At 71.2% G+C, this 56,528-nt stretch carries 50 protein-coding genes (2 of these 50 only partly in view); 34 read left to right on the forward strand and 16 right to left on the reverse strand.

Annotated features, from left to right (window positions below; all coding sequences use genetic code 11):
* Nucleotides 1–164 carry the 5' portion of a LacI family DNA-binding transcriptional regulator gene (locus ACLVWQ_RS36745; RefSeq protein WP_414113614.1) on the reverse strand. The gene continues 853 nt to the left of window position 1, outside the view, so the window shows 164 of its 1,017 coding nt (coding positions 1–164); its start codon is at nucleotides 162–164; its stop codon lies off the left edge, out of view.
* Between the two features lie 282 nt (nucleotides 165–446).
* Here ACLVWQ_RS36745 and ACLVWQ_RS36750 point away from each other — a divergent pair, with 282 nt between their 5' ends.
* From ACLVWQ_RS36750 to ACLVWQ_RS36765, 4 genes are all read left to right on the forward strand, one after another.
* Nucleotides 447–1,760: an extracellular solute-binding protein gene (locus ACLVWQ_RS36750; RefSeq protein ID WP_414113615.1), complete on the forward strand. Its 1,314-nt coding sequence runs from the start codon at nucleotides 447–449 to the stop codon at nucleotides 1,758–1,760.
* A 126-nt stretch (nucleotides 1,761–1,886) separates the two neighbouring features.
* Nucleotides 1,887–2,876, forward strand: a complete 990-nt coding sequence (locus tag ACLVWQ_RS36755) for a carbohydrate ABC transporter permease (protein WP_414113616.1) — start codon at nucleotides 1,887–1,889, stop codon at nucleotides 2,874–2,876.
* 13 nt (nucleotides 2,877–2,889) lie between these two features.
* Nucleotides 2,890–3,831: a carbohydrate ABC transporter permease gene (locus ACLVWQ_RS36760; RefSeq protein ID WP_414113617.1), complete on the forward strand. Its 942-nt coding sequence runs from the start codon at nucleotides 2,890–2,892 to the stop codon at nucleotides 3,829–3,831.
* A gap of 90 nt (nucleotides 3,832–3,921) precedes the next feature.
* Nucleotides 3,922–5,379: a GH1 family beta-glucosidase gene (locus tag ACLVWQ_RS36765; protein WP_414113618.1), complete on the forward strand. Its 1,458-nt coding sequence runs from the start codon at nucleotides 3,922–3,924 to the stop codon at nucleotides 5,377–5,379.
* Nucleotides 5,380–5,389: 10 nt separating this feature from the next.
* Here the strand turns inward: ACLVWQ_RS36765 and glpK are convergent, their stop codons facing one another.
* Nucleotides 5,390–6,907, reverse strand: a complete 1,518-nt coding sequence (glpK, locus tag ACLVWQ_RS36770) for a glycerol kinase GlpK (RefSeq protein ID WP_414113619.1) — start codon at nucleotides 6,905–6,907, stop codon at nucleotides 5,390–5,392.
* 29 nt (nucleotides 6,908–6,936) lie between these two features.
* Entirely contained in the window at nucleotides 6,937–7,782 is an 846-nt protein-coding gene (locus ACLVWQ_RS36775) for an MIP/aquaporin family protein (RefSeq protein ID WP_414113620.1), read from the reverse strand.
* A gap of 262 nt (nucleotides 7,783–8,044) precedes the next feature.
* Between ACLVWQ_RS36775 and ACLVWQ_RS36780 the strand changes: the two genes are divergently transcribed.
* On the forward strand, nucleotides 8,045–8,590 hold the full coding sequence (locus tag ACLVWQ_RS36780; protein WP_414113621.1) for a DUF4232 domain-containing protein: 546 nt from the start codon (nucleotides 8,045–8,047) through the stop codon (nucleotides 8,588–8,590).
* Between the two features lie 268 nt (nucleotides 8,591–8,858).
* Nucleotides 8,859–9,104, forward strand: coding sequence for a DUF5133 domain-containing protein (locus tag ACLVWQ_RS36785; RefSeq protein WP_414113622.1), 246 nt, complete (start codon nucleotides 8,859–8,861; stop codon nucleotides 9,102–9,104).
* 399 nt (nucleotides 9,105–9,503) lie between these two features.
* Here ACLVWQ_RS36785 and ACLVWQ_RS36790 read toward each other — a convergent pair whose 3' ends face one another.
* Nucleotides 9,504–10,439 carry a LysR family transcriptional regulator gene (locus ACLVWQ_RS36790; RefSeq protein ID WP_414113623.1) on the reverse strand — a complete coding sequence of 312 codons (936 nt, stop codon included), beginning with the start codon at nucleotides 10,437–10,439 and terminating at the stop codon, nucleotides 9,504–9,506.
* An 89-nt stretch (nucleotides 10,440–10,528) separates the two neighbouring features.
* On the opposite strand from ACLVWQ_RS36790, the gene hisD reads away from it, so the two are divergent.
* From hisD to ACLVWQ_RS36820, 6 genes are read left to right on the forward strand one after another with little or no spacing between them, the layout of a single operon-like run.
* Nucleotides 10,529–11,848 (forward strand): histidinol dehydrogenase, encoded by a 1,320-nt coding sequence (hisD, locus tag ACLVWQ_RS36795; RefSeq protein ID WP_414113624.1) that lies wholly within the window; start codon nucleotides 10,529–10,531, stop codon nucleotides 11,846–11,848.
* A gap of 29 nt (nucleotides 11,849–11,877) precedes the next feature.
* Nucleotides 11,878–13,287 carry an ABC transporter substrate-binding protein gene (locus tag ACLVWQ_RS36800; protein ID WP_414113625.1) on the forward strand — a complete coding sequence of 470 codons (1,410 nt, stop codon included), beginning with the start codon at nucleotides 11,878–11,880 and terminating at the stop codon, nucleotides 13,285–13,287.
* Nucleotides 13,284–14,318 carry a carbohydrate ABC transporter permease gene (locus tag ACLVWQ_RS36805; protein WP_414113626.1) on the forward strand — a complete coding sequence of 345 codons (1,035 nt, stop codon included), beginning with the start codon at nucleotides 13,284–13,286 and terminating at the stop codon, nucleotides 14,316–14,318. Before ACLVWQ_RS36800 ends, ACLVWQ_RS36805 begins: the two co-directional genes overlap by 4 nt.
* Nucleotides 14,315–15,115, forward strand: coding sequence for a carbohydrate ABC transporter permease (locus tag ACLVWQ_RS36810; protein ID WP_414113627.1), 801 nt, complete (start codon nucleotides 14,315–14,317; stop codon nucleotides 15,113–15,115). The genes ACLVWQ_RS36805 and ACLVWQ_RS36810 overlap by 4 nt, the downstream gene beginning before the upstream one ends.
* Nucleotides 15,112–15,954, forward strand: coding sequence for a nitrilase-related carbon-nitrogen hydrolase (locus ACLVWQ_RS36815; protein ID WP_414113628.1), 843 nt, complete (start codon nucleotides 15,112–15,114; stop codon nucleotides 15,952–15,954). Before ACLVWQ_RS36810 ends, ACLVWQ_RS36815 begins: the two co-directional genes overlap by 4 nt.
* Nucleotides 15,951–17,654, forward strand: coding sequence for a glycoside hydrolase family 13 protein (locus tag ACLVWQ_RS36820; protein ID WP_414113629.1), 1,704 nt, complete (start codon nucleotides 15,951–15,953; stop codon nucleotides 17,652–17,654). The genes ACLVWQ_RS36815 and ACLVWQ_RS36820 overlap by 4 nt, the downstream gene beginning before the upstream one ends.
* A 17-nt stretch (nucleotides 17,655–17,671) precedes the next feature.
* Here the strand turns inward: ACLVWQ_RS36820 and ACLVWQ_RS36825 are convergent, their stop codons facing one another.
* The 6 genes from ACLVWQ_RS36825 to ACLVWQ_RS36850 form a co-directional block, all read right to left on the reverse strand.
* Complete coding sequence (locus ACLVWQ_RS36825) at nucleotides 17,672–19,960, reverse strand: glycoside hydrolase family 3 N-terminal domain-containing protein (RefSeq protein WP_414113630.1); 2,289 nt, start codon at nucleotides 19,958–19,960, stop codon at nucleotides 17,672–17,674.
* Complete coding sequence (locus ACLVWQ_RS36830; protein ID WP_414113631.1) at nucleotides 19,957–21,891, reverse strand: cellulase family glycosylhydrolase; 1,935 nt, start codon at nucleotides 21,889–21,891, stop codon at nucleotides 19,957–19,959. Before ACLVWQ_RS36830 ends, ACLVWQ_RS36825 begins: the two co-directional genes overlap by 4 nt.
* 47 nt (nucleotides 21,892–21,938) lie before the next feature.
* Nucleotides 21,939–22,955 carry a LacI family DNA-binding transcriptional regulator gene (locus tag ACLVWQ_RS36835; RefSeq protein ID WP_414113694.1) on the reverse strand — a complete coding sequence of 339 codons (1,017 nt, stop codon included), beginning with the start codon at nucleotides 22,953–22,955 and terminating at the stop codon, nucleotides 21,939–21,941.
* A gap of 89 nt (nucleotides 22,956–23,044) precedes the next feature.
* Nucleotides 23,045–23,872 (reverse strand): carbohydrate ABC transporter permease, encoded by an 828-nt coding sequence (locus tag ACLVWQ_RS36840; RefSeq protein ID WP_414113632.1) that lies wholly within the window; start codon nucleotides 23,870–23,872, stop codon nucleotides 23,045–23,047.
* Between the two features lie 15 nt (nucleotides 23,873–23,887).
* Complete coding sequence (locus ACLVWQ_RS36845) at nucleotides 23,888–24,823, reverse strand: carbohydrate ABC transporter permease (RefSeq protein WP_414113633.1); 936 nt, start codon at nucleotides 24,821–24,823, stop codon at nucleotides 23,888–23,890.
* A 94-nt stretch (nucleotides 24,824–24,917) separates the two neighbouring features.
* Nucleotides 24,918–26,210, reverse strand: a complete 1,293-nt coding sequence (locus ACLVWQ_RS36850) for an ABC transporter substrate-binding protein (RefSeq protein ID WP_414113634.1) — start codon at nucleotides 26,208–26,210, stop codon at nucleotides 24,918–24,920.
* 390 nt (nucleotides 26,211–26,600) lie between these two features.
* Between ACLVWQ_RS36850 and ACLVWQ_RS36855 the strand changes: the two genes are divergently transcribed.
* A complete protein-coding gene (locus tag ACLVWQ_RS36855; protein ID WP_414113635.1) occupies nucleotides 26,601–27,503 on the forward strand; it encodes a TIGR03619 family F420-dependent LLM class oxidoreductase in 903 nt (300 codons plus the stop codon).
* A 69-nt stretch (nucleotides 27,504–27,572) separates the two neighbouring features.
* Here ACLVWQ_RS36855 and ACLVWQ_RS36860 read toward each other — a convergent pair whose 3' ends face one another.
* Nucleotides 27,573–28,496 carry a helix-turn-helix transcriptional regulator gene (locus ACLVWQ_RS36860; RefSeq protein WP_414113636.1) on the reverse strand — a complete coding sequence of 308 codons (924 nt, stop codon included), beginning with the start codon at nucleotides 28,494–28,496 and terminating at the stop codon, nucleotides 27,573–27,575.
* A gap of 170 nt (nucleotides 28,497–28,666) precedes the next feature.
* Here ACLVWQ_RS36860 and ACLVWQ_RS36865 point away from each other — a divergent pair, with 170 nt between their 5' ends.
* Nucleotides 28,667–28,882 (forward strand): tautomerase family protein, encoded by a 216-nt coding sequence (locus ACLVWQ_RS36865; protein WP_414113637.1) that lies wholly within the window; start codon nucleotides 28,667–28,669, stop codon nucleotides 28,880–28,882.
* A gap of 43 nt (nucleotides 28,883–28,925) precedes the next feature.
* Here ACLVWQ_RS36865 and ACLVWQ_RS36870 read toward each other — a convergent pair whose 3' ends face one another.
* From ACLVWQ_RS36870 to ACLVWQ_RS36885, 4 genes are all read right to left on the reverse strand, one after another.
* Nucleotides 28,926–29,576: a hypothetical protein gene (locus tag ACLVWQ_RS36870; protein ID WP_414113638.1), complete on the reverse strand. Its 651-nt coding sequence runs from the start codon at nucleotides 29,574–29,576 to the stop codon at nucleotides 28,926–28,928.
* Nucleotides 29,577–29,696: 120 nt separating this feature from the next.
* A complete protein-coding gene (locus tag ACLVWQ_RS36875) occupies nucleotides 29,697–30,845 on the reverse strand; it encodes an ABC transporter permease (protein WP_414113695.1) in 1,149 nt (382 codons plus the stop codon).
* Nucleotides 30,846–30,934: 89 nt separating this feature from the next.
* Nucleotides 30,935–31,729: an ABC transporter ATP-binding protein gene (locus ACLVWQ_RS36880; protein WP_414113639.1), complete on the reverse strand. Its 795-nt coding sequence runs from the start codon at nucleotides 31,727–31,729 to the stop codon at nucleotides 30,935–30,937.
* Nucleotides 31,726–33,024 carry a hypothetical protein gene (locus tag ACLVWQ_RS36885; RefSeq protein WP_414113640.1) on the reverse strand — a complete coding sequence of 433 codons (1,299 nt, stop codon included), beginning with the start codon at nucleotides 33,022–33,024 and terminating at the stop codon, nucleotides 31,726–31,728. The genes ACLVWQ_RS36880 and ACLVWQ_RS36885 overlap by 4 nt, the downstream gene beginning before the upstream one ends.
* 152 nt (nucleotides 33,025–33,176) lie before the next feature.
* Here ACLVWQ_RS36885 and ACLVWQ_RS36890 point away from each other — a divergent pair, with 152 nt between their 5' ends.
* From ACLVWQ_RS36890 to ACLVWQ_RS36980, 19 genes are all read left to right on the forward strand, one after another.
* Nucleotides 33,177–33,938 carry a response regulator transcription factor gene (locus tag ACLVWQ_RS36890; RefSeq protein ID WP_414113641.1) on the forward strand — a complete coding sequence of 254 codons (762 nt, stop codon included), beginning with the start codon at nucleotides 33,177–33,179 and terminating at the stop codon, nucleotides 33,936–33,938.
* On the forward strand, nucleotides 33,935–35,815 hold the full coding sequence (locus tag ACLVWQ_RS36895; RefSeq protein ID WP_414113642.1) for a sensor histidine kinase: 1,881 nt from the start codon (nucleotides 33,935–33,937) through the stop codon (nucleotides 35,813–35,815). Before ACLVWQ_RS36890 ends, ACLVWQ_RS36895 begins: the two co-directional genes overlap by 4 nt.
* Nucleotides 35,816–36,065: 250 nt before the next feature.
* Nucleotides 36,066–38,096 carry an FAD-dependent oxidoreductase gene (locus ACLVWQ_RS36900; protein ID WP_414113643.1) on the forward strand — a complete coding sequence of 677 codons (2,031 nt, stop codon included), beginning with the start codon at nucleotides 36,066–36,068 and terminating at the stop codon, nucleotides 38,094–38,096.
* A gap of 347 nt (nucleotides 38,097–38,443) precedes the next feature.
* Entirely contained in the window at nucleotides 38,444–39,544 is a 1,101-nt protein-coding gene (locus ACLVWQ_RS36905) for a class I SAM-dependent methyltransferase (RefSeq protein ID WP_414113644.1), read from the forward strand.
* Nucleotides 39,545–39,551: 7 nt separating this feature from the next.
* The gene (locus tag ACLVWQ_RS36910; protein WP_414113645.1) at nucleotides 39,552–39,863 is read left to right on the forward strand and encodes a hypothetical protein; all 312 of its coding nucleotides are present in this window, start codon (nucleotides 39,552–39,554) and stop codon (nucleotides 39,861–39,863) included.
* Nucleotides 39,863–40,264: a nuclear transport factor 2 family protein gene (locus tag ACLVWQ_RS36915; RefSeq protein ID WP_414113646.1), complete on the forward strand. Its 402-nt coding sequence runs from the start codon at nucleotides 39,863–39,865 to the stop codon at nucleotides 40,262–40,264. Before ACLVWQ_RS36910 ends, ACLVWQ_RS36915 begins: the two co-directional genes overlap by 1 nt.
* A gap of 55 nt (nucleotides 40,265–40,319) precedes the next feature.
* A complete protein-coding gene (locus ACLVWQ_RS36920; protein WP_414113647.1) occupies nucleotides 40,320–41,447 on the forward strand; it encodes an ABC transporter substrate-binding protein in 1,128 nt (375 codons plus the stop codon).
* A gap of 40 nt (nucleotides 41,448–41,487) precedes the next feature.
* Entirely contained in the window at nucleotides 41,488–42,318 is an 831-nt protein-coding gene (locus ACLVWQ_RS36925) for an ABC transporter ATP-binding protein (protein WP_414113648.1), read from the forward strand.
* Nucleotides 42,319–42,329: 11 nt separating this feature from the next.
* Nucleotides 42,330–43,235 carry an ABC transporter permease gene (locus ACLVWQ_RS36930; protein ID WP_414113649.1) on the forward strand — a complete coding sequence of 302 codons (906 nt, stop codon included), beginning with the start codon at nucleotides 42,330–42,332 and terminating at the stop codon, nucleotides 43,233–43,235.
* Complete coding sequence (locus ACLVWQ_RS36935; protein WP_414113650.1) at nucleotides 43,232–43,996, forward strand: SDR family NAD(P)-dependent oxidoreductase; 765 nt, start codon at nucleotides 43,232–43,234, stop codon at nucleotides 43,994–43,996. The genes ACLVWQ_RS36930 and ACLVWQ_RS36935 overlap by 4 nt, the downstream gene beginning before the upstream one ends.
* Nucleotides 43,997–44,099: 103 nt before the next feature.
* Nucleotides 44,100–45,461 carry a M20/M25/M40 family metallo-hydrolase gene (locus tag ACLVWQ_RS36940; RefSeq protein ID WP_414113651.1) on the forward strand — a complete coding sequence of 454 codons (1,362 nt, stop codon included), beginning with the start codon at nucleotides 44,100–44,102 and terminating at the stop codon, nucleotides 45,459–45,461.
* The gene (locus tag ACLVWQ_RS36945; RefSeq protein ID WP_414113652.1) at nucleotides 45,458–46,759 is read left to right on the forward strand and encodes an Ohr family peroxiredoxin; all 1,302 of its coding nucleotides are present in this window, start codon (nucleotides 45,458–45,460) and stop codon (nucleotides 46,757–46,759) included. Before ACLVWQ_RS36940 ends, ACLVWQ_RS36945 begins: the two co-directional genes overlap by 4 nt.
* 78 nt (nucleotides 46,760–46,837) lie before the next feature.
* A complete protein-coding gene (locus tag ACLVWQ_RS36950) occupies nucleotides 46,838–47,656 on the forward strand; it encodes an IclR family transcriptional regulator (protein ID WP_414113653.1) in 819 nt (272 codons plus the stop codon).
* Complete coding sequence (locus ACLVWQ_RS36955; protein ID WP_414113654.1) at nucleotides 47,653–48,885, forward strand: CaiB/BaiF CoA transferase family protein; 1,233 nt, start codon at nucleotides 47,653–47,655, stop codon at nucleotides 48,883–48,885. Before ACLVWQ_RS36950 ends, ACLVWQ_RS36955 begins: the two co-directional genes overlap by 4 nt.
* A 67-nt stretch (nucleotides 48,886–48,952) precedes the next feature.
* Nucleotides 48,953–49,837, forward strand: a complete 885-nt coding sequence (locus ACLVWQ_RS36960; RefSeq protein WP_414113655.1) for a cyclase family protein — start codon at nucleotides 48,953–48,955, stop codon at nucleotides 49,835–49,837.
* Nucleotides 49,830–51,272 (forward strand): MmgE/PrpD family protein, encoded by a 1,443-nt coding sequence (locus ACLVWQ_RS36965; RefSeq protein ID WP_414113656.1) that lies wholly within the window; start codon nucleotides 49,830–49,832, stop codon nucleotides 51,270–51,272. The genes ACLVWQ_RS36960 and ACLVWQ_RS36965 overlap by 8 nt, the downstream gene beginning before the upstream one ends.
* Before the next feature lie 4 nt (nucleotides 51,273–51,276).
* Nucleotides 51,277–52,746, forward strand: a complete 1,470-nt coding sequence (locus ACLVWQ_RS36970) for a dihydroorotase (RefSeq protein ID WP_414113696.1) — start codon at nucleotides 51,277–51,279, stop codon at nucleotides 52,744–52,746.
* 86 nt (nucleotides 52,747–52,832) lie between these two features.
* Nucleotides 52,833–53,684 carry an HpcH/HpaI aldolase/citrate lyase family protein gene (locus ACLVWQ_RS36975; protein WP_414113657.1) on the forward strand — a complete coding sequence of 284 codons (852 nt, stop codon included), beginning with the start codon at nucleotides 52,833–52,835 and terminating at the stop codon, nucleotides 53,682–53,684.
* Nucleotides 53,685–53,746: 62 nt separating this feature from the next.
* Nucleotides 53,747–54,547, forward strand: a complete 801-nt coding sequence (locus ACLVWQ_RS36980; RefSeq protein ID WP_414113658.1) for a DUF1963 domain-containing protein — start codon at nucleotides 53,747–53,749, stop codon at nucleotides 54,545–54,547.
* Between the two features lie 72 nt (nucleotides 54,548–54,619).
* Here the strand turns inward: ACLVWQ_RS36980 and ACLVWQ_RS36985 are convergent, their stop codons facing one another.
* Nucleotides 54,620–55,570 (reverse strand): AraC family transcriptional regulator, encoded by a 951-nt coding sequence (locus ACLVWQ_RS36985; RefSeq protein WP_414113659.1) that lies wholly within the window; start codon nucleotides 55,568–55,570, stop codon nucleotides 54,620–54,622.
* A gap of 100 nt (nucleotides 55,571–55,670) precedes the next feature.
* On the opposite strand from ACLVWQ_RS36985, the gene ACLVWQ_RS36990 reads away from it, so the two are divergent.
* A protein-coding gene (locus tag ACLVWQ_RS36990; RefSeq protein WP_414113660.1) for an MBL fold metallo-hydrolase crosses the window boundary here: on the forward strand, nucleotides 55,671–56,528 show its 5' portion. The gene runs 87 nt beyond the window's last position; only the first 858 of its 945 coding nucleotides appear in the window; it begins with the start codon at nucleotides 55,671–55,673; its stop codon lies off the right edge, out of view.

Genomic DNA, 56,528 nt, shown 5'->3' on the forward strand with positions numbered 1-56,528 from the left:
ACCGAGTTCGGTACGTAGTTCAGCTCGGCGATGGCGGCGAGCACGGCGGCCCTGGCCTTGTCGCTGACGAGCTCCGACCCGTTGATGACTCGTGAAACCGTGGTGCGACCGACACCGGCGCGCGCGGCCACGGTCTTGATGGTCGGGCGTTGCCTGCCCCCCATGTCGCCTCCTCGCTTGCGCGTGCTCAGACGGCCGCCACCTGCGCATTGTGCCAGACCCGTGAAGGGCGTCCGAAGGGGCCGGGCGAAGCGGTGCGACATCTTCCGGAAACGAAGTGGTTTCAACTTCTTGACAGGAGCCTTTCCCGGCGGCCATGCTCCGGGCCACTGAGTGGGCACGTTCCCATCGACGTTTGGGAACGTACCCACCGGATAAATCGGGCCTGCGGAGCGGACCGCGGGGCTCGAACTCCGGTGCGTCAGCGCCGCCGCTAGGAGGACGAAATGGGCAAGGCCCGAAGGAAGTTGCGTACACGAGCCGTGGCCGCCGTATCGGTTGTGTCGGCACTCGGCCTGGTCGTTGGCTGCGGAGGCAGTGACAGCGGGGGGACCGGCGGGGGCAAGAAGGACGGCAAGGTCACCATCACCATGGGCCTGTTCGGCGTCATGGGCTTCAAGGAGACCGGCCTGCTCGACAAGTACATGAAGGAACATCCGAACGTCACCATCAAGGCGGACGTCGCGGGCGACGAGCAGACCTACTACACGGCCCTGCAGACCCATCTGGCCGCGGGCAGCGGGCTGAAGGACGTCCAGGGCATAGAGATTGGCCGGGCCAAGGAACTGTCCGACACGCAGAAGGACAAGTTCGTCGATCTGTCCGGGCTGGCCGGCACGGACCACTTCCTTCCGTGGAAGCAGAGCCAGGTCACGACGTCGGACAAGAAGGTCATCGGCCTCGGCACCGACATCGGCCCGATGGCGGTCTGTTACCGCAAGGACCTGTTCGAGCAGGCCGGGCTTCCCACCGAGCGCGACGAGGTCGCCAAGCTGTGGGAGGGCGACTGGACGAAGTACGTCGACGCGGGAAAGACGTTCAAGAAGAAGACCAAGGACGACAAGGTCGCCTTCATGGACAGCTCCAGCGGGCTGTTCAACGCCATGATCTACGGCGACTCCCAGCAGTTCTACGACAAGAAGGGTGAGCTGATCTACGCCAGCAACCCCGTCGTGAAGGACGCCTGGAAGCTGGCCTCCGAGGCGGCCACGTCCGATCTGACCGCCAAGCTCCGCCAGTTCCAGCCCGGCTGGGACCCCGGCCTGGCCAACAGCACCTTCGCCACCACCGTCTGCCCGGCGTGGATGCTCGCGCACATCAGCGAGAAGGCGGGACCGAAGAACAAGGGCAAGTGGGACGTCGCCAAGGCACCCCAGGGCGCCAACTGGGGCGGCTCGTTCCTCGGGGTGATGGAGCAGAGCCCCGTCAAGAAGGAGGCGCAGGACCTCATCGCCTGGCTCACCGCTCCCGAGCAGCAGGCCTTCCTCTTCGAGAAGATCGGCAACTTCCCCTCGTCGCAGACCGCGCTGGAGATGCCCGAAGTGGTCGACGCCAAGTCGGACTACTTCAGTGGCGCACCCATCGGGGCGATCTTCGGAGCCGCCGCCAAGGAGATCCCCGACGAGCAGGTGCTCGGCCGCAAGGACGGCACCATCAAGGACATCTTCTCGCAGGGTCTGACCTTGATCGAGGCACAGGGCAAGAGCCCGGACGACGCATGGAAGACCACGGACGAGCGCATCGAGAAGGCCGCCGGCTGACCTGAGCCCCACGGCCAGGCCCTGTCGTCCCACCTCCGCAGCCGCCCGGCGCCCCACGCACCGACGTGCGGGCCGCCGGGCCCCTGCCCCGCCCCCTTCACCACCCTCCAGGAAGGACGCCTTCCGGTGGCCATCTCCACCTCCAACCCCCCAGACGGTGCGCCCGGCGCCGCGCCGTCGGACGGCACCGGCACGGAGCGCCAGCGTCGCCGTACGCTGCTGCACCGTCTCGACGTGCACGGCGCCCCGTACGCCTTCGTCGCCCCGTTCTTCGTCATCTTCGCCGCCTTCAGCTTCTACCCGCTGATCTACACCTCGTGGATCTCCCTGCACCGCGTCGAGCTGTCGACCCTGGACGTCATGGAGTGGGTCGGCTTCGACAACTACACGGCCCTGTGGGAGGACGACCGCTTCTGGAACGCGCTGCTCAACACGTTCACCATCGGTGTCCTGTCGACCGTGCCGCAGCTGATGATGGCGCTCGGCCTCGCGCACCTGCTCAACTACCAGTTGCGTGGCTCCGTCTTCTTCCGCGTCGCCGCGCTGACGCCGTACGCCACGTCGGTGGGTGCCGCGGCCCTCGTGTTCACCATGCTCTTCGAGCGTGACTTCGGCATGATCAACTGGGTGCTGAGCCTGGTCGGCGTCGACAACATCGACTGGGAGAACAACAAGTGGGCCGCGCAGACGGCGATCTCCACGATCGTCATCTGGCGCTGGACCGGCTACAACGCCCTGCTCTACCTCGCGGCGATGCAGGCGATCCCGCGCGACCGCTACGAGGCCGCGGCCATCGACGGGGCCTCGCGCTGGCAGCAGTTCCTCAAGGTCACCGTCCCCGGCATCCGCTCCACCATCGTGTTCACCATCGTCCTGTCCACGATCGGCGCCACCCAGCTCTTCGGTGAGCCCCTGATCTTCGGCCAGGGTCCCAACGGCATCACCGGGGGAGCGGACAACCAGTACCAGACGCTGGGACTGCTGCTGTACGAGGAGGGCTGGAAGAACTACCAGATGGGCCGGGCCGCCACCGTCGCCTGGGCGATGTTCCTGCTGCTCATCGTCATGTTCGCCGTCCAACGACTTGTCCGCCGCGTCACCGCGCGCAAGGCCTGACCGGGAGATCTCCATGACCACAGACAGCATCCCGGTCCAGACGGCGGACGCACGTCCCGAGACCGCGCGAACGAAACGGAAGAACCCTCCGCCCGGGGGGAGGAACCGGCAACTGTTCCGGCACCCGGGTGCCGGACGCCAGCACCACGCGGGCCCCGTCGCCTACATCCTGCTGGGGATCGCGGCGTTGATCTCGCTCTTCCCGCTCTACTGGACGATGGTGGCGGCGTCGACCGACAACACGCGCGTCACCCAGACGCCGCCGCCCTTCCTGCCGGGGTCCCACCTGCTGGAGAACCTCGGCAAGGCGTGGCAGGACGCCGCACTGGGCAAGGCCATGCTGAACAGCATGATCGTGGCCGGTGTGATCGCGCTGTCCACGGTGCTGTTCGCCACCCTCGCCGGCTTCGCCTTCGCGAAACTGCGCTTCAAGGGCCGCAACATCCTGCTCATGCTCGTCATCGGCACGATGCTGGTGCCGCCCCAACTCGGCGTCGTACCGCTGTTCATGCTGATGACGGAGCTGGGCTGGGGCCAGCGGCTGCCCGCCGTCATCTTCCCCACGCTGGTCAGCGCCGTCGGCGTGTTCTTCATGCGGCAGTACTTCAGCGAGGCGCTGCCCGACGAGCTCATCGAGGCCGGACGGGTGGACGGCGCGCACTCGCTGCGCATCTTCTGGAGCATCGTGCTGCCGATCGCCCGGCCGCCCATGGCCGTGCTGTTCATGATCACGTTCGTGCACGCCTGGAACGACTTCTTCTGGCCGTTCATCGTGCTCGACATGACCAACCCGACGGTGCCCGTCGCGCTGACCCAGCTGAGCGCGGGATATGTGCGCGACCAGTCACTGATCATGGCGGGTGCCCTGCTCGGCACCCTGCCCCTGCTCGTCATGTTCGTCGTCTTCGGCCGTCAGATCGTCGGCGGAATCATGCAGGGAGCGGTCAAGGGATGAGCGCCCCGCCGCAGCTCGCCTGCCGCGGCCCGCCGCCACCCGCCACCCGCTTCGTCTCTCCCGCCCCGCAGTACATCTGGAAGGACTCACGTGACCACCGTTACCCGACGTGTCGCGCCCGCCCCGGACCACACCGACCTCATCCGATTCCCGCAGGGATTCACCTGGGGCACCGCGACTGCCGCGTACCAGATCGAGGGTGCCGCCTCCGTCGACGGACGCACCCCTTCCATCTGGGACACCTACTCGCACACGCCCGGCAGGGTACGCAACGGCGACACCGGTGACGTGGCCACCGACCACTACCACCGCTGGCGCGAGGACGTCGAGATCATGGCCGACCTCGGCGTGAGCGCGTACCGGTTCTCCCTGTCCTGGTCGCGGGTCCAGCCGACCGGACGCGGCCCGGCCGTGCAGAAGGGGCTCGACTTCTACCGCGCCCTGACCGACGCGCTGCTGGAGAAGGGCATCGAGCCGGTCGTCACCCTGTACCACTGGGACCTGCCGCAGGAACTGGAGGACGCGGGCGGCTGGCCGGAGCGCGTGACCACCGACCGGTTCGCCGACTACGCGACCCTGGCGGCCCGTGCGCTGGGGGACCGGGTGAAGACCTGGACCACCCTCAACGAGCCCTGGTGCAGCGCCTTCCTGGGCTACGGCTCGGGTGTCCACGCGCCCGGCCGCACCGACCCGGTCGCGGCGCTGCGCGCGGCGCACCACCTCAACCTCGCCCACGGCAAGGCCGTTTCGGCGCTGCGCGCCGAACTGCCCTCGTACGCGCGGACCTCCATCACGCTCAACATCCACCACGTCCGGGCGCTGACCGAGGCCGCCGAGGACGTGGACGCGGCCCGCCGGATCGACGCGCTGGCCAACCGTGTCTTCACGGGGCCGATCCTGGAGGGCCGGTACCCGCAGGACCTCCTCCAGGACACGGCCTCGCTCACCGACTGGTCGTTCGTCCAGGACGGTGACACCGCCACGATCCACCAGCCGCTGGACTTCCTGGGCGTCAACTACTACACGCCCACCCTGGTCTCGGCCGCCACCGGCGAGGCCAGCCACGGTTCCGACGGGCACGGGGCGAGCGAGCACAGCCCGTGGCCGGGCGCCGATGTCGCCTTCCACCGTCCGGCGGGCAGTACCACCGCGATGGGCTGGGCGGTCGACCCCAGCGGTCTGTACGACCTGCTGCTGCGGCTCAAGGCGGACTTCCCCGCGATGCCCTTGATGATCACCGAGAACGGTGCCGCGTTCGACGACTACGTCAACCCGGAGGGCGTGGTGGCCGACCCCGACCGCATCGCCTATCTCCACGGCCACCTGGCGGCCGTGCAGCGGGCGATCGCGGCCGGCGTCGACGTGCGGGGCTACTTCCTGTGGTCCCTGCTGGACAACTTCGAGTGGGGCTACGGCTACAGCAAGCGCTTCGGCGCCGTCTACGTCGACTACCCGACCGGCAAGCGCATCCCCAAGGCCAGCGCGCGCTGGTACGCGGACGTGGCACGCACCGGCGCGCTGCCGGACGGGGGTGGTGAGAACCGCTGAGCCCGCGGGGTCAGGGGACGCTCACCCAGTCGAGGGTGCGCTCCACCGCCTTCTTCCACCCGGCGTGGCCCTCCTCGCGCTGCTCGTCCGACCACTGCGGCTCCCACCGTTTCGACTCCTTCCAGTGGGTGCGCAGTTCGTCGGTGTCCCGCCAGAACCCGGTGGCGAGGCCCGCCGCGTAGGCGGCGCCGAGCGCGGTCGTCTCGGCGACGACGGGGCGGCTCACGGGCACGCCGAGGACGTCGGCCTGGATCTGCATGCAGAGATCGTTGGCGGTGACTCCGCCGTCGACCTTGAGTACGTCGAGGTGGACTCCGGAGTCCCGTTCCATCGCGTCCACGACGTCGCGGCTCTGGTAGCAGATGGCTTCCAGGGTCGCCCGCGCCAAGTGCGCGTTGTCGTTGTACCTGGCCAGGCCGACGATCGCGCCGCGGGCGTCCGAGCGCCAGTAGGGCGCGAACAGACCGGAGAAGGCGGGGACGAAGTACATGCCGCCGTTGTCGTCGACGGTACGGGCGAGCTCCTCGCTCTCCGCGGCCGTCTTGATGATCTTCATCTGGTCGCGCAGCCACTGCACCGCGGAGCCGGTCACCGCGATGGAACCCTCCAGCGCGTAGACCACCGGGTCGTCGCCGAACCGGTACGCCACGGTGGTGAGCAGCCCGTGCTCGGAGCGGACCAGCTCCGTACCCGTGTTGAGCACCAGGAAGTTGCCCGTGCCGTACGTGTTCTTGGCCTCGCCGGGCGAGAAGCAGACCTGTCCGACGGTCGCCGCCTGCTGGTCGCCGAGCACGCCCCCGATGGGGATGGCGGCGCGCAGGGGCCGGGAGGTACGGGTGACGCCGTACGCCTCCGGGTGCGACGAGGGCTTGATGGCGGGCAGCATGGCCCGGGGGATGTCGAAGAACCCCAGCAGCTCGTCGTCCCAGTCGAGGGTCTCCAGATCCATCAGCATGGTGCGGCTGGCGTTGGTCACGTCGGTGGCGTGGATGCCGCCGTCGGGGCCGCCGGTGAGGTTCCACAGGACCCACGCGTCCGTGTTGCCGAAGAGGGCGTGGCCCTGCTCGGCCGCCGCGCGGACACCGTCGACGTTCTCCAGGATCCACTGGATCTTGCCGGCGGAGAAGTACGTGGCCGGCGGCAGCCCCGCCTTGCGGCGGATGACGTCGCCCTGTCCCGAGCGTTCCAGGGCGGCGGCTATCGCGTCGGTACGGGTGTCCTGCCACACGATGGCGTTGTAGTAGGGGCGCCCGTTGCGCGGGTCCCAGACCACCGTGGTCTCCCGCTGGTTGGTGATGCCGATCGCGGCCAGGTCGTCCGCCGACAGACCGCCGTGCCGCAGGGCGTTCTGGATGACCGAGTTGGTGCGCTCCCAGATCTCCACCGGGTCGTGCTCCACCCAGCCGGAGCGCGGCAGGATCTGCGCGTGCTCCAGCTGGTGCTTCGCCACCTCGTTGCCGCCGTGGTCGAAGATCATGAATCGGGTGCTGGTGGTTCCCTGATCCACCGCGCCGATGAAGTCCGCCATGGTGTGCTGCCTTTCCGTCCGGGGTGTGGTCAGTCCTTGGGGGTCGGGACGCGCCCCGGTGGCTCGGGCTCGGAGGACGGCAGGAACGGGCTGATGAGGGCCTTGTACAGACCCGCGCCGAGCAGGCCGCCGAGCAGCGGGCCGATGATCGGCACCCAGAAGTAGAGGTTCCCGTACTGATCTCGCCACGCTCCGCCGTACCCGGTGAAGAAGCTCGCCAGCCGCGGTCCGAAGTCACGGGCCGGGTTGATGGCGTAGCCCGCGTTCGTCCCCCAGGCCATGCCGATCGCGACCACGATGAGGCCGATGATGAACGGCGCCAGGTTCGCGCCCGGCGAGGTGTTGAGCATGTCCGTGACGGCCAGGATCAGCAGCAGCAGGATGGCGGTGCCGATGATCTGGTCGCGGAAGGCGCCCCACTCGTGGACCGGCAGGGCCGGGTTGCCGTTGCCGGGGAGGGTGGAGAACACGCCCTGCGTCTTGATGGTGTGTCCGGGGTCGGCCTTCGCCAGCGCCTCGCTGTAGTTCCAGCGGACGAGGAGCGCGGCCACGAAGGCGCCCGCGGTCTGGGCCAGCGCGTAGGGGGCCACTTTGCGCCACGGGAATCCCTTGAACGCGGCGAGGGCGACCGTGACCGCCGGATTGAGGTGGGCGCCGCTCAGCCGCGCCGCGACGTAGACACCGAGGGTGACACCGAGTCCCCACGCCCAGGCGATGCTGTCGTGGTCTCCCAGACCACCCGCCGGATCCGTGAGGGCGCCGCCCGCGGAGACCTGGGCCACCACTCCGCAGCCGAAGAGGATGAGGATCATCGTGCCCACGAACTCGGCCGACAACTCGCCGATCAGACCGGACCGTATGTGCCGCTCAGCCATGGAAGCTCACCCTCCGCCGGTGGTACCGGCTGTCGACTGTCCGAGCGATTGTCCTGTCAGGCTAGATCGGTTTGCGGAAGTGTGCATATCGGGCCATATGGAGTGAAACGTCCACGGGTGTGGTCGGTGTCGAGGCGGCCGTCCCCGTCCCTTCTTTGCGTTGCTTGGGACGCCTGTGACGGTCCGGTGACGTTGATCTTCCGCGGGCCGGGCACATGTCTTGACGAAGCAGAGATCGACTTTTTCTGATGAACACCTGGAGATGAGCACCATGACCGTCCTGCGTACGGCTGTCGCAGTCACCGCCGCCTTCTCGCTCGCCGGACTGGCGTGCGGAACCGCCCTCGCGGCGGACGCCGGCCAGGCCCGGCCGAGCGCCGCGTCCGCGGCGTGCCAGCCGGGCACGCTGAAGGCGACGACGACCGACCTCGACACGCGTCAGGCGGAGATGAACCACGCCGGCACATATCTGAAGGTGACCAACACCGGCGACACCACCTGTGCGATCTCCGGCTACGCGGGCCTGGCCCTGGAGACGGCCGGGCACGGGTCCGCGACCACCCGGGTGAAGCACGGGGACACCTACTTCGCACAGGACCCCGGTGAGCGCTCGGTGACCCTGGAGGCCGGTGACTCCGCCTACGCCGACCTGGTGTGGACCCACACCGGTGCGGACGAGGTGCACGCCGGCTACCTGCAGATCTCGCCGACGGGCGGGAACGCCCACAGCACCGTCGCCTTCGAGCAGGACGTCGACAACGGCGACCTGTCGTTGACCGCGTGGGAGGACACCGCTTTCACCGCGTGATCCGCCCCGCCGCGCGGTACGGGTGAACCCGGAACCGCGTCCGGCAGGCGTGGGGGCCGTGCCTTTCCGGGGCACGGCCCCCACGTCTGTGTCCGGCCGTGTGAAGGATTTTCGGCGCGCGCAGGCATACATCCCCCGTGACGGGGCACTTGACGGTTTACGCGACGCCTTTCGCTGTCGCGCGGTGACAACGACGCCACTGATGAGGACCGGATTCTCGCGGTGGCACCTGCCCACATGCGAGCTGTGCTGTGTGGGAGGAATCGCCATGATGGTGCCGGCGGAGAAGGAACTGCGTACGATCCTGTCCCGTTTCGCCGAGACGCGGATCGAGCACGACGTGCGGCCCACCGATCGCACCGCCCGCGCCCTGGCGGACGTCACCTACACCCTGTGCGTCATGACCGCCTCCCGCACCGCCGAGCAGGCGCTGCGTGCCGCCGATCTGCTGCTGGAGCAGTACCGCAGCAGCCGCGACGGCGTGGCGCGGGAGGACGAGACCCTGGCCGCGTAGGGCCCGAGGCCCGGCGCCGGCAGGCGGGGCCGACGCGGGGACACCTGAGGGGACACGAACGGTTCCCTCGCCGTGCGGGTGCCCCCGCGCCGGTTCGTCCCCCCTGCTGGAGCACGCGGGAGTCGCTCCAAGGACGGCGGGGAGGACGAGATGCCGGGAGCCCCTGTGTCCGCTGCGAGGATCGGAAGCCTCCGGCCGTCCAGCGGCCGTCCCTCCCGGGTACGGGCCGGGCCGGGCCGGGCCGGTGACGCGTTGAGCGCGTGCGTCCCTCTGCGGCCAGGCTACTGCCGGGATGCGCAGGCTGTTCCCGGCCGTCCGTCTCGAAGTGGGACGTGGGACCGACCGACGGATCGGCGCCCGGCCGGCCGGCTGCGAGAGCCCGCCCCGCGATGGGCGCCCTCAGTGTTCGAGCAGCATGCGGCGGGCCAGCCGTGCGATCTCCCGGGTGGCGGGTGACAGCACGGCTCCCTGGCGCTGGACCACGGCGATGGTGTCGTACAGCGGTTCGGCGAACCCGACGGTGTGCAGGTTCTCCGGAAAGGTGCGGCTGCGCGCGACCGCCCGGGACACGAGGGTGTCTCCCGCGCCCCGGGCGACGAGGTGCAGGGCGGAGTCGACCTGCTCGACCTCGACGAGCGGGGACAGGGTGACGCCCTCCACCTGGGCGCGCTCGGCCAGCTGGCGCCGGGTCGGGTCCCGCCAGCCGTAGTGGGCGTCGTAGAGGATCAGGGGCGCCGCGGCGAGGTCGGCCATCGTGATCGGCCTCGTGGTGCGCTCCGGGTCCGCCGAGGTGTAGACCACCTCGTCCCGCATGAGCGGTGTGATGTCGAGGCCCTCGGCGTCGATGGGCAGGACGACCAGCCCGGCCTCCAGGTCGCCCGCCGTGACCGCCTCGGCGACCTCCACCGAGTTGAGGCCCACGATCCGCAGCCGCACTCGGGGATGCTTCGCGTGGAACGTCTCGAGCAGGTCGGACAAGAGGTAGTAGTCGGCGTTGCGCAGCAGGCCGAAGGTGGCCACTCCGCCGTCCAGCGAGGTCAGGGAGCGCAGCGCCCGGTCGGCGCCCGCGGCGGCCTCCACCGCCTGCTGGGCGTAGGGCAGCAGCTCCTCGCCCGCCGAGGTCAGCACGAGCCGGCGCGCGCCGCGGGTGAACAGCGGGATGCGGTAGTGCTCCTCCACGCGCTTGATGAGTTCCGAGACCGAGGGCTGCGTCGTACGCAGTTCCACCGCGGCGGCGGAGAACGTGCCCAGCCGGGCGGCGGCCAGGAAGGCGCGCAGCTGGTTCAGGGTGGTCGCCGGAGGGGGCTGGTACGCGGAGGAGCCCATGGGTGCCATGTGATCCAGCTTGCCATAGGGCAACCCTATGGACTGCCCGGGACAATTCGCGGTTGTCCAGGGGCAAATCCTCCATCAGGCTCAGCTCTATGAAATTGAGTCCCCGCTTCACCGCCGCGTACGCCGACCGGTTCACCCTGCTCAAGGCTCCCGCGGTCGACGCTCCGCCGGCCCAGCGCGACCCCGAGGTGATCGAGACGGTCAGCCGCATGCTGTCCGACATCGAGCGCGACGGCCTGGACGCCGTACGCCGCTACGCCCGTTCCCTCGACGGCCAGGCCGACGGCGCGATCGAACTCGGTGCGGCGGAGGTCGCCCGCAGCGGCGAGCGGCTGCCGAAGGACCTGCGCGAGGCGATCGAGCTCGGCGCGGAGCGCACCCGCGGCTTCGCCGCCCTGCAGCGCGCGCACCTGGCGGACTTCGAGGAGGAGCTCGCCCCCGGCCTGGTGGTCGGCCAGCGCTATGTACCGGTCGGCACGGTCGGGGCCTACCTCCCCGCGGGCCGCTTCCCGCTCACGGCCAGCGCCTTCATGACGGTGGGCGTGGCCAAGGTCGCGGGCGTTCCGACCGTGGTGGGATGCACCCCGCCCCAGCCGGACGGGCGCGCCAACGACGCCGTCACCTACGCCGCGCACCTCTCCGGGATCGATCACCTCTTCGTGGTCGGAGGGGTGCAGGCCCTCGCGGCGATGGCCTTCGGACTGCTGGGCCGCCCGCCGGTCGACATGATCGTCGGCGCCGGAAACGCCTATGTGGCCGAGGCCAAGCGCCAGTTGTTCGGCACGGTCGCCATCGACCTGCTCGCGGGCCCCTCCGAGGTCGCCGTCATCGCCGACGCCACGGCCGACCCCGAGGCCGTCGCCGCGGACCTGCTCGGCCAGGCCGAGCACGGCCTCAACTCGCCGGCCGCCCTGGTGACCACCTCCGAGAAGCTGGGCCGGGACGTGCTCGCCGCCGTCGAGCGTCAGCTGACGACCCTGTCCACGCGGGACATCTGCGGCCCCGCCTGGCACGACTTCGGCTCCGTGATCCTCGTGGGCGACCGGGAGGACGCCGTCGCGGTCATGGACGAACTCGCCCCGGAACACCTGGAGGTGCAGACGGGCGAGGACGACTGGTACCACGACACGCTGCGCAACTACGGCTCCCTGTTCCTCGGCCACTGGAGCACGGTCGCCTACTCGGACAAGGGCATGGCCGGCACGAACCACACCCTCCCGACCGCCGGCGGCGCCAAGCACAGCGCCGGGCTGTCCGTCTCCCGCTACCTGAAGCCGCTCACCTACCAGCGCGTCAGCCGCGCGGCCACACCGCTGCTCGCCGAGGCGGTCGAGGTCATCTCCGCCAGCGAGGGCATGACGGCCCACCAGGCCACGGCCACCCTCCGCCTGCGTTCCTACGCCGGCTGACCCCATCCCCCAGAGGAACGGTGCACCGGATGAGATCCGTACGTCGTGAGGTACATCGTGAGGTCCGTCGTGAGGCACGCCAGGGGGCACGGCGGGCGACAGCGGGCACGCCCCGCCGCGCCTGGGGCGCCGCGGCGGCCGTCGCGCTGACCGCCGCCCTCGCCTGCGCCGGGTGCAGTCCGCCCGGGGCGGGGAAGACCGCCACCGCCGGGACCCAGTCCTTCATCACCGAGCCCGTCACCACCGCACAGGTCGCCGCCCTCGGCGACGTCACCCTGCGCATGTGGGCGGACCAGGCGGAGAAGCCGCTGATGAGATCGGTCGTCCCGGCCTTCGAGAAGAAGTACCCCAACGTCAAGGTCGACATCACCTACAAGAGCTTCGACGACCTCGTCGCCACCGTCGTCAACGCCGCCTCCGGCAGCACCCCGCCCGACCTGTTCCAGGGCAACATCGGCTACGCGGTCGACGGGGCGCTCGTCAAGGCCGAGCTGGTCCGCCCGCTCGACGACGTGGCGGCGACCTACGGCTGGCTCACCGGCACCGGCGCGAGCACCCTGGCACCGGCCCGCTGGAACAGCGCAGGCAGCGCGTTCGGCGACGGCAACCTCTACGGGATGTCGCCGATCAGCGAGGTACAGGGCGTCTACTACAACAAGGCTCTGCTGACATCCTTGGACCTGGAACCGCCGCGGTCCCTGAGCGACCTGGCCAAGCAGCTGCCGGTCGTCGAGAAGGCCGGCAAGCAGCCCGTCATGCTGGGCAACAGCGACCAGTACGCCGCCACCCACATCTTCTCCGACCTCGCCGCGACCGAGCAGGACCCGGCCGCGATACGCGACTGGATCGGCGGCAAGGCGGGCACCAGCTTCGCCACCACCGGCAACGAGAAGGCGGCCGCCACCATGGCCGACTGGGCCGAGAAGGGCTACTTCGGCTCCGGTTACGACGGCCTCAGCAACGAGGACGCCATCGCCCGGTTCGCCAAGGGCTCGGGCGCCTTCTTCGTCGGCGGCTCCTGGAACGGCGCCAAACTCGACCCCGAGAAGTTCGGCTTCGGCGCACTCACCACCGGCGGAGCCGGAGCCACCGCCTCGCCGTGGCACATCGCCGCCTCCTCCAAGGCCACCCCCGCCGCGATCGCCTTCCTCGCGGCCCTGCACACACCCGAAGCCGGTCAGGAGATCCTCGACACCGGCCGGCTGCCCGTCGTCACCGACGGGGTGAAGGGCGCGAACAGCCTGCAGAGCCAGACCCTCGACGTACTGAAGCGCACCATCGCCGCCGGCACCCAGGTCGGCTACTACGACTGGAGCGCCACCGACATGCTCACCGTGATGGGCGGCGGACTCCAGGAGGTCATGGCCGGCCGCACGAGCGGCGCCGCCTTCACCCGGGCCGTCCAGGACTCCTGGCAGAAGGCGAGGGAGGCCAAGTGAGCACCGTCGCCCCCGCGCGGGACCGCGGCACCGCGCCGCCGACGGCCGTCACCGGCCGCGGCCGCGGCCGCCGGCCCCGCCGCCACCGCTCCGCCCTGTCCTCCCTCTCCTGGTCCTCGCTGCTGTACGTGGCACCGGCGCTGGCGTTCTTCGGCGTCTTCGTCCTGTACCCCATCGGCGTGTCCGTCTGGTACTCGTTCTACGCGTACGACGGCCTCACCGTGGGCACGCCGGTCGGCCTGGACAACTACACGGCCGTCTTCACCGACAGCCAACTGCGCGCGGCCCTGCTGCACTCGCTGCTCCTGCTGTTCTTCTACGCGGCCCTGCCGGTGTCCGTGGGCCTGCTGCTCGCCGGAGCCATGTCCCGTATCCGGGTGTACGGACTGACGCTGTTCCGGGCGGTGCTCTTCGTGCCGCAGATCCTCTCCAGCGTCGTCGTCGCCGTCGCCTGGCGGAACCTGCTCGCCGAGGACGGCCCCGTCAACGCCGTACTGCGGGCCGTGGGTCTGGGCCGGTTCACCACGAGCTGGCTGGGCGACTTCGACACCGCGCTGCCCTCGATCGGAGTGGTCGGCACCTGGGTGGAGTACGGCCTGTGCATGGTGCTCTTCCTCAGCGGCATCACGGCCATCGACCGGTCGACCTACGAGGCGGCCCGGCTGGACGGCGCCGGAGCGGTGCGGGAGTTCTTCTCCGTCACGCTGCCCGCACTGCGCCCCCAGATCTCGATCGCGCTGATCCTCACGGTCACCTTCGCGCTGCGCAACTTCGACCTCATCTGGAACACCACCCGCGGCGGTCCGGGTACGTCCACGACCGTCCCGAGCCTGTACGTCTACCAGGACGCCTTCCAGAACCGCATGCTCGGCCGGGCCTCCGCCCTGGCCGTCGTGCTCACCGTCGTGATCCTCCTCGTCGTGGTGGCCGTACAGCTCCTGCTCCGCGAGGGCGACGGCACCCGGCGCGGTCTCGCGCGTCGCGGTCCCGTGCGGCCGGCCAGGCCGGCCAGGAAGAAGGCGCAGTCATGAGGATGGCCCGTACCGAGAGTGTCACCACGCACGCGCTGCTCGTCCTCGCGTCCGTCGTCGCGGTCTTCCCCCTGGTGTCGATCGTCGTCTCCTCGCTCGACGGCTCCTCCGGCGGGCTGTCCCTGTCCAGCTACTCGACGGCCTGGACACAGGGCCGTTTCGGCTCCGCCCTGCTGTCGAGCGCGCTGGTGTCCGTCACCGTCGTCGTGGTCACCGTGGTCCTCGCCAGTCTGGCCGGATACGCGCTGGCCACCATGCGCGTACCGGGCGGGAAGCTCGTCCTGGGGCTGCTGCTGCTCGGACTCGTCCTCCCGTACGAGGTGACGGTGCTGCCCCTGTACGAGATGCTCGCGGGCTGGAACCTCATCGACACCTACTGGGCGCTGATCCTGCCGCAGATCGCCCTGTCGGTCCCCCTCGGCGTGCTCTGGATGCGCTCGTTCTTCGCCTCCGTCCCCCAGGAACTGCTCGAAGCGGCGCGCATCGACGGCACGAGCAGGTTCCAGACCCTGCGTCTCGTCGTGCTGCCCATCGCGGGACCCGCCCTCACGACCCTGGGCACGGTGCTCTTCCTGTTCACCTGGAACGAGTTCCTGCTGGCACTCATCCTCGTCCCCGACAACGCGGCGGTGCAGACCGTTCCGCTGGCGCTCTCCTTCTTCTCCGGGGCGGCCCGGTCCAGCGACCCCGCCGTCACCGCGGCGGCGGCCGTACTCGTCGCCCTTCCGGTCCTGCTGGCCTACACGGTCCTGCAGCGGCGCCTGATCAGCGGCCTCACCGAAGGAGCGGTGAAATGACCGTGACGAAGACCGACGTGACCCGCGTCGTGTGCGAGCAACTGGCCCCGAGGATCGGCGATCTGGCATACAACAAGGAGCTGGCCCTGACCGCCGTCCGGCGCGCGCTGGCCGACCGCGCCGATGTCGTCGTCCTTCCCGAACTGACCACCTCCGGCTACGTGTTCGAGACCTCGCAGGAGGCGTGGAGCACGGCGATCACCCTGGCGGACCCGTTCTTCGCCGACCTGACCGCGCTGCTGGCCGGTACCCGGGGCGTCGTCGTGCTCGGCTTCTGCCAGGACGCAGGCGACACGCTGTACAACAGCGCCGCCGTGGTCGACGCGAGCGGGGTGCGCGCCGTCTACCGCAAGACACACCTGTGGGACCGTGAGACGCTCTTCTTCACCCCCGGCGACCGCCCACCCCCGGTGGTCGACACGGCACACGGCCGGATCGGCGTACTGATCTGCTACGACCTGGAGTTCGCGGAGATGCCCCGCGGGCTCGCCCTCGCCGGCGCGGACCTGATAGCCGTACCGACCAACTGGCCGCTGGTCGAGCATCCGGCCGGCCAGTACCCGGCGGAGATCATCCAGGCCCAGTCCGCCGCGCGCGCCAACGGCGTCTTCATCGCGTGCGCGGACCGCGGCGGCGTCGAGCGCGGACAGCGGTGGACGCAGGGCACCGCCGTCATCAACCAGTACGGCTGGCTCACAGCCACCGCGACCGGTCCGGAGCAGCGCGCCACGGCCGACCTCTTCCTGAACCTCTCCCGCGACAAGGCCATCTCCCCGCACAACGACCTGCTCGGCGACCGCCGGCCCGACATCTACGCACAGGAGACCCCGCTGCTATGACGACAGCCGACTCCACGCCCGCCCTCGCCCCCGACCGGGCCGCCTCCGCCACCGACGACGACTGGTGGCGGACCGCCGTCATCTACCAGGTGTACCCGCGCTCGTTCGCCGACGGCGACGGGGACGGCACCGGTGACCTGCCCGGAATCACCGGGCGGCTCGACCACCTGGCGGATCTGGGCGTCGACGCCCTGTGGCTCTCGCCCTTCTACCCCTCACCGCAGCGCGACGGCGGCTACGACGTGGCCGACTACCGCGCGGTGGATCCCCGTTACGGCACGCTCGCCGACTTCGACGCGCTCCTGGCCCGCGCCCACGCGCTGGACATCCGCGTGATCGTCGACCTCGTACCCAACCACTGCTCCGCCGAGCACGCCGCGTTCCGCGCCGCGCTGGCCGCACCACCCGGCAGCGACGAACGGGCCCTGTTCCACTTCCGCGACGGCCTCGGACCGGACGGCTCCCTGCCGCCCAACGACTGGACGTCGATGTTCGAAGGGGCCGCCTGGACCAGGGTCACCGAGGCCGACGGCAGCCCGGGGCAGTGGTACCTGCACCTGTTCGACTCCTCCCAGCCCGACTGGAACTGGGACAACCCCGCGGTACGGGAGGACTTCGAGCGGACGCTGCGGTTCTGGCTCGACCGGGGCGCCGACGGCTTCCGGGTCGACGTCTGCGACGCCCTCGTGAAGGCCCCCGGCCTGCCCGACTGGCCCCGCCCGACCCACGGGGTGATCGAGCCCGTCGACGGCGAGATGCCTCCCATGTGGGACCAGGAGGGGATCCACGAGATCTTCCGGACCTGGCGACGGCTCCTCGACACCTACGACGGCCGGCGCATCCTGTGCGCCGAGGCCTGGCTGCCGCCGGAGCGCGCCGCCCGGATCATCCGCGCCGACGAGATGCACCAGGCCTTCAACTTCCGTTTCCTGGAGACGCCCTGGCGGGCGGCCGCCCTGCGCGGCGTGGTCGACGCGTCGCTGGCGGCCAACGACGCGGTCGGCGCGCCCACCACCTGGGTGCTGTCCAACCACGACGTGATGCGGCACGCCAGCCGCTTCGGATACGACGGACCGGTCGAACTGGAACACGGCGTGGGCGCCGACGACCCGCAGCCCGACCGCCCCCTGGGACTGCGCCGGGCGCGAGCGGCCACCGCGTTCATGCTCGCGCTGCCGGGCTCGGCGTACGTGTACCAGGGCGAGGAACTGGGCCTGCCCGAGGCCACCGAACTCCCGGACGCGGCCCGCCAGGACCCGGTCTGGGAACGGTCGGGACACCGCATCCGCGGACGTGACGGCTGCCGCGTCCCCCTCCCGTGGACCGAGGACGGACCCGCCTTCGGTTTCGGCACCGGCCCCGAAGGCCCCGGCACCTGGCTGCCCCAGCCGTCCGACTACGGCTCCTACGCCGTGGCCGCGCAGCGCGGCCGCCCGGACTCCACACTGGAGCTGTACCGCGACCTGCTGCGCCTGCGCCGCCGGCACGCCCTGGGCCAGGGACAGGGGCCCCTCGCCTGGGTGGCCTCTCCCGACGACGTCCTGCACCTGCGCAACGGCTCGGTCGAGGTCGTCACGAACCTCGGGCAGCGCCCGGTTCCGCTGCCGCCCGGGGTGGACCTCCTGGTCGCGTCCGAACCGGTGACGACGCACGTGCCCGCGGACACGACGGTCTGGTTCACCGGGCGGCCGCTCCCGTAGGGCTTCGTCGCCGTGGGTCAGGGCCCGACCGTGAGGGACACGGCGCGGGTCCCGGCCGACGACGGCCCGGTCTCCAGCAGCAGTTCACCCGCCTCCACACCCATGGTGAGGTCGCGCCGCACCGAGGCGAGGGTGTCCGCGTCGACGTCGAACTCGGCCCGCGCGGTCTCGCCCGGCAGGAGCCGGACCCGGGTGAAGCCGCGCAGCTCTCTCGTCCTGGGCCACGACGAACCGCCCGACATCCGCCGCACGTACAACTGCACGGTCTCGCGCACCGGCCGGGACCCCGTGTTCGTGACGGCGACCGAACAGGTCAGCGTGGGCTCGTCCACGGTCACGGAGGTCCGCGACAGCCTCGGCGCCCCGTAGGACACCGTCGTGTACGACAGCCCGTGGCCGAACGGGTGGCGGGCGGTGGCCGGCTGGTCCACGTAACCCCGGTAGCCGTGGTCCTTGCCGTTGTAGTGGACGGGCAGCTGAGCCGCCGAGCGCGGTACCGACACGGGGAGGCGCCCCTCGGGCTCCGCCCGGCCGAAGAGGACGTCGGCGACCGCGCGGCCGCCCCATGGTCCCGGATACCAGGCGCTCAGCACGGCGCCCACGGTCCCGGAGAGGTCCGGCAGGGCGTGCGGACGCCCCTGGACCAGGACCACGACGACCGGTGTGCCCGTGGCGGCCACCGCCTCCAGCAGCCGCGACTGCCCGGTGGGCAGGGCAAGTTCGGCCAGATCGACGCCCTCGCCGCAGGTCATGCCGCCCGCATCGCCCGCAGCGGCCGCGTCGACCAGTGCCGCGCCGTTGCCGGCGAACGTCGTGGCGCCGTCGCGGGCGCTGGAACCGCCGAGGACCAGCACAGCGACATCCGCCGCGGCGGCCAGGGCGACCGCCTCGGGGATCGCGGAGAGATCGGCGCCGGTCAGCGCGCACCCGGCCGCATGGGTGACCTCGACGCCCTCGGCCCGCTCACGGGCTGCCGCGCGGATGCCCGCCAGGACGGTGATCCCGGTCCCGGGCCGCTGCGGCGCGGTGTAGTCGCCGATCTGGTTCGGTACGGAGTCCGCGTCGGGACCCAGCACGGCGATCCGCCGGGCCGTAGGACCCAACGGCAGGGTCGCTCCGTCGTGTTCGAGCAGCACGAGAGAGGACCTGGCGATCCGCTCGCTCAACTCCCGTACGGGGAAAGGTGTTTCGTGGACGGGGCGCCCCGACGCGTACGGCTGCTCGAAGAGGCCGAGCCGGAACTTGAGCGTGAGGACCCGCGCGACGGCGGTGTCGAGTGCCGCCTCGGGCACGAGGCCACGGGTGACGGCCTCGGCCAGCCGGGGGAAGGCGGCGTCCCACAGGCTCAGATCACAGCCCGCCGACAGGGCCATGGCGCCCGCGGCCACCGGGTCGCCGGTGAGGCGGACCAGCCGGTCGACGGCACCGCCGTCCGCCATGACGATCCCGTCGTAGCCCCACTGCTCGCGCAGGAGACCGGTCAGCAGAGGGCGGTTGGCGACGCAGGGCAGACCGTCGAGTTCGTTGTACGCCGCCATCACCCCGGCCGCGCCTGCCCGCACCCCCGCGCGCGCCGCCGCGAGGTGGATCTCGTGCAGTTCCCTCGGCCCGAGCTCGGTGGCCGCGCTGTTGCGGCCGCCGACCGTGGCACCCTGCCCGGCGAAGTGCTTGAGGACGACCGCCGCCCCCGCCCTGCGCATGCCCTGCACCAGGGACCGGGTGAACCGGGCGGCCAGATACGGATCCTCTCCGAAGCACTCCTCGGCCCGGCCCCAGCGCGGGTCGCGCACCAGGTCGAGGGCCGACACGAGCGCCACATGGCCACCGCGCGCCCGCAGTTCGGCGCCCGCGGCCTCGGCGGCGGCCTCGTACAGCTCGGGGTCCCAGGTGGCGCCCACGGCGAGGTTCACCGGCAGGACGGTGCCGTCGAGCGCCTGGTGGCCGTGCGGCACCTCCTCCACGAACAGCACCGGAACACCCAGCCGGGTCTCCTCCACGACGTACCGCTGCACCTCGTCGGCGACCCTGGCACCGTCGGCCGCCGTGATGCCGTCCGCGAAGCCCACCCCGGACCACGGGTCGGCGCGCTGGAGTCCGTAGAGGGCGCCCATGCCGTCGTGGGCGGCCACCTCGGTGTGCAAGGCCTCGGTGAGCCGGTGCCCCTGGGCCGTCCGCTCGTAGGCGTCCCAGCCGTACAGGCGCTGGTTGACCTGGCCGACCTTCTCCTGGAGCGTCATACGGCCCAGCAGGTCACGCACCCGGGACTCGACCGGCGCGCCGGGGTCCCGGTGGAGCGGGCGGGTCATGTCAGCTCCAGGACGACGACCCCGTACGGGGCGAGCCGCACGTCCGTCACCTGCTCGCCGGAGGCCAGGTCCCGCAGGGCGCCGGCCGCCGCCGGGCGCACCGTCAGCTCCTCGGCGCACTGGCTGACCAGCCACACGAACCGCCGTCCGTCCTCGTGCACGAGGAGGTCGGCGCCCACGTACGGGCTGTCGACGGTGACCGGGCGTTCGGCACCCGCGACGTCGGCGAGCGCCGCGTACAGCCGGTGGGTCTGCTCGGGGTTGACGTGGGCGGTGCGCGCGGCCATGTGCTCCAGGGGGTAGGTCGCCAGGACGGTGCGCCCCTGCCCGGTCTCGCGCACGAGCAGGGCCGGGCGGCCGTGTCCGTCCACGGCGACCACCCTGGCGTCGCGCGGGACCACCGGAAGATAGGCCCGGCTGTCCTCGTTGCCCGCGACCGGGAAGGTGAGGGTCTCACCCGCCGTGAGCGGCCCGAAGTCCTCGGTGAAGGTCATCTCCAGTACGTCGTCGGTGATGGGCTCGGCGACCCCGTACGACAGTTGCAGCTCGACCCCGAACAGACCGTCCAGGTCGTCGAACCAGGGCCCGCGCGTGCCGGGGTGCTCACCCGAGCAGAACGACAGGTAGACCGTCGCCCCCTCCTCGGCCCGGCGCGCCAGTTCACGCCGGGTGCGGGCGGTCAACTGCCGGGTGGCGGGCAGGAGGTAGAGCTTGGCGTGGCCGGGGAGGTGGTCGGCCTCGCGGACGAGTCCGGCCGGCAGGTCGGCGGCGCGCGCGGCGACGTACGCCTGGTGCAGCGAGGTGAAGATGAGCGGGCGGTCGGCCGGCCTGCTGTAGGGGTATCCGCGCTCCAGGAACGCGGGCACGACCAGGGCGGCGTCGGAGTCGGCCCGTCGGCAGCGGGCGAAGTCGACCGCCGCCAGCACGCCCGCGAACGCGGCGAGTTCGACCAGCGGAGCCTTCGGCGCGCCCTCGCTGTCCGTGATGCCGAAGTGCATCTCGAAGGGGTGGTGGTCGTACGGCGAGCGGTCCCACAGGTCGTCGTAGTCGGTGTTGTTCCAGGCGATCCAGCCCGTGGCGCCGCCGAGCAGGGAGTTGTGCAGGGTCTGCCGGTAGTAGATCCCGGCGTTCTCGGCGGAGACGGTGTCCGTGGAGAGGCCGAACTCCTCCAGTACGACGGGCTGTCCGGTCACCGACGCCAGTTCGCACTCGAAGGCGGCCCGGTGGTGCTGGCGCGGCCGGTCGGTGTCCGAGCGGTAGACGTGCGGGCCGACGAAGTCGACGTACTCGGCGGTGTCGCGCAGCGAGAAACCGTTGTCGCGGCCAGTCACCTCGATGCCCCAGGCGCCGTCGCCGAGGGAGACGGGCTGGGTGCCGCCGGCCGCCCGTACGGCGTTGCACATGGCCTGCGCCCAGGCGGTGACGACCTCTGAGGAGGGCGGGTTCTCCTGGTAGACGCGGCCGTAGCCGGGCATCTCGTTGGTGATGAGCCAGCCGGTGACCGCGGGGTGGTCCTTGAAGCGGCGGGTCATCTGCGACGCGAACCACGCCTGGCGGCCGACCATCCACACGTCCTCGTACAGGTCCCGCCCGCCGCGCCAGAGGGGGTCCCAGTTCTCGCCGGACATGTGGCCGACGATGAAGGTGGGCACGGTGCCCATGCCCGCCTCGGTGTGGGCGTCGAGGAAGTCCGCGAACCGCTCGCACAGGATCTCGTCGACGCGGTGGGGTTCGGGGTGGAAGTCGGGCCAGTAGAAGAAGGAGCGCGTCATGGTCAGACCGTGCTCGCGCAGCACCCCGAGTTCCTCGCGGACCGTCTTCGGGTCGTAGTCGCGCCACATCAGGGGGCCGCCGGTGCGGGACCAGAAGTTGGCGCCGAGCCAGGGCAGTACGGCGGCGTCGTGGGTCAGATGGGCGCTGTGGCGTCGCATGGTCCTTCTCGGATCGATCGGGGGTGGTGCGGGCGTGGGGGGAGAGGTCAGGAGGGCGGTCTGCGGGGAGCGGGCCCGGTGGACTCGCGGACGACCAGGCGGGGCCGGTCGTCGAGCCGTTCGGCCTCGACGTCCTCGCCGCAGCGGGCGAGCAGGACCCGCGCGGCGGCCGCGCCGACCCGCTGCACCTGCTGGTCGACGGTGGTCAGCCTCGGGTGCAGCCAGCGGCCCAGCGGCAGGTTGTCGTAGCCGACGACCGAGAGGTCGGCGGGGACGCGCAGGCCCGCGCGCTGGGCGGCGCCCATGCCGCACACCGCCATGGAGTCGTTGGCGTAGACGATGGCCGTGGGCCGGTCCGCCATGGCCAGCAGCGCGTCGGTCGCGGCGACCGCGGAGACCTCCGAGAAATCGGTGTGCAGCACGGCGACCGGCCGCAGCCCCGCCGCGCCGAGGGCCGAGCCGAAGGCGCCCTGGCGCAGCCGGGTGTGCTGCAACTCCTCGGGCCCCGCCACATAGGCGACCCGCCGGTGGCCGAGGGCCAGCAGGTGAGCGACGACCTCCTCGACACCGGCCCCCTGCCGGCCGAGGCCGACGCTCGGCACGGCCGTCGTACGGTCGGGGTCGCCGAGCAGCACCGCGGGCAGGCCCAGCCGGGTCAGCAGCGCGGGGCGGGGATCGACGGCGCGCGCGTCGGTGAGCACCGCGCCGTCCACCCTGCCCTCGGCGGCGAGCCGCTCGTAGAGGACGTTCTCCTCCTGCGCGCCCGCCACCAGGTGCAGCAGCAGACCGTAGCCGCGCGGGGCGAGTTCGCCCTCTATGCCGGTGATCAGTTCGCTGAAGTGGGGGTCCGCGCCGAGTACGTCGGTGGGCCGCCGGACGACCAGGGCGAGCGTACGGGTGCGGGCGCTGCGCAGTGCGGCGGCCGGCGCGCTGGGCGACCAGCCCAGTTCCAGCGCGGTGTCCAGGATGCGACGGCGGGTCGCCGAGGAGAGCCGCCCCTTGTCGTTGAAGGCCTGGGACACGGCCGCGGTCGACACCCCCGCGGCCGCCGCGACGGCCTTGATGGTGGGACGCCTGCCGGGCCTGCCGGGTGCGTCGGCCGTGGCCGGCGAGACGGCTGTGGCGGGCGTGACGGGCTCGTCGGTGGGCGCGCTCACATCTTCACCGCCCCGCTGACGAGGGCCTGCTGCATCCGCTTCTGCAGGACCGTGTAGACGATCCACACCGGTACGAGCGTGAGGACCGTGCCCGCGGTGAGGACGCCGTAGTCGGTGCCGGTGATGGACTTCAGGGTGGGCAGCGCGACCTGGACCGTGCGCTGCGCGGGGTCGGGCCCGATGATCACGAGCGAGTACAGGTACTCGTTCCAGAAGGTGAGGAAGTTCAGCAGCAGTACGGTCGCGATGCCGGGCATGCACATCGGGATGTAGACGTGCCGCAGGGTCGCGTACGTGGAGGCGCCGTCGATGCGGGCGGCCTCCTCCATCTCCTTCGGGATGGTCCGCATGAACTGCACCAGGATCACCACGGACAACGGCATCGCGGTCGCGGGCAGGAACAGCACCATGAACGTGCGGGTGTGGAACAGCCCGGTCGCCGCGGCCAGCAGGAACGTCGGGAAGAGCGCGGCGAAGGTGGGGATGAGGAAGCCGAGCGAGAAGACGTTCTCCACGAGGGAGGCGACCCGGCCGGTGGAGCGGGCCAGCGCGAAGGCCGCCGGCAGCGCGAGCGTCAGGGTCAGCACCAGCGAGAAGACCGTCACCAGCGTCGAGTTGACGACGGCGAGCCCCAGGTCGGCGCTGTCGAAGGCGGTGTGGAAGTTGCCGAACCCGAACGAGGTGGGCAGGGCGAAGGGGTGCGCGAAGATCTCGTCGTTCGTCTTGAAGGCCGAGGCGAGGAAGTAGTACAGCGGCACGATCAGCAGGACCGCGTAGGACCACACCAGGATGTGCGCGGGCAGCCAGCGCTTGCCGAGCTTCATGGTGAGCGGCTCCGATCAGTAGTTCTGGCGGAATGCGCGGCGGATGGTGAGCAGTCCGACGAGCCCGGCGAGGAAGAGGATGACGCCGACGGTCTGGCTGTAGCCGAGGTCGGCGGCGATGAACGCCTTCTGGTAGACGAGGAACGACAGGGTGGTGGACGAGCTGCCGGGGCCGCCCTGGGTGAGCAGCAGGACGTGCTGCGCGGACCCGAAGAGCGTCCACAGGAACTGGAGCATCGTCACGACGCCGACGTAGTCCCGGATGACGGGGAAGTGGACGAGCCACATGGTGCGCCAGTGCCCGGAGCCGTCGAGCTGGGCGGCCTCGCCGAGCTCGTCGGGCACGCTGGAGAGGCGGGCCGCGAACAGCACGGCGGTGAAGCCGATCCCGGCCCACACGTCCAGCGCGATCAGACACGCCAGGGCGGTGGACGGCGAGGCGAGCCAGGCGTCGGCCAGCGAACCGAGGCCCACCGACTCCAGGGCGCCGTTGGCCAGTCCGTCCGGGGACAGCGCGGCGTAGAACACCATGGCCTTCGCCGGGGTCGAGATGAGCCCCGGGATGAAGAGCAGATAGCGGACGACCCGGTGGCCCGGCGGCTTCTGCGCGACGTAGTAGCCCAGCATGTAGGCGCACACGATCATGACCGGCAGGGCGACGGCGAGCTGGACCGCGGTGTTGCGCACCGCGTCCCAGAAGAGCGGGTCGTCGAGGACGGTACGGACGTTGCCGAGGCCGGCGAACGACACCGGTTGCAGCATGCCCGGCCAGTGCAGGGCCGCGACCACGAAGATCGCGACCAGCGGGCCGACCATGAAGACCAGGTACCAGACCAGGGCGGGTACGGCCAGAATGGTGCCGCCCTGCCGGGGCGGCCGCCGTCGCGCGGTGGCGGACGGCGGGCCGGGGCGGACCGTGGTGCCGCCCGGTGTGGGCGTCAACGTCGTCATGCGGTGACTCCGATGGACTCGGGCGAGGGACGCGAGGGATACGGGGGACGCGGGAGACTCGGGGGAGAAGGAGGCGGGGGCCGGAGCCGGCGGCTCATACGGAGCGGTACGCGGCTTCGAGAGCGGCGCGGACCTGGGCGGCGCCGGTGCCACGGGTGAAGGACGTACTGGTCGCGGTGATGAGCGGCTGGGTCGCCGTGGGCGGGACGTACACGTCGGGCAGCAGCACCTGGCTGACGTCGTCCCCGAGCCGCTGGGCGGCCGCGACCAGCGGGAAGTCCGTACTGACCGTGTCGGAGCGCAGCGCCATGTCACGGCCGCTCTCCTTGATGAACCGGGACACGGTGTCGGGCCGGTACATGAACCGAAGGAACTTCTCCACGGTGTCGATCTTCTTCGTGCCGTTCGGGCTGATCCAGAACCCGATCAGGGTGTACGTCCGCAGGATCGTGGGCCGGTCGTGGGCGGCGCCCTCGGCGAGCGGCCAGCCCGCCACGTCCGTGTGGCGCGCGACCGACTCGGGCACCTTGGCGAGCGCCGACGACATCGCCGACTGGACGGCCGCGGCCCCCGTGTTGAACTGCGTGGTCATCGAGTCGGAGGTCAGCCCCTGGGCCTTGTCGACGAACACCCCGGCGTCACGCAGCTGGACGAAGTAGTCGATGCCCTCCTTCGCGCCCCTGCTCCCGCTGAAGTCGCCGGTGGAGTAGACGTGCCGGGCCTCGTCCTCGGTGAGGAAGGTCTGGATGACCTGGGCGAGGAGCTTCTGCCCGGTCCAGTCGTTGCCGCCGGTCGTGACGGGTCCGATGCCCTTGGCGCGCAGTTTGCGGGCCGCCGCGATCAGCTGGTCCCCGGTGACCGGGATCTCGTCCACGCCCGCCTTGTCGAGGAGCGACCTGTTGTAGGCGACCGGCCAGTTGGTGGCGAAGTACGGGAAGGCCCGCAGCCTGCCCTTGGCGTCGGTCCAGGCGTCCAGGGCCACCGGCAGGACCCGTTCGCGCAGCCCCCAGTCGTCGAGGTGGTCCTTGACGTCCACGGTGGCGCCGACATCGGTCCAGGCCAGGGTCTTGTCGTAGAGGTTGACCATGACGACGTCCGGCTCCTTGCGGGCCAGCCGGGAGGTCTCGTAGACCTGGGCGAGGTCGTCGCCGTTGACGAGGTTCTTGACCTTGAGCCCCGGGTTCTCCTCGCGGAAGCGGTCCAGGGACGCGAGATACGTGGGCGATCCCGGCGCGGTGGTGCCCAGTTGGCTGTGCACGACGAGCGTGTCGGGATCGGAGTCCGCCGCGGCCAGTGAGGAACAGCCGGACAGAGCGGGCAGGGCGGTCGCGGCGGTGAGGCCGGAACCGGCGGCGAGGAAACCGCGCCGAGTCAGCGGTGAGCGCACAGCGGGGTTCTCCAACCATGGCGGTTAACGGGTGGTTAATCGATGTACCTGTGAGAGTGCGAGGACTGTAGGAGGGGTTCCCCGTGGGGTCAAGACCTGAGGGGAAACCGGCAGGGCGGACACATGGGCCCCACGTCGTCACCGCGAGGTCATCATCTGGCCACTCACCGTCATGTTCGTGTGCGCGGCAGTGGCCGGGCCGTGCCGCGAGGCGGCCGGCACTCCGGCCGACGACTCGGTGCCGACGTCGCTGAGGTGTTGTCAACTACCCACGGCGTGGCGGACGTTGAGTGCGGCAGTGGTCCCCTAGGGTGAATGCTGCTCCAACAGGATCATGTCGGCGCGAAGCCGAAGTGCGCCGCCCGGCAGTAACGCAGCGTGAAGGACGTCATGAAGATAGGTTTCGCACTCCCGCAGTTCCACCACCAGGCATACGGCATCGCCCGGACGGCCACGTTCGCCTCCGAGATCGAGGAGGCCGGAGGCGCCAGCCTGTGGGTGGGGGACCGCAACCTCGCCGCGGTCGACCCCGTCGTGGGCTACGGCGGGCAGGGGAACACCATTCCGGAGGAGCTGAACCCCGCGGCGGACCCGTTCGTCCTGCTCGGTGTCGCCGCCGCCGCGACCAGCCGCGTCCTGCTGGGCTCCCACGTCATCGTCGCCCCGCTGTACCCGCCCGTCCAGTTGGCCCGGTCGCTGACGACGATCGACCTGATCAGCGGCGGGCGCCTGCTTCCCGGCTTCGGGATCGGCTGGTCTCCCGAGGAGTACCAGGCCGCCGGGGTGGACTTCACCCGCCGCGGTGCCCGCATGGAGGAGCTGCTCGACGCCCTCGACGCCATCTGGACCAGCGACCCCGCGCGGTACGAGGGTTCCCAGCTCTCCGTACCCGAGCACCACTCCCCGCTGAAGCCGGCGCGACAGCCCCGACCGCCCTTCTACCTGGGCGCCATGTCCGAGCGGGCCCTGGGCCGGGTCGCCCGACGCGGTGACGGCTGGCTGCCGTTGGTCGTCGTCCCGAGCTACGTCGACATCGACGGCCTGGTCGCACAGCGGTCCCTGCTGGACGATCTGGCCAAGAAGGCGGACCGGGACCCCGGCGCCATCGACACGGTGCTGCGGGTGAACATCGACGCCGGGACGAGCGTGACCCTGGTGGCCGACACCATCAAGGAGATCCGGGAGCGGACGGGCATCGACCACTTCATGGTCGACTCGATGTACGACGTGGACACCGTCGAGGGGTCGATCGAGCACGCCCGGAAGGTCCTCGAACTCGTGGGGAAGGGCTGAGCGTCGCCGGCCCCGCGCGCCCGGCGCCGTGCTGAGGCGTGGCCCGTGGTGTCCTGGCCCGAGTGACGGTCAGGGCACCACCGCTGTCGCCGCGTCGCCGGCGGCCGAAGACCGTTCGTGCCCGTGCCCGTGCCCATGGTCCGGTTCGGAGATGTCCTGGGTGCCGATGACGGCGAGCAGGTCCAGGAGGTCGGCGCTGTCGGTGCCGACCGCGGGGGTGAACCAGAGCAGCCGCTGGCGGCCGTCCTCGCTGAACAGGCTGAGGCAGTCGACCTCCAGCAGCCCGAGCGCGGGATGGCGGAGGCGTTTGCGGTCGTCCCGCCGGAACGCCACGTCGTGCTCGGCCCACAGGGCGGCGAACTCGGAGGAGACGCCGAGCAGTTCCCCGATCATCGAGCGGGCCTCGGGGTCCTTGGCGTCCCGGCGGGCGGCGGCGGCACGCAGATCGGCGACGAAGGCGCGGGACTGGCCGTCGTGGTCGTCCTCGGGATACAGCCGCCGGGCGTCGGATTCGGTGAACCACCGGTGCACGAAGCTGGCCCGCGCGCCCCGGAAGCCGGAGTGGTCCCCGAGCAGCGCCACGGCCGGCGGATTCTGTACGAGAGTGACGTGCAGGTCGGTGATGACCTGCGCGGGTGTGGACGCCAGCCGGCCGAGCAGGTCGAGCATCGTGGGGTGGACGTGCGGGACGGCCCCGCCCCGTACGGGCACCGGTCGTCCCGCCAGGCGGTAGAGGTAGTCACGCTCGTCCGAGGTCAGCCGCAGGGCTCGGGCGAGCGCGGCGACCATCTGCTCGGAGGGCTGGGAGCCGGCTCCGCGTTCGAGTTCGTTGTAGTAGTCCACCGACGCCCCGGCGAGCTGGGCGACCTCGTCACGGCGCAGCCCGGGAACCCGGCGCCGGGGCCCTGAGGGGAGCCCGACGTCGGCGGGGCGGATGCGGTCGCGCCGTGAGCGCAGGAACGTACCCAGTTCGATGTGGTGAGCGGAACCCATGCCCGCCATTCTGCGCCTGGTCCGGGCGGGGACACAGGGGATGACATCCCCTGGCTCCGCCGGCCGGTGTCCCGCACGGTGGAGCACATGACCACGAACGACCCGGGCTGATCCGGACGAAACGCCCTGGTCCCGTTCGGAACCGCGCAGCTCACAGAGGAGACGTACCCATGCCCTTCGCCAACTTCAAGGTCCCCGCAGGCACACTCAGCGCCGAGGACAAGAAGAAGATCGTCGAGCGCACCACCGACCTGTACGCGGAGATCTACGGCGAGCGGGCCCGTCCCACCACCGTCGTCCTCATCGACGAGGTCGTCGACGGCGGCTGGGGCGTCGGGGGAGACGTCCTGACCGCCGCGATGCTCAATGCCGGTGCCGAGGCCTGACTCCGGCCCGGATCGCGTGGCCTTCCCGCCAGTCCGTGGTTTGTTATTTGTCCTTGTCCTTGTCCTTGTCCGTGTCGGTGAACGCCTCGATGAGGCAATGCTTCTCGAGCTCCTGCAGGTTGGGCACGTCGATCTCACCGGAGGGGTACGAGTAGCCCTCGCCGTCGGACATCGCCTCCACCATGACGCCGGCCTTGTGCAGACAGGCGATCTGGGCCCGGAAGTCGTCCAGGTAGTGCGGGTTCTTCGCGCGGTCCAACTCGGGCGGATCGAGCGGGAGCTTGGCGATGCAGGCCTTCTGGGCTGCGGGGAAGCCAGGGTCGGAGTTATCGGGGACATGCCTGCCGTCCTTGACGACCTTCTGCATGGGCACGCCGTGGGCCTCGATGCACGACGACCAGACATTGAACAGCCGCATCTTCTCCTCCTCGCTCGTGTCCAGCCGCAGTTGCGGGCGGCCCGCGTCGGGGTCGGCGGTCTTCTTCGCCCGCTCGGTGCCGGACGACGGGCTGCCCGAGTCGCTGACGGACGCCACGGCCGTGTCGGAGCCGGAGTCCTCTCCGCAGGCGGTGAGAGTGGAGAGCGCGAGGAGGGCCGCGACCGGTACGAGGACGGCCGGCACCCGCCAGGTCCGGGACCGGGACCTGGGCTGGGACGGGGGCTGGGCTGCCGGCTGGACCATGTCGTGGTTCATGTCTCCTGCTTTCTCTCTGACGGGAAGGGACTGGACGGGGCGGCTTGTGGGGTTGTGGTGCGGGGTCGAACCGGGCTCCGGGTGTGTGCTCCGGCTGCGGTGCTCATGCCGTCGCGGGGTTCAGGTCGAGGCGAGCGCCTCGGTCGGGGAGAGGCGCGCGGCGCGCAGGGAGGGATACAGCCCGGCGATCGCCCCCACCAGGACGGTCCCGGCCACACCGCCGGCCACCGCGGGCAGCGGGATGACCGGGGGCCAGCCCTGGTACGCGGTGTAGCCGAGCGTGGTCAGGACGCCGAGCACGGTGCCGGCCAGGCCGCCGAGGGTGGACAGGGCGACGGACTCGGTGAGGAACTGCAGCCGGATGTGGCCGCGAGCGGCGCCGAGGGCCCGGCGCAGGCCGATCTCGCGGCGCCGTTCGAGCACGGAGACGACCATGGTGTTGGCCACGCCGACCCCGCCGACCAGCAGCGCCACCCCCGCCAGGCCGAGGAAGAGGGCCTCGAAGGTGCTCTCCGTGTCCCGTTTCGCGGCGAGGGCGTCCGAGGGGCGGCTGATCATGATCACGCCCGGCAGTTCGGGGTTGACCGTGTCGGCGAGGACGTCCCGTACCGCTTCCATCTGGGGCTCCTCGGCCTTCACGTAGATGACGGTGGGACGGCCGTCGAAGTGGAGTTCGCTGCGAGCGGGCTCCCAGGCGACGAGGACGGACCGGTCGATGTCGGGGGAGAGCGGGGTCCGCTCCAGGACGCCGATGACGGTGAACCACCGGTCGTCGATGTGGATCTGCGGTCCGGCGCCGCCGGGCGGAACGCTGGGCAAGCCGAGCCGTGCCGCCGCCACCGAGCCGAGCACCGCGGTGGGGAACGCGTCGGACGTCCGGTCGAGGAAACGTCCCGAGCGCACACGCGCGTTGATGAGGGACGGCAGGTTGTTCTTCGCCGCGAGGACGGTCAGCCCCGCGTAGGTGCCCGGTGCCACCTTGTCGGAGCGGTCGACCACGGCATGGGTGTTGGCGACCGCGCTGACCGCGGTGACCGGGCCGATCCGGGCGACCATGCCGACCGACTCCTCGGACAGGGACACGGGCGGCTTCTGGTCGGGCTGGGGCTGCGCCGTGAGCATGTTGGTGCCGAGCGCGGACAGCCGCTCCATCAGCGCCCGCTGGCTGGACGCGGGAATGGCGGTCACGACGATCATCGTCGCGATGCCCAGGGAGATGCCCAGGGCGGACAGCGCGGCCCGCACCCTGCGGGTGCGGATGCCGAGCATGCCCAGCGCCAGGACGTCCCTCGGGGAGAGGCGGACCGGCCGGACACGGATTCGGATACGGGTGCGGGTGTCCTTGTGGGTGCGTGTGCTCACGACGGGGTGTCCAGAGGTTCGAGGTCCGTGTCGGCGGTTGCCGGTTCGGTGTCGGCCACGAGACGTCCGTCGAGGATCTCCAGCCGGCGTGGCAGCCGGCCGGCGATGGTCCGGTCGTGGGTGATCACCGCGATGGTCGTGCCCTGGCTGTTGAGATCCGACAGCAGTTTCAGCACCGCTCGTCCGTTGGCGGTGTCGAGGGCACCGGTCGGCTCGTCGGCCAGGACGAGCGCGGGCCGGTTGACCAGCGCGCGGGCGACCGCGACCCGTTGCCGTTCGCCACCGGACAACTGGTGGGGCAGATGGTGTTCCCGGTGGGCCAGTCCGACCTGGGCGAGTGCCTCGCGGGCCATCGGGCGGCGCTGTCGGCGCGGTACGCCGCTGTAGAGCAGGCCCGTGGTGACGTTCTCGGTCGCGCTCAGCCCGTCGGTGAGGTGGAAGTGCTGGAAGACGAAGCCGAGATGGCGGCTGCGGAGGGTGGAGACCTGGCGGTCGGTGAGGGTGGCCACGTCGTGACCGGCCAGTTCGACGGTGCCGGTGGTGGCACGGTCGAGGGTGCCCATGATGTTGAGCAGCGTGGACTTGCCCGAACCCGACGGGCCGAGAATGGCCACGAACTCGCCTTCGCGGATCGTCAGTGACACGTCGTCGAGCGCCGGCACGCCGCCGTAGACACGGCTGATCCGGCGGACCGCGAGAACCGGTGGTGGGAGGGGGAGCCGCAGCGGCGGCGGCACCGAGGGCGACGGCGGCGGCACAGGGGGAGGCGAGGACCGAGGCGCGGGTGTCATGACGTGGTCACCACTTTTGTCCCGGCCTCGACCGGTCCACTGATCTCGACCAGACCCTTGGCGAACAGCTTGGTGGTGACCTTGATCAGCTTCCCGCTCAGGAGCTGCACCGCGTAGCCGCCCTCGCTGAGCGCGAGCAACGCGCCGACCGGTACGACCAGGACGTCCTTGACGGTCCGTCCGGTGAACCGCACCTGTACGGGCGCCGAGTCGATACCGCGGACAGCTGCGCCGCCCCCGCCCCCGGCCAGGACGACGGTGATGGTCCGGGTGGGTTCCGAGCCCGTGTCCCCGCCGTTCTCGGAGCCCGGCCTGACCACGCTGCCGACCTTGCTGACCCGGCCGCGCACCGTGGCACCGTCGGGCAGGGTGACATCGACGGCGTCGCCCTTCCTGAAGGACGTGGAGCCGCCCTCGCCGGTCTCCACCGTGACGCGCTTGCCGGTGCCGGTGACGGAGAGCAGGTCGTTCGAGGCGGCGTCGCCGTTCTTCACCTTGAGCTGGTCCACCCGGACCGCGCCCGTGGTCACGACCACGTCGCCGGGCTCCAGCACCGTGCTCTGCGGCACCCGCGTGTCCCGCTGCCAGCGGCCGATCGCGGCCACCAGGGCGCCGGTCAGTACCGAGTCGCCCGGCTGGACCCGCTGAGGGACGGACGAGGCAGCCGGGGACGGGGTGCCCGACCCGTCGGGAGAGGGGCCGCCGGAAGAGGCCCGGTCGTCCGCCGACTCCTCAGCACCGGACGACGTGCCGGCCGTCGTGCCGGACGACGTACCCGCCGGATCCTGAGCGGTGTCGGTCCCCGGCGCGGTGACGAGGGTGCCCGTCGGCGGCTGGGCGCCGATGTCGTACCCCAGCGCCCGCAGATTGTCGGCCACCACGCGTACGTCCGGGCCGACCATGCCCACCGTGTCCAGACGCCGGTACAGCGGGGTGGATCCGTAGAACACCGTCGCCGGCCGGTTGTCGACGCGGAAGAGCTGGTGGCCGCGCTCGACGGTCGCCCCGACCTCCGGCAGCCAGGTGACCGTCCCGGTCGCCGCGGTCCCGACCGCACGGGGGCTGCCGTAGCCGAGTGTCCCGTCGACGGACACCGAGTCCGACAGATCGGTGCGCCGCACGACCGCCGTGCTCACCGACGGAGCAGACGCCTTCGAGGGAGCCCTGGCCGCCTGCGACCAGTGGGGGAGGAGGACCACGCCGCCCGCGGCCACCGCGACGACGACTCCTCCCGCGACGGCCGCTGTCCGGCGGGCCGAGCGGCGCCGCGCCGTGTCCGGGGCAGCGGAACCCACCCCTTCGGCCGAGTCGGACGGATCAGGTGAACCGTCTTCGGACCGCTGGCTTCTCGACGTGTGGCGCGACATGGCTGACAGCCTGTCGGCCGGATATGAAGGTCTGGTCAGGACCGTATGAGTGTCCTGTCCGGCCGGTTACAGTCCCCGCTATGTGCGCGAACGTCCTGGTCGCGGAAGACGACGTCAAACAAGCCGAGATCATCGGCCACTACCTCGTGCGGGAGGGCCATGTGGCCCGGATCGTCCACGACGGCCGTACCGCGCTGGAGGAGATTCGCCACCGGCCGCCCGACCTGCTGGTCCTGGACGTCATGATGCCCGGCGTCGACGGCCTGGACATCTGCCGTGTGCTGCGCGCGGAGCCCGCCCACACCGGTCTCCCGGTGCTCATGCTCACCGCGCGCACCACGGAGGAAGACATGCTGCTCGCCTTCGACCTGGGCGCGGACGAATACGTCACCAAGCCCTACAGCCCCCGTGAGCTGATGGCCCGCATCCGCAACCTGCTCAGACGGGTGGAGCGGCTGGCACAGGCGGAGCTGTCCTCCCGGACGGCGGGGGCCGATACCGCGGGGGTGCTCACCGCGGGGGCGATCACGGTCGACCCACGGCGCCACACGGTCAGCGTCGACGGCCGCCAAGTGGTGTGCACAGCAGGCGAGTTCGACCTGCTCGCCGCGATGGCCGCCGAGCCGGGCCGGGTCTTCACCCGGCGTCAGCTGCTCGCCGTCAGCCGGGGCACCAACGCCTACATCACCGAGCGCACCGTCGACGTGCACGTCCTGAACCTGCGCAAGAAGATCGAGTCCGACCCGCGTTCGCCGGTCCACCTCCTGACGGTCTACAAGGTCGGCTACAAACTCAACGACCGCACTCCGGCAGGCACATCACCGCACTCGGACCCCTGGTGAACACTCTCGGAGCGGGCAAGGGCAGACTCCCGGTCCACCGCAGCCTGCTGTTCCGGATGCTCGCCTCCTCCCTGCTCATCGTGGTCTGCGCGATCGCGGCCGCCGCCTGGCTTGCGGTACGGACCACCACCAACGCCGTACGGGACCAGCAGGGGCAGGTGCTCGCCGACGACACCCTGATCTACCGCACCCTCATGGCGTACGCCGCGTCCCATCCCGACTGGGACGGCGCCGATCCGGTGGTGCGCGACCTCGCCCGCCGCACCGGCCGGCACATCACGGTGACTCCACAGGACACCCGCCGGCCGTTGGCGAGCGGACCGGTCCGGCCCTCCGACACGTCCGGTAAAGCGTTCGCCACCATCGACCCGCTGCACACCGATCCGTTCCTGTCCCAGCAGGCCGGGGGCGGCAGCATCGACCCCGCCGCGCTGGGCCCCTACGCGCTCCGGGCGTCCGAGAGGCGGCGTCTGGACCGGGCGGCGGACACCGTCGCGAAATGCCTCACCGGCGGGGGCGTGCCCTTCCAGCGTTCGGCGACCCCGTCGGGGCGTCCGGTCATCGCGCTGCTGCACGACGTCTCGCTCCAGGAGCAGATCGAGAACGCCGTCCAGCAGCAGTACCGCGCCAAGCGTGCCGAGGACTGCGGACTGCCCGCACTGGACACCCCGACCGCCGGCGAGAAACACGCGCTCACCACGCTCAACGACGTGGTCAACGCCTGTCTGCGACGCCAGAAGCTGCCCACGGTGCGCCTCGGGCCGGACTTCACGCCGGGCGCCACGGGACGGGGCCCCGCCCTCACCCCCGCCGCGCAGAACTGCGTCGACACCGGCCGCCGCGAACAGCTCACACCGTACGTCGCCCCCTCGGCGCTGCTGTACGTCAGCGACACCTCCGGCCCCGCCTCAGCGGCCTTCGACCTCTCGCCCGCCAACGCCCTGCGGATCCTCGTCGTCACCGCGGTGGTCCTGCTGCTCGCCGCGGCCGTCACCGTCGTGACCGGCATCCACCTGGTCCGCCCGCTGCGGGCCCTGACCAGGGCGGCCCAGGACCGTGACGAGCACCTGTCCCTGGTGCCCGTCGCCCGGCACGACGAGATCGGCCGTCTCACGGCCGCGTTCAACGAACTCTCCGAGCACCGGGCGCGTACCGAACAGCAGCGCAAGGTCATGGTCAGCGACATCGCCCACGAGCTGCGTACTCCGTTGAGCACCATCCGCAGCGCCCTCGAAGCGACCCAGGACGGTGTCATCGAGGCCGACGAGCACCTGACGGCCTCCCTGCTGGAAGAGGTCCTGCTGCTCCAGCACGTCATCGACGACCTGCAGGATCTCGCCGCCGCCGACGCTGGCACCCTGCGCCTGTACTCGGAACCGGTCCTGGCCGAGGCCGTCCTGAAGCACGTGGCCGCCGCCCACCGGGCCACGGCGGAGAACGCGGGAGTCACTCTCCAGGTCCACGGCCCGGGGGAGCTCGACCTGTGGGCCGATCCGCTGCGGCTGCGCCAGATCGTCGGCAACCTCGTCTCCAACGCCGTCCGCCACACGCCGCCCGGCGGCCGGGTCACCCTGCACGCGCACAGGGACGGCGCCGCGGCCGTCGTCGAGGTGACGGACACGGGCACCGGAATCGTGGCAGAGGATCTGCCGTTCGTCTTCGACCGGTTCTGGCGGGCGGAGAAGTCCCGCAACCGCAGGACCGGCGGCAGCGGTCTCGGCCTGTCCATCGCCCGGAAACTCACCGAGGCACACGGCGGTGTGCTGTCGGCGGACAGCACGGCCGGACGCGGCGCCACCTTCACCATCAGGCTCCCCCGACGCGAGGGCCAGGACCTCGAGGGCCAGGACATCGCACGCGCCGCTCGCGGCGAGTGACCGCTCGATCATCGTCACCGAGCCGGCCGGCAGGTGACGGGGGTTCACGGTGCGCCGCCGCAGGGACGTCCACAGCGTTGACGTCTCCGATGGCCACTCGGCTGAAAAGCGCCGGATGTTAACAGTTCAAGTTACTTGTGAGTTTTGATTGACTCGCCTGTTCGGGCTCCTTAGTGTTCCGGTCAATCGAACGGCGTACCTGTCAACGGAACGCTGCGGAGCGCCGGCCCTCGGATAGGAGGGATCATAGGTGACAAGCACTGACATCAGTACCCTGCTCTCCCCGGTCAGTCTCGGTCCGGTCCGCCTGCGGAACCGGGTGTTCGTTCCCGGGCACACCACGAATTTCGGCCACGCCAACCATCCGACCGAGCGTCACGCGGCCTACCACGGCGAACGGGCCCGCGGCGGCGTCGGCCTGATCATCACCGAGGGCATCCGGGTCCACCCGACCAGCGCGGGCCGCCACATCAGTCTCGGCAGCTTCGACGACGACTCCGTACCGGCCTACTCGGCCGTCGCCCGAGCCGTACAGGCCCACGGCACACGGCTGTTCGCGCAACTGCTGCACACCGGCCGCCAGGCCAACGGCGACGCCACCCGCACCGCCGCCTGGTCACCGGGAACGACCCCGTGGGCGGCGGGCACACACATCCCGCACGCCATGGGCCGCGCGGACATCGCCGTCGTCGTACGTGCCTTCGGGGCCGCGGCCCGGCGGATGCGGCAGGCCGCGTACGACGGCGTGGAGATCCATCTCGGACACGGGCATCTGATCGAGCAGTTCCTCTCCCCGTTCACCAACACCCGCACCGACGCCTACGGCGGCAGCCCGGACGGACGGCTCCGGTTCACCCGTGAGGTACTGGCCGAGGTACTGGCACAGGCACCGGGACTGCCCATGGGCATCCGCATCAGCGCCGACGAGTTCCTCCCGGGCGGGCTCACGCCTGTCGACATGGTCGAGATCGTCGACCTGCTGCGACAGGAGTTCCCGCTGCTGTACGTCCATGTGAGCCACGCCGCCTACCACGGCAGCTACTCACTGGGCACGCAGATGGCGGACATGAGCTTCGGGCACGCCCAGTTCCGCCACCACGCGGCCCTGTTCAAGAAGGAGATCCCCGACCTGCCGGTCCTGGCCGTCTGCCGCCTGGACAGCCTTCCGGAGGCGGCGCTGCTCGTCGCGGCCGGCGAGGCGGACCTGGTCGGCCTGGCCCGCCCGCACATCGCCGACCCGTACCTGGTGCGCCGCGCCGAAGAGGGCCGCCCCCACGACGTCCGCTCCTGCATCGCCTGCAACCAGGGGTGCGTCGGACGGCTGGAGGCGAACCTGCCGATCGCCTGCGTGGTCAACCCCGAGGTCGGCGCCGAACAGGAGTGGGCGGACCTGCGGGCGGCCGATCCCGTGCCCCCGCGACGCGTACTGGTCGTCGGCGGCGGCCCGGCCGGGATGGAAGCGGCCCTGTCCGCGCACCGCGCCGGTCACGAGGTCACCCTCGCCGAGGCCGGCCCCGTGCTCGGCGGGACCGTCCTGGTCGCGGCCGGTGTACCGGGACGCGAACGGCTCGGCCTGATGGTCACCGACCTGGTCCGTGAACTCGCCGGCACCGACGTCGACGTACGGCTGGGGGAGCGGGTGACGGCGCAAGACCTGCTGCCGGGGGGCCGGCTGAACGGCTTCGACGACGTCGTCGTGGCGACCGGGGCCCGCCCCGGCAGACGCGAACTGCCCGGGGGACCACCCGTGTTCGACGTCCTGGAGGCGATCACCGCACTCAAGCCCCCCGGCTCGCCGCTGCGCGGCACGGTCCTCGTCCGCGACGACCAGGGCACCTGGGCGGCGGCCTCCGTCGCCGAGAGCCTCGCCGGGGACGGCGCACAGGTGCACATCCTGTCGCCCACCGCCTCGTTCGCCTCGAAGATCACCACCTACTCCAAGCTGGCGCTGACCAGCCGGCTGGGGGAGCTCGGCATCAGGTCGCATGTCATGCGGGAGGTGTCAGCGGCGCACGGGGACACCGTCGTGCTGCGCGACACGCTCGGCGGCCACACCGAAGAACTCACCGGCGTCACGGCCGTCGTGGACGTGGGACTGCCGGTGGCCGACGACGGACTGTACCGGGCGCTCGACGCCCGGGACGACGCTCCGAACGTCCACGTCGTCGGCGACGCCAACGCCCCGCGCACCGCGCTGGAGGCCGTGTACGAAGGCCGGCTCGCCGGCACCTTCCTCACCGACGCCGTCACCGGCGCCGGACTCCTCGCCCAGCCCTCCTGACACTCCGCAACCAGCACCAGCACCAGCACCAGCACCAGCACCAGCAGCAGCCCAAGTACCCAAGTACCGGCACCAGTTCCGGAACCCGCACCAGTCACCGTTCCGGCCGGCCTCGCCCGACAGCCGGTTCGCCGCACCCCTGGCGACCGACACCGGCACAGGCACCACGTCACCTCACGCCACATCGCGCCCCGCCCGCCGCCCGGCCCACCGACCCCGGTGCCCGGCCGTGAGCCGGTCCGTGGACCGACCCCTTCGACGAAACGGTCCGTGACGTCGCCCGCCCGCTCCCACGGCCCCGGCCCGCTCCCACGGCCCGCCCGAACCGGCTCGAACTGGAGAGACGCATGATCGACATCGAGAACCAGCTCACCCTCGACGAACGCTCTTCCGTGGACTTCATCCTGACCCTGCGCAAGCGCTGGTCCGACACCGTCTACCCGGCCCTCGCCGAGGAGTACCGGGAGACCGGCCCGGCCGCCACCGCCGTGGACGACGCGGCCGGACGTCTGCAGCAGCTCAGCCTCTACCCCTGGTACAGCCACCTGGAGCGCGTCCAGCAGAAGATGCTGTGGAAGACCGTCGGCGAGGCCGTCGTCAACCGCGCCGACACCCTGCGCGAACAACTGGACGAGATCCCGGACCCGCCCAAGGGAAGCCTCGAACTCACCTCCCGTGTCGCCCTGCCCGACTGGTACACGGACTACGACATCCACATCCAGCCCGGCAGCTTCTACTCCGACGACCTGAGCGCCTACGTGTACGAACTCGGCGCGCGGATCGTGATGCTCCGCGACAACGACGGCTACAAGTTCCACCGCCTGTTCACCGAGACCGCCCTGCCCGAAGTCCCCGGCGCCGGACGGATCGTGGACATCGGCTGCGGCTTCGGCAAGAGCACCCGCCCGCTGGCGCTGCGCTACCCCGGGGCCGAGGTCATCGGCATCGACTTCGCCGCTCCCGGCCTGCGGCTGGCGCACGCCGAGGCGGAGGCCGAGGGCGCCGCCATCACCTACCGGCAGGGCGACGGCCGGAACACCGGTATCGAGGACGCGTCCTGCGACGTCGTCACCGGCACCATGGTGCTGCACGAGATGCCCGCCGAGGCGGTCCGCGAGACCGTCCTGGAGGCGGCCCGGCTGCTCAAGCCCGGCGGCACCATGAGCTTCCTGGAGTTCCACCCCACCGGCGACCCCTTCCGCGACGCCACGATCAACGAACACGCCGAACGCAACAACGAGCCCTTCTTCCGCGACCTGTTCGCGACCGACCTGCTGGACATCTGCGCCCAGGCCGGTCTGACCGGAGCCGACTGGACGCCGTTCGACGAGCGCCGGGACGGCAAGAGCCCCGAGGGCTGGGGGGACCGCCGCGAGTGGCACTTCCCCTGGGCCGTCCTGACCGCGACCAAGCCGGCGAACCGCACCGAGACCGAGCCGGAGAACTGAGGCGACCATGACCGAGGAATTCGACTACTTCCGCGACCGCAACGTCGGCAAGCTGTTCGACCTGCTGCTCCAGCTCAGCACCGAACTGCACGTCACCACCCAGCGCCTGCACGCCACGGAGGCCCTCCTGGTCCGGCACGGGGTGCTCGCCCGCGGCGAACTCGACGCCCTGCAGCCCACCGAGGACGAGCAGCGGGTGCTGGACGGCCGGCGCGAGGCCGCGATCGCCCGACTCATCCGGATCATCACCGAGTCAGGACCCGCCGAGCGCCCCCTGCGCGACCAGTGGGAATCGACCCTGCACCAGCAGGCCGGCTGATGGACACCGGCCGCGCCACCCCCGCCGAGACCGTCGACCGGTACCTCCAGCTCTGCGAGGACCGGGCACTGGACGAGGCCAGGACACTGCTCGCCCCGCGGCCGCGCATCGTCTTCCCCGGCGACCTCGGCTACGGCTCCCTGCCGGAGATGGCCGCCGACCAGCGCGGCCGCTACCGGTGGGTGCGCAAGCACCGCGACCGGTACTTCACGGGCAGCACCCCGGACGGTCTGGTGACCGTCACCTCGCTCGGCAGGCTCTACGGCGAGGACCTGCGGGGCCGTCCCTTCGACGGCGTGCGGTACGCCGACGTGTTCGTCCTGCGCGACGGTCTGATCGCCGAACAGCACGTCTACAACGACCTCTCCGAGACCGGGATCAGCGCCCCGGTCCGCGGCTGACCGTCCCTTCGACCGAGCCGACAGTCCCTTCAACCGAACAGTAGGGGTACCGAACATGAAGCACACTCTGAGAGTGGGCGCCGGCGTCGTGACCGTGTCGGCCCTGGCCGTCCTCACCGCGTGCGGCGGCGGGTCCAGCGATTCCTCGTCCTCGGGTTCCGGCTCGGGCAAGGGGAACGGGACCGTGCAACTCGCCATCGCCTCCGCCGTCATCGGGCCCAAGGAGGAGGTGGCCACCTACTCGGTGGCGAAGGAGGAGGGCTTCCTCGCCGACGAGAAGCTCGACGTCAAGACGATCAACACCGACGGTTCGGTCGCCGCGATCCAGGCGGTGGCCTCCGGCAGCGCAGACATCACCCCGGCCGACGCGAGCGCCATCCTGGCCGCGCGGGAGAAGGGCGTCCCCGTCGTCGCGGTCGGCGGACTGGTGCAGAACTGGCCCTGGCGCGTGGCCACCCTGCCGGGCAGCGAGATCAAGAGCGCCCAGGACCTCAAGGGCAAGAAGGTCGGCGTCATCAGTCTCGCGTCGGGGTCCGCCCCGTACGCGCGGGCCGTCGCCGCCGACGCCGGGCTGGACCCGGAGAAGGACGTCGACCTGCTGCCCGTCGGGGTCGGCAGCCAGGCGCTGTCGGCGCTGGAGAGCGGCAAGGTCGACGCGCTGGCCCTGTACACGCAGGCCTACACCACGATCGAGCTGAGCGGGAAGAAGTTCGACTACCTGGAGAACAGCGAGCGCTTCGACGGGATCCGCTCCCTGACCTACGCCGTGCGCGAGGACACCCTGCGCGACAAGAAGGACCAGATCACCCGCTTCCTGCGCGCCTCCTACAAGGGAATGCTCTTCTCCGCGGTCAACCCCGAAGCGGCCATGAAGGACGGGTACAAGGCCTTCCCGGCGATCCTCTCCGGCAAGCAGGCCGACGCACGGATCAAGGACGACACCGCGACCCTCGAGACCTGGGTCAAGACGGCCGTACCCCTCGAAGGACAGCCGGAGTCCTTCAAGGACTGGGGCGCCATCAGCGACGAGGCGTGGACCAGGACCGCCGACTACATCAAGGCCGCCGGGACCATCACCAAGGACCCCGACCTCGACGCCCTGTGGGACGACAGCCTGCTCGCGGACGCCAACGACTTCGACGCGGCAGCCGTGATCAGCCAGGCCAAGAGCGCCACCAAGTAACCGACGGCAACGTCAGGAGCAGGAAGGCAAGGAGGTCACCATGGCCATCAGGACCCTCGGTCGCCGCCCACGGGTGGCAGCCGTCGCCGAAGCCGACGACGACAGCTGGATCGAGCTGAGCGGGCTGCACAAGGTCTACCGCCCCCGTAAGTCCGAGCCGACACACGCGCTGTCCGACATCGATCTGCTGGTCAGGCGTGGTGAGTTCATCTCGGTCGTCGGTCCCTCGGGCTGCGGCAAGACGACCCTGCTGAAGATCCTCGCCGGACTCATCCCGCGCACGGAGGGCACCGTGCGGGTGGCCGGGCGCGATGTGGACGGCCCGCTGCCCGAAGTGGGGATGGTCTTCCAGGCCGCGACCCTGCTGCCCTGGCGCACCATCCTGCAGAACGTCATGGTGCCGGTGGAGATCCAACGGCTGGACCGGGCGGTCTACCGCGAGCGGGCCGGCCGGCTCCTGGAGATGGTCGGGCTGGGCGGGTTCGAGGACAAGTACCCCGACGAGCTCAGCGGCGGCATGCAGCAGCGGGCCGGCATCTGCCGGGCCCTGGTGCACGATCCGGCGGTGCTGCTGATGGACGAGCCGTTCGGCGCGCTCGACGCCATGACCCGCGAGTACATGAACGTCGAACTGCTGCGCATCTGGCGCGAGAGCGGCAAGACGGTCGTCCTGGTCACCCACTCCATCCCGGAGGCGGTGTTCCTCTCCGACCGGGTGGTCGTCCTCAGCCCCCGTCCCGGCCGGATCGCGGAGGTCATCGACATCGACATCGAGCGTCCGCGTGATCTGAGCGTCATGGCCTCCGACCGGGCGGGCGTGTACGTCGAGCGGATCCGCACCTACTTCAACGCCCAAGGCGTGATCAACTGATGAGGCCGCCCATGACGACGACAGAGAAGGGCCGGGGCGACGACGACGCCACCGGACCGGACGGCACCGGGGCGACCCGCACCGGACCCGACGGCACACCGGCCGCGATCGCCCCGGCGGCGACGCCCCGCCGCCGCCGGGACCTGCGGGACCATCCCGAGTGGGTACTGGTCCCCGGTGTCTTCGTGGTGGTGGTGCTCCTGTGGGAGTTCCTGGTCCCGGCGCTCGGCGTCGACGACTACGTCCTGCCACGCCCCAGTCAGATCGCCGACGCGCTGGGGACCCAGCTGTCCGACGCGCTGTTCTGGACACACCTGAAGATCACCGTCCAGGAGTCCCTGTACGGCTTCCTGCTCGGCGTCGGCGCCGCGCTGTTCCTGGGTACGGCGATATCCCAGGTGAGGCTGATCGAGAAGACCCTGATGCCCTACATCGTGGCCTTCCAGACGGTGCCGAAGGTGGCTCTCGCGCCGCTGTTCGTCGTCTGGTTCGGCTTCGGCATGACCAGCAAGGTCGTGATGGCGGCGGTCATCTCCTTCTTCCCGATGCTGGTCAACGTGGTCGAAGGGCTGCGCTCGGCGGACGCCGACCGGGTGCAGATGCTCACGGTCTTCGGGGCGAGCAAGTTCGACGTCTTCCGCCGGGTACGGCTGCCCAGCGCCCTCCCGTTCATCTTCGCCGGCCTCGACATCGGCATCGTCTTCGCCATCCTCGGCGCGGTCGTCGGCGAGTTCATCGGTGCCAAGGAAGGGCTGGGGTACCTCCTGCTGCAGACCAACTACAACTTCGACATCGCCGGGATGTTCGCGATCCTCGTCGTCCTGTCCCTGCTGGGCCTCATCGCCCACTTCATCATCCGCACCGCCCAGAAACGGTTCGCCTTCTGGGCCGAGGACAACACGGTGATCGGAGCGTGAGAACCCCCGTGAACGACCCCGTACGCTTCGACGGAAGGGTGGCCCTGGTGACCGGGGCCGCCCGGGGGATCGGCGCCGCCATCGCGACCCGCCTGGCCGAACTGGGCGCCACCGTCGCCGCCGCCGATCTCCTCCCCGAGGACCAGTGGCAGGACTCCCTCCCGGACGGCGGTCCGCACACCCGCCACCACCTCGACATCACCTCCGTACGGTCCTGCCGCCGCGCGGTCGACGAAGTGGTCGCCGCCCACGGGAAGCTGGACCACCTCGTCAACAACGCCGGGATCGTCAGCAGGGGACCGGCCGCCACGATCAGCGAGGAGGACTTCGGGCGCGTCATCGACGTCAACCTCACCGGAACCTTCCGCATGTCGCAGGCCGCGTACCCGGCGCTGCGCTCCGCCGGCGGGGCCAGCGTCGTCAACATCGGCTCCACCAACGGCCACATCGCGGTGCTGAACACCCTCGCCTACTGCGTCAGCAAGGCCGGCGTGATGCACATGGCGCGCGTCCTGGCCCTGGAGTGGGCCCCCGACGGCATCCGCGTCAACGCGGTCGGCCCCACCATCGTGCCGACCGCCATGACCCAGGACGTCCGGGCCGACGGCGACTACATGGCGGAGAAGATGGCGAGCATCCCGCTCGGCCGGATGGCAGGACCTCGCGACGTCGCCCTCACCGTCGCCCATCTCCTCAGTCCCGCGGCGGCCATGACGACCGGTCAGACGGTCTTCGTCGACGGCGGAGCCGTCATCCACTAGCCGGCCACCGAAGCCCGTACCCCTGAAGCCCGTACCCCTGTACCCCGTACGCCTGGAACCCCGTACCCCCGGAGCCAGCACACCCGGAATGGGAGCACCCCGCATGCCCGAGTTCGATCCGGACGCCGCCCTCGCCGCCGTCGACGCGCACTTCGACACCTTCGTCACCGAGCTCCAGGAACTGTGCCGCCTGCGCAGCAGACGCCAGGAGCCCGAACAGATGGCCGCCACGGCCGACTTCCTCAAGGCCTCCGTGGAACGCTGGGGCGGCACCGCCGAGGTCGTCCCGTGGGAGAAGTCCCACCCCTACGTCCTCGCCGAGATCGGCGGCGGCGAACGACGCCTCCTGCACTTCAACCACTACGACGTCGAGGTGGAGCCCACCGGTGACGAGGGCGAGTGGATCAGCCCGCCGTACGCCGCCGAGATCCACGACGGGCGGCTCTACGCCCGCGGAGTCGCCGACGACAAGGGCGCCCTCATGTCACGGGTGCACGCCGCGGCCGCCTGGCGGCTCTCCGGCCAGGAACCCCCGGTCACCAGCCGGTACATCATGGAGGGCAAGCAGTGGCTGCACAGCCCCGGGCTCGGCACCTTCGTCGCCGCGCACGCCGAACGGCTGGCCGCCGACGCCGCCCTGTGGGAGAACTCCTGGTGCGACGGCGAGGGCAGACCGCTGCTCAAGCTGGGGGAGAAGGGCATCCTCTACCTGCGGCTCACCTCCACCACCCTCACCCGTGAACTGACCAGCCAGAACACCGTGTTGCTGCCGTCCGCCACCACCAGGCTGACCACCGCGCTGGCCACGCTCCTGCACTCCGACGGCAGTTGCGCCGTCACCGGCTTCGCGGACGACGCCCGGGTGCCCACCGACGCGGAGCGCGCGCTCCTGGAGAAGATGCCCTTCGACGGCGCGTTCCTGAGGAAGCGGGCCGGCGTCGACGCCTTCACCGGCGGTCTGAGCGACACCGAGGCCGCCGTCGCGATCCGTACCGTCCCGACCCTCACCGTCACCGGCATCGAGGGCGGCGACACCGCGGACGACATCACCCTGGGCATCCCCGCCACCGCCACCGCCAAGGTCGAGATCCGCCTCGTACCCGGCCAGGACCCCGAACGCGTGCTGGCGGCCGTCCGCACCCATCTGACGGCGGCCGGATTCGACGACATCGCCGTCGAGGTGATGGCCACCAGCAGCCCGCACCACACCGACCACACCGACCCGTTCGTCGCCCTCGTCGCCGACACCGCCCGCGCCGCCTACGGCGCCGAACCCCTCGTCGAGCCGTACACCCAGTGGATCGGCAACCAGGGCGCCGTGCCCGGACTGCCCATCGTGGGCGTGGGCGTCTCCCGCGCCGACGCGGGCATCGACGGGCCCAACGAACACATCCGCCTGGAGGACTACCGCATGGGCATCAAGCACGTGATCAGGGTCATGGCCGCGCTGGCCGTGAGCGCATGAGCACCCCCGCCGCCCAGGCGTCCCCCGCCGACCGGGCCGTCCACGCCACCCACCTGCGGGGCACCTCGCACCGCGGATACGTCGAACTGCCGTGGGGCCAGGTCCACTTCCGGCGCTCCGGCGACGCCGAGGGACCCGCGCTGCTCGTCGTCCACCAGTCGCCGCTGTCCTCGGCCACGTACGAACCGGCCATGGCCGCGCTCGCCGCGCACGGGCTGAACACCGTCGCCGTCGACATCCCCGGCTTCGGCATGTCGGACGCCACCCCGGCGCAGTGGTCCATCCCCGAGTACGCCTCGGGGCTCTGGCAGATCGCCGACGCGCTCGGCCTCGGCGAGGTGCACCTCCTCGGCCAGCACACCGGAGCGATCATCTCCGCGGAGGCCACGCTCCAGCAGCGCGACCGGGTGCTGAGCCTGGTCTTCCAGGGCATCCCGCTCTACAGCGACGAGGAACGGGCCAAGAAGGCGGCGGGATACGCCCCCGGCTACACCCCCGTCCTGGACGGCAGCCACCTCCAGGTCGTCTGGGACCGGGTCAGGTGGCTCTACCCCACCATCTCGGCCGAGTCCGGCAGCCGCCAGGTCGCCGAGTACCTCAGCGTCGGCCCCGACTACGGCGTCGCCTACCGGGCCGTCTTCGCCCACAGGACCGACACCGAGAGCCTGTCGGGCGTGCCCACCCTGCTGCTGCACGGCAGCGACGACGTGCTCGACCGGATGAACGACGTCGTCACGGCGGCGTTCCCCGACGCACCCCTGGTGCGTATCGACGGCGGCACCGACTTCGTCGCGGAGGAGCGGCCGCAGGAGTTCGCGGACGCCGTCGCCGCCCATGTGCTGGCGCACGCCGCGGGCCGGACCGCCGCCCCCGGATTCACCCCCGTCCACACCGCCACCGTCGAGGTGACCGGCGGCCGCGCCGGACGGGCCCGCTCCACGACCGGCTCGCTCGACCTGGCGCTGTCCCGGCCGGCCGAGCGGGGGCGGGGCGACGCCGGGACCGACCCGGAGGAGCTCTTCGCCGCCGGCTACGCGGCCTGCTTCGGCAGTGCGCTGGGCATCGCCGAGCGGCGCCGCAAGGTCACCGCGGGGCCGGTCGCCGTCACCGCGGCCGTCACGCTGGGCACCCGGCCGGGCGGCACGTACGGCATCGCGGTGCGGCTGAGCGTCAGCGCACCCCAATGCCCGCAGGACACGCTGGAGGAACTGGTGGAGCTGACCCACACCCTCTGCCCCTACTCCCACGCCGTACGAGGCAACATCGAGGTCAGCACGGAGATCCACGGCGGCAGTTGACGCCGCCGGGACCACCTTCGTGTGTGACCCATCCACGCCGGTCCGGACAGCCGGGCCGGCCGACCGACCGAGGTTCCCATGACCATCGACGACACCGCAGAGCACACCAGCCGCAGCCGCTCCGGGATCTCCCGCGCGCTCGCGGTGATCGACGCCATCGCGCGTACCCCCCACGCACACGGTGTCTCGGTGATCGCACGGGAGACGGAACTGCCCAAGGCGGTGACCCACCGGATCCTGCGCGAACTGGTGGCGGGCAACTTCCTCTCCTTCGACGAGGACACCAAGGTCTACCGGATGGGCCCCGGCGCCCTGAACATCGGACTCGCGGCGATGCGGGAACTGGACGTCCCCTCCGTCGCCCACCGCCACCTGGTGGCCCTGTCCGAACTCACCGGCCAGACCGCCACCCTCTCCCTGCGGCAGGGCTGGGCACGGGTGTACGTCGACCAGGTCCTCTCCCGCCAGGAGATCCGGATGTCGGTCGCGCTCGGCACCAGCCACCCGCTGCACGCGGGCTCCTCCTCCAAGGCGATCCTCGCCGCGCTGCCCGACTCAGAGGTGGAGGACTACATCGACCACCACCGCCTGGACAGCGTCACCGACGCCACCATCACCTCGGCCACGACCCTGCGCGACGAGATCACCGCCATCCGCGCCGCCGGCTACGCGGTCAGCGTGGGGGAGCGGCAGGCGGAGGCCGCCAGTGTGGCCGCCTGCCTGCACGGCCCGATCGGGCAGGTCGTCGGGTCGGTCTCGGTCTGCGGAACCAGGGCGATGTTCGCCGAGACCAGCAGCCGCCGGCTCGGCGAACAGGTCGCCGAGGCCGCCGCCGACATCTCCGCCGACCTCGGTGCCGTGCGGGACACCACCGGGGAACGAAAGGACACTCCATGACGACACCGGCGCAGCAGGCCCCGCCCGGCGGGCCAGGGCCCCTGCGGGACATCCGCGTCATCGACGCCTCCACCATCCTGGCCGGACCGCTCTGCGCCCAGCTCCTGGGCGACTTCGGCGCGGACGTGGTCAAGATTGAGCATCCCGTCGCGGGAGACGGCATGCGCGGGCACGGCGAGTCCAAGGACGGGATCTCGCTGTGGTGGAAGGAGATATCCCGCAACAAGCGCACCGTGGGCCTCAGCCTCTCCGACCCGGACGGCGCCGCGCTCTTTCGCCAGCTGGTCGAGAACGCCGACGTCCTGGTGGAGAACTTCCGCCCCGGCACCCTGGAACGCTGGGGTCTGGGCCCCGACGTCCTGCACGGGATCAACCCCGGCCTGGTGATCGTGCGCGTCACCGGCTTCGGACAGAGCGGCCCCTACGCCTCCCGGGCCGGCTTCGGCACCCTCGCCGAGGCGATGAGCGGCTTCGCCCACCTCACCGGTGACCCCGAAGGACCGCCCACGCTCCCGGCGTTCGGCCTCGCCGACACGATCTGCGGGATCGCCGCCTCCTCCGCCGCCACCATGGCGCTGTACCACCGGGAGCGCGATCCGCAGCACCGCGGACAGGTCGTGGACATGAGCCTGATCGAGCCCATCATGGCCGCCGTCGGCCCCTCCCCGACGGTCTACGACCAACTCGGCGTCGTCCCCCAGCGGCACGGCAACCGCTCCACCAACAACGCCCCGCGCAACACCTACCGCACGAGCGACGGCCACTGGGTGGCCGTCTCCACCAGCGCACAGCGGATCGCCGAACGCGTCATGGACCTGGTGGGCCACCCGGAGATCGTCCGGGAGGAGTGGTTCGCCGACGGCGCGGGCCGCGCCGCGCACGCCGACCTCCTCGACGGCCTCGTCGGCGGCTGGATCGCCGAACGCACCCGCGAGAAGGTCGTCGCCGAGTTCACCGCCGCCGGAGCCGCCGTGGCACCCGTCTACGACGCGCGGGACCTCGTCGACGACCCCCACATCCGCGCCACCGACATGCTCACCACGGTCGAGGACGAGGACCTGGGCCCGCTGCTCATGCACAACGTCATGTGGCGGATGTCCGCCACCCCGGGACGGATCCGCTTCACCGGACGGGCCCCCGGCGCCGACACCGAAGAGGTCCTCACCGGTGAACTCGGCCTGCCGCCGGAGGAACTGACGGACCTTCGGCGCCGCGGCGTCGTCTCCTGACCGGCGCGGGCCGGGCGGCCGGCGACGCACGGGACCAGGAACCACCGAACGAAGGAACGGGACGCACATGAGCAACACGGCATCGACCACCGAGGACGCGCCCACGACACCGCGCGACCCCCTCCTGGCAGCGGTACGCGACGGAGTACGCGTCCTGGACCTGGGCCGCCGGCTCCACGTCGGTATGCCGCAGTCACCCAACCACCCGGCCTACTGGCACACACTGCCGCGCCGCCACGGGGACCGGGTGCGCGCGGACGGCGGTTCCGCCGCCAACGACATGCTCGTCATGGGCACCCACGTCGGCACCCACATCGACGCCCTCGCCCATGTCTCGCACCAGGGCAAGCTGTTCGGCGGAGCGGATGCCCAAAGCGCCGGCGAGGGCGGTGTCTACCGGGACCACGGCGTGCACACCATCGCCCCGATGGTCCGCAGGGGAGTCCTGCTCGACGTGCCCGCGGCGCTCGGCGCCGAGGTCTGCGAGCCCGGCTACGAGATCACCGTCGCCGACCTGGAGGCCGCCGAACGCCGCCAGGGGACCGCGGTGGAACCGGGCGACGTCGTCCTCGTCCGCAGCGGCTGGGGACGGCAGTTCGACGCGCCCGGCCGTGACACCTTCATCGGCCACGACTCCGGCGTGCCCGGCGTCGGCGAGGCGGGCGCGCAGTGGCTCGCCGCACGGCGGGTGCACGCCGCGGGCGCCGACTCCATCGCCTTCGAGCACCTGGCGCCCGGCACCGGCCACAGCAGCCTGCCCGCCCACCGGGTGCTGCTCGTGGAGTCCGGCATCTACATCATCGAGACGCTGGACCTGGAGGAGACCGCCGCCGAGGGGGTCCACGAGTTCACCTTCGTGCTCTGCCCGCTGCCGCTGTTCGGCGCCACCGGGTCCCCCGTCCGCCCGCTGGCCGTGACCAGCGCTCCGACGGCGGGAGCAGGCCGTGGCTGAGCCCACTCTCGCCCGGCACCTCGCCGAGTTCGCGGCCGGCACCGCCTACGACACCCTCCCGCCCGAGGTCACCGCCAGCGTCCGCAGACGGGTCGTCGACGTGCTGGGCCTGTGCGTGGCCGCCCACCGGCTGCCCACCTCCGCCGCGATCGTCGAGCACGTGCGGGAGCAGGGCGGCCGGCCCCAGGCCACCGTCGTGGGCGGCGGCCACACCCTGCTCCCCGCTCCGCTCGCGGCCCTCGCCAACGGCGTCCTGGCGCACTCCCTCGACTACGACGACACCCACCTGCCGTCCGTGCTGCACCCCAGCGCCTCGGTCGTCCCCGCGGCCCTCGCGGCGGCCGAGACGGCGGGCGCGGACGGCCGCCGCACCATCCACGCCGTCGCGGTGGGTCTGGAGGTGTGCGTACGGCTCGGCATGGCCGGCTACGACCGTGCGACCGGCAACTCCACCTACTTCGAACACGGGCAGCACGCCACCTCGATCTGCGGCGCGCTCGGCGGCGCCGTCGCCGCCGGACTGCTGCTCGGCCTCACCGTCGACCAGCTCGTGGACGTCCTCGGCATCGCCGCCTCCATGGCCTCCGGCATCATCGAGGCCAACCGCACGGGCGGCACCGTCAAACGACTGCACTGCGGCCTGGCCGCCCAGTCGGCCGTCACCGCCGCCCAGCTCGTACGCCGCGGCTTCACCGGACCGCCGACCGTCCTGGAGGGCCGCTTCGGGTTCTTCGAGGCGTTCCTGCACGGCGTCTACGACCCGTCGGCCGTCACCGCGGGCCTCGGCACCGAATGGGCCGTGCCCGGCATCTTCTTCAAGCCCTACCCGGCCAACCACTTCACCCACACCGCCGCCGACGCCGCGATGGCCCTGCGCGAACAGGGCCTGGACCCGGCCAGGGTGGAGCGGCTGGTGCTCGGCGTGCCGGCCCCGGTGATCCGTACCATCGGCCAGCCCATCGAGCGCAAGCGCGCCCCCGAGACGGGCTACCAGGCCCAGTTCTCCGGCCCCTACATGGTCGCCGCCGGACTCCTGGGCGAGGGCGGCGGACTGGGCCTGGGACTCGACGACTTCACCGACGAACTCGCCCGGGACCCGGTCCGCCGGGACCTCATGGCCAAGGTCGAGGTGGTCGCCGACGAGCGGGCCACCGCCATCTTCCCCGCGGAGTTCCCCGCGGTGCTCACCGCCCACGACCTCGACGGCCGCACCTGGCGGCACGAGGTCCTGAACAACCGCGGCGGCCCGCACCGGCCCCTCTCCGACGCCGAACTCACCCTGAAGTTCCGTGACAACGCCGCCGGGCGGCTGTCCGACGCCGACGTCGACACCGTCATGGACCGAGGCCTGCGCCTCGGCGAACTGGACCGCATCCAAGATCTGCTCCGCCCCGTGGCCGAGCTGAAGACAGTGGCTGGAGGCCATCGTGACTGACCGCATGGGGACCGAATACGACCTCGTGGTGACCGACGTCAGGGTCGTCACCGACGAACAGGACGAACCGCGGAGCGCGGACATCGCCGTACGCGACGGGAAGATCGTCGAGGTGGCGCCCGGTGTGGACGTCACCGGCGCCCGCCAAGTCGTGGACGGCGGCGGGAAGCTGGCCTTCCCCGGAGTCGTCGACGCCCACCAGCACTGGGGCATCTACAACCCGCTCGACCAGGACGCCACCAGCGAGAGCAAGGCCTGCGCCCAGGGCGGCGTCACCTCCGCGCTGACCTACATGCGCACCGGCCAGTACTACCTCAACAAGGGCGGCCCGTACGCCGACTTCTTCCCCGAGGTGCTGGAGCGGACCGAGAACCGCGCCCACGTCGACTACGCGTACCACCTGGCGCCCATGTCGAAGGGGCACATCGCCGAGATACCCGACCTGGTGCGAGAGCACGGTGTCACCTCGTTCAAGGTGTTCATGTTCTACGGCAGCCACGGCCTCCACGGCCGCTCCGCCGACCAGAGCTCCTTCCTGATGACCCCGGAGGGCGAGCGCTACGACTACGCCCACTTCGAGTTCGTGATGCGGGGCATCCAGGAGGCGCGGGAGCGGTTCCCCGACATCGCCGACCAGATATCGCTCTCCCTGCACTGCGAGACCGCCGAGATCATGACGGCGTACACCCAACTGGTCGAGGAGGCGGGCGAGCTGACCGGCCTGGCCGCCTACAGCGCCTCGCGCCCCCAGCACTCCGAGGGCCTGGCCGTCTCCATCGCGTCCTACCTCGCCCACGAGACGGGCCTGCCCACCATCAACCTGCTGCACCTGTCCTCGCGCAAGGCGGTCGACGCCGCGGTCCGCATGGGCAAGGCGTTCCCGCACATCGACTTCCGCCGCGAGGTCACCGTCGGGCACCTGCTCGCCGACATCACCACCGCGCACGGCCTCGGCGGCAAGGTCAACCCGCCGCTGCGGCCCCGCGAGGACGTCGAGGCGCTGTGGGAGTACGTCCTGGACGGCACCGTCGACTGGGTCGTCTCCGACCACGCCTGCTGTCGCGAGGAGGTGAAGTTCGGCGAGCCCAAGGACGACGTGTTCCTCGCCAAGTCCGGTTTCGGCGGCGCCGAGTACCTGCTGCCCGGCATGGTCACGGAGGGCACCCGGCGCGGCCTGTCCCTCGGCCGGATCGCCGCCCTGACCGCCTGGAACCCCGCCCGGCGCTACGGCCTGCCCACCAAGGGGCGGCTCGCGGCCGGTTTCGACGCGGACATCGCGCTGGTCGACCCGGACCACACCTGGACGGTCCGCGCGGCCGACTCGGAGTCCACCCAGGAGTACACCCCCTTCGAGGGCTTCGAGCTGACCGCCCGCGTCACCGACACCTTCCTGCGCGGCACCCGGATCCTCACCGACGGCAAGGTCGACGGCGAACCCACCGGCCGCTACCTGCACCGCCCGACCGGCAACTGAGCGCGGCGGACCACCTGAACCGCGGTGGCGGGCGGAGCCGCTCCGCCACCGCGCCCCACCGAGCGGCACGTGAAGGAAGACCAGTGGTGAGATCCGCCCTGTACGTACCGGGAGACCGCCCGGACATGCTGGCGAAGGCCCTCGGCAGGGGCGCCGACGCCGTGATCGTGGACCTGGAGGACGCGGTCGCCCCCACCGCGAAGGAACATGCCAGGACCGTCTGCGCCCGGTGGCTGACGGAACTCCCGCCGGCCGGGTCCCGCCCCGGCCCCGAGATCTGGGTACGGATCAACCCCGGGCAGCGGGGACTCGCCGACGCCCGCGCGGCGGCCCTGCCCGCCGTCGACGGGATGATGGTCGCCAAGGCGGAGCGGGTCGGTGATCTCGTCGCCGTGGCCGGTGAACTGGCCGCGGCCCCGTGGATCGCGCTGTGCCCCCTCCTGGAGAGCGCCGCCGCCCTGCTGGCCGCGCCGCTGCTGGCCCGCGGCCCGCGGGTGACCCGGCTGCAGCTCGGCGAGGCGGACCTGTGCGCCGACACGGGTATCACCCCGGGCCCCGACGAGAGGGAACTGCTGTGGCCGAGGACGCAGCTCACCCTGGCGTCCGCGGCGGCCCGGCTGGCGCCGCCCCTCGGCCCCGTCAGCACGGACTTCCGCGACCTGGCAGCCCTGCGCCGCTCCACCGCCGCGCTCAAACGCCTCGGCTTCGGCGGCCGGACCTGTATCCACCCCGCGCAGATCCCGGTCGTCAACGAGGTGTTCACCCCGACCACCGCGGAACTGGACCGCGCCAGGTCACTGGTCGAGCGGTTCGAGGCGGCGGGCTCCGGCGTGGCCCAGGACGAGTCAGGCCGCATGATCGACGAGGCGGTGGTGCGCGGCGCGCGGCGCGTCCTGGCCTCGGTGCCGGACACGTCGACGGTGCCGTACGACAGCTGACGGGCCGTCGCCGACGCGTTCCGCATCGAGGGCTGTCGGTGGCCTGTGGCACGATCGCCGCCATGACACCGATCGACGAACGGCTCGTCCACGAGGCGGCCGAGAAGTACGGCGTTCCCGGCGCTGTCGCCCAGGAGCTGATAGCCCGGTCCAGGCCGTGCCTCTACCTGGTGCAGGAGCGGGAAGTGCCCTCGGACCAGCGGGAGAACACGCGTCCGGCCGCACGCACGGGCGGGCTTCCCTCGCTGCCGGACGGGACGGACTGGCCCGAGGGCCGGGAGCCGCTCCTGCTGACCGTCGACTGCGCGGCCCTGCCCCGCGACGTCCTGGACATCGAACTGCCCGCCGACGGGCACCTGTTGTTCTTCATGGAGATCGAGTACCCGCCGGAGTCGTCCGCGGTGCTCCATGTCCCGGCCGGAGCCCGGACCACGGAGCGCGCCGCGGCCTACGACTTCGACGGTGAGCCCATGTCGGCCAGGGTCTACGAACCGCGTGTGCTGTATCCGCTGGCCGGCCTCACCCTCGACAGCGACTGGCGACAGGCCCCGGCGGCCGGCGCGTTCCTGGACCGCGCCGGTGACGGGGACGGCGAAGGGGACGCGGAGGCGGACGCGCTGGACAGGTTCGAGGAGGCCGTCCTCGACGCGGCCGGCGGCAGGCGCTCCGGCGTCTGCGTCCAGCTCGGCGGGTTCTCCGACCCGTGGGACACGGCACCGGACGAGGGCGACCTCGTACTCTTCGCGCAGCTGGCCGGGCAGGCGATCGACTACGACGTCTACACCATGAACCTGATCGTGGGCACGCGTCAGGACATCGCCGCCCGACGGTACGCAGGCCTCCAGTACGAGCAGCAGTGCTGAACCGGTACGAGCATCAGTGCTGAACCGGACGTGTGGCGGCGGTGAACCGGGACCCTCGTCACGGGTCCCGGTTCACCCCTGCTGCGGCGGGTCGTCGCGCTCCGCGGCCTGCACCCGATACCGCCCCGGTGTGAGGCCGAACTCCCTCTCGAAGGCGTGGGAGAGCGCGTACGGGCTGCCGTAGCCGACCCGGCCCGCGATGGTCGCCAGGGTCTCCGGGGTGTCGCGGAGCATGGTCGCGGCGAGGACGAGGCGCCACCAGGTGAGGTACGCCATCGGAGGGCGGCCGACCAGAGTGGTGAACCGGCGCGCCAGGGTGGGACGGGACACACCCGCCTCCGCGGCCAGCCGGTCGTTGCTCCACGGTGCGGCCGGGCTGGAGTGCATCGCCCGCAGGGCCGCCGACGTCACCGGGTCGCCCAGCGCGCCGGGCCAGGCCCCAGTGGTGGTCTCGGTCATCCAGGAACGGATCATGTAGACGAGGAGGAGGTCGAGCAGGTTCGGGAGCGCCACGCACGAGCCGGGCCGCAGCTCGTCCAGCTCACCGGCCAACAGGTCGATCGCGGCGCGGAGTTCGAGGTGGCTGCCCACGCGGCTGGGCAGGTGCACGACCTCGGGCAGCTCCGTCATGAACGGGTGCATACGGCTGCAGTCGAACCAGTACTTGCCGCACAGCATCTCCGTCTCGTCAGGGCCCGACCCGGCACGGGACCGGTCTCGTGGGCCCGTGTCCAGCAGCCACCGCTCGAACGGCACCGCCTTCTGCTCCGCGGTCGCCGCGTCGACCGGGGAATCGGCGATCACATGGCCGGCGCCATGAGGCAACAGCACCGCGTCACCCACTCCGAGAGGCACCAGGGTGCCGCCGTCGGTCAGCAGCCAGCAGGTGCCCTTGAGGACGACGTAGAAGCCCGCGCCGGTGTACGGCTCCAGCCGCGCGCACCAGCTCCCACTCGTCCGCACCCGGTGGGACCAGGGGTGCCCGAGATGCACCGCGGAGATCGCGTCGCTCACCACATCCATCCCCCGATGGTATCGCTCGTACGACAGGTGAGACGGATGCGTATTTTGTTGAGCCGGAAGCGCATTGAGAGGGTCGTTCGATCTTCCTAGGGTCGAGCACATGATGAACGAGGACGAGCGTGTACAGACTTTGGTGCTGGGCGATGTCGAGGTCACCCGGGTCGTCGAATGGCACCGGCCGTTCCTGACCGCCTCCGAGTTCCTGCCGGACGTCGGTGCCGGTGTGTGGAAGGACAACGAGCACTGGCTGGCACCGGACCACTGGCAGCCGGACAGCGACCGGACGGTCATCGCGCTGCAGTCGTGGGTGCTGCGCAGCGCGGGGCGGACCGTCCTGGTCGACACGGGAGGGGGCAACGGACGCGAACGGCCGGGCATGGCGCCGTACTTCCATCAGTGCGAGGGCGACTTTCTCGACCTGCTGGCGAGGGCCGGGGTCCGCCCGCAGGACGTCGACGTCGTCGTCAACACCCACCTCCACGTCGACCACGTCGGCTGGAACACCGTGGACGCGGACGGCCAGTGGGTTCCGACGTTCCCCGAGGCCCAGTATCTGATCCCCGCTGCGGACGACTTCCACTACGGACCGGACAACGGGTACGGGAACGGTGTTCAGGAGGTGGACCGGCTGATCTACGAGGACAGCATCGCGCCCGTCCACCGGGCCGGGCAGTCCGTGCTGTGGGACGGCCTCCACCGTATCGACGAACACCTCACCCTGGAGTCCGCGCCCGGCCACACCCCCGGCTCGTCCGTGCTGCGCCTCTCCTCGGGGAGCGACCGGGCGGTCTTCGTCGGAGACCTGCTGCACAGCCCCGTACAGATCCTCGATCCCTGCTGCAACAGCAGTGCCTGCCTGAACCCGCAGCAGGCGGCGGCCAGTCGGCGCCGGATCCTCGAACGGGCGGCCGACGAAAGGGAGTTGCTCGTCCCGGCGCACTTCGGTGGCGCGGGCGCG

This window comes from Streptomyces sp. CWNU-52B, from assembly GCF_047444975.1.
In the GTDB taxonomy this organism is placed as follows: domain Bacteria; phylum Actinomycetota; class Actinomycetes; order Streptomycetales; family Streptomycetaceae; genus Streptomyces.

Bases quoted from the DNA above. Each gene is read 5' to 3' on its own strand.
- ACLVWQ_RS36750 (WP_414113615.1), top strand. From the start codon at position 447: ATGGGCAAGGCCCGAAGGAAGTTGCGTACACGAGCCGTGGCCGCCGTA.
- ACLVWQ_RS36760 (WP_414113617.1), top strand. From the start codon at position 2,890: ATGACCACAGACAGCATCCCGGTCCAGACGGCGGACGCACGTCCCGAG.
- glpK (WP_414113619.1), bottom strand. From the start codon at position 6,907: ATGGCGGACTTCATCGGCGCGGTGGATCAGGGAACCACCAGCACCCGA.
- ACLVWQ_RS36775 (WP_414113620.1), bottom strand. From the start codon at position 7,782: ATGGCTGAGCGGCACATACGGTCCGGTCTGATCGGCGAGTTGTCGGCC.
- ACLVWQ_RS36780 (WP_414113621.1), top strand. From the start codon at position 8,045: ATGAGCACCATGACCGTCCTGCGTACGGCTGTCGCAGTCACCGCCGCC.
- ACLVWQ_RS36785 (WP_414113622.1), top strand. From the start codon at position 8,859: ATGATGGTGCCGGCGGAGAAGGAACTGCGTACGATCCTGTCCCGTTTC.
- ACLVWQ_RS36790 (WP_414113623.1), bottom strand. From the start codon at position 10,439: ATGGCACCCATGGGCTCCTCCGCGTACCAGCCCCCTCCGGCGACCACC.
- hisD (WP_414113624.1), top strand. From the start codon at position 10,529: ATGAAATTGAGTCCCCGCTTCACCGCCGCGTACGCCGACCGGTTCACC.
- ACLVWQ_RS36800 (WP_414113625.1), top strand. From the start codon at position 11,878: ATGAGATCCGTACGTCGTGAGGTACATCGTGAGGTCCGTCGTGAGGCA.
- ACLVWQ_RS36810 (WP_414113627.1), top strand. From the start codon at position 14,315: ATGAGGATGGCCCGTACCGAGAGTGTCACCACGCACGCGCTGCTCGTC.
- ACLVWQ_RS36815 (WP_414113628.1), top strand. From the start codon at position 15,112: ATGACCGTGACGAAGACCGACGTGACCCGCGTCGTGTGCGAGCAACTG.
- ACLVWQ_RS36820 (WP_414113629.1), top strand. From the start codon at position 15,951: ATGACGACAGCCGACTCCACGCCCGCCCTCGCCCCCGACCGGGCCGCC.
- ACLVWQ_RS36825 (WP_414113630.1), bottom strand. From the start codon at position 19,960: ATGACCCGCCCGCTCCACCGGGACCCCGGCGCGCCGGTCGAGTCCCGG.
- ACLVWQ_RS36830 (WP_414113631.1), bottom strand. From the start codon at position 21,891: ATGCGACGCCACAGCGCCCATCTGACCCACGACGCCGCCGTACTGCCC.
- ACLVWQ_RS36840 (WP_414113632.1), bottom strand. From the start codon at position 23,872: ATGAAGCTCGGCAAGCGCTGGCTGCCCGCGCACATCCTGGTGTGGTCC.
- ACLVWQ_RS36845 (WP_414113633.1), bottom strand. From the start codon at position 24,823: ATGACGACGTTGACGCCCACACCGGGCGGCACCACGGTCCGCCCCGGC.
- ACLVWQ_RS36855 (WP_414113635.1), top strand. From the start codon at position 26,601: ATGAAGATAGGTTTCGCACTCCCGCAGTTCCACCACCAGGCATACGGC.
- ACLVWQ_RS36860 (WP_414113636.1), bottom strand. From the start codon at position 28,496: ATGGGTTCCGCTCACCACATCGAACTGGGTACGTTCCTGCGCTCACGG.
- ACLVWQ_RS36865 (WP_414113637.1), top strand. From the start codon at position 28,667: ATGCCCTTCGCCAACTTCAAGGTCCCCGCAGGCACACTCAGCGCCGAG.
- ACLVWQ_RS36870 (WP_414113638.1), bottom strand. From the start codon at position 29,576: ATGAACCACGACATGGTCCAGCCGGCAGCCCAGCCCCCGTCCCAGCCC.
- ACLVWQ_RS36875 (WP_414113695.1), bottom strand. From the start codon at position 30,845: ATGCTCGGCATCCGCACCCGCAGGGTGCGGGCCGCGCTGTCCGCCCTG.
- ACLVWQ_RS36880 (WP_414113639.1), bottom strand. From the start codon at position 31,729: ATGACACCCGCGCCTCGGTCCTCGCCTCCCCCTGTGCCGCCGCCGTCG.
- ACLVWQ_RS36890 (WP_414113641.1), top strand. From the start codon at position 33,177: ATGTGCGCGAACGTCCTGGTCGCGGAAGACGACGTCAAACAAGCCGAG.
- ACLVWQ_RS36905 (WP_414113644.1), top strand. From the start codon at position 38,444: ATGATCGACATCGAGAACCAGCTCACCCTCGACGAACGCTCTTCCGTG.
- ACLVWQ_RS36910 (WP_414113645.1), top strand. From the start codon at position 39,552: ATGACCGAGGAATTCGACTACTTCCGCGACCGCAACGTCGGCAAGCTG.
- ACLVWQ_RS36915 (WP_414113646.1), top strand. From the start codon at position 39,863: ATGGACACCGGCCGCGCCACCCCCGCCGAGACCGTCGACCGGTACCTC.
- ACLVWQ_RS36920 (WP_414113647.1), top strand. From the start codon at position 40,320: ATGAAGCACACTCTGAGAGTGGGCGCCGGCGTCGTGACCGTGTCGGCC.
- ACLVWQ_RS36925 (WP_414113648.1), top strand. From the start codon at position 41,488: ATGGCCATCAGGACCCTCGGTCGCCGCCCACGGGTGGCAGCCGTCGCC.
- ACLVWQ_RS36930 (WP_414113649.1), top strand. From the start codon at position 42,330: ATGACGACGACAGAGAAGGGCCGGGGCGACGACGACGCCACCGGACCG.
- ACLVWQ_RS36940 (WP_414113651.1), top strand. From the start codon at position 44,100: ATGCCCGAGTTCGATCCGGACGCCGCCCTCGCCGCCGTCGACGCGCAC.
- ACLVWQ_RS36945 (WP_414113652.1), top strand. From the start codon at position 45,458: ATGAGCACCCCCGCCGCCCAGGCGTCCCCCGCCGACCGGGCCGTCCAC.
- ACLVWQ_RS36950 (WP_414113653.1), top strand. From the start codon at position 46,838: ATGACCATCGACGACACCGCAGAGCACACCAGCCGCAGCCGCTCCGGG.
- ACLVWQ_RS36955 (WP_414113654.1), top strand. From the start codon at position 47,653: ATGACGACACCGGCGCAGCAGGCCCCGCCCGGCGGGCCAGGGCCCCTG.
- ACLVWQ_RS36960 (WP_414113655.1), top strand. From the start codon at position 48,953: ATGAGCAACACGGCATCGACCACCGAGGACGCGCCCACGACACCGCGC.
- ACLVWQ_RS36970 (WP_414113696.1), top strand. From the start codon at position 51,277: ATGGGGACCGAATACGACCTCGTGGTGACCGACGTCAGGGTCGTCACC.
- ACLVWQ_RS36980 (WP_414113658.1), top strand. From the start codon at position 53,747: ATGACACCGATCGACGAACGGCTCGTCCACGAGGCGGCCGAGAAGTAC.
- ACLVWQ_RS36985 (WP_414113659.1), bottom strand. From the start codon at position 55,570: ATGGATGTGGTGAGCGACGCGATCTCCGCGGTGCATCTCGGGCACCCC.